This is a genomic window from Pseudoalteromonas sp. T1lg22 (genome assembly GCF_002964645.1).
GTDB lineage: Bacteria > Pseudomonadota > Gammaproteobacteria > Enterobacterales > Alteromonadaceae > Pseudoalteromonas.
On sequence record NZ_PQBY01000006.1, the window covers coordinates 1 to 57671 of the forward strand.

General features: G+C 51.8%; 43 protein-coding genes (1 of these 43 running past the window's edge). 17 read left to right on the forward strand and 26 right to left on the reverse strand.

All coding sequences use genetic code 11. From position 1 onward, the window contains the following. Positions 1–457 precede the first annotated feature (457 nt). Positions 458–1315 (reverse strand): tetratricopeptide repeat protein, encoded by an 858-nt coding sequence (locus C2M24_RS02255; RefSeq protein ID WP_105213181.1) that lies wholly within the window; start codon positions 1313–1315, stop codon positions 458–460. A 75-nt stretch (positions 1316–1390) separates the two neighbouring features. On the opposite strand from C2M24_RS02255, the gene C2M24_RS02260 reads away from it, so the two are divergent. Beyond that, entirely contained in the window at positions 1391–2710 is a 1320-nt protein-coding gene (locus C2M24_RS02260; RefSeq protein WP_442792499.1) for a M20 metallopeptidase family protein, read from the forward strand. On the opposite strand, the gene C2M24_RS02265 is transcribed toward C2M24_RS02260, so the two are convergent. Continuing rightward, positions 2707–4629 (reverse strand): DNA topoisomerase III, encoded by a 1923-nt coding sequence (locus tag C2M24_RS02265; protein ID WP_105213182.1) that lies wholly within the window; start codon positions 4627–4629, stop codon positions 2707–2709. The genes C2M24_RS02260 and C2M24_RS02265 overlap by 4 nt on opposite strands. Before the next feature lie 276 nt (positions 4630–4905). Here C2M24_RS02265 and C2M24_RS02270 point away from each other — a divergent pair, with 276 nt between their 5' ends. The 3 genes from C2M24_RS02270 (at position 4906) to dxs (ending at position 7972) form a co-directional block, all read left to right on the forward strand. Then, positions 4906–5145 (forward strand): exodeoxyribonuclease VII small subunit, encoded by a 240-nt coding sequence (locus C2M24_RS02270; protein WP_105199741.1) that lies wholly within the window; start codon positions 4906–4908, stop codon positions 5143–5145. Between the two features lie 8 nt (positions 5146–5153). Then, positions 5154–6041 carry a (2E,6E)-farnesyl diphosphate synthase gene (gene ispA / locus C2M24_RS02275; protein WP_105213183.1) on the forward strand — a complete coding sequence of 296 codons (888 nt, stop codon included), beginning with the start codon at positions 5154–5156 and terminating at the stop codon, positions 6039–6041. A 68-nt stretch (positions 6042–6109) separates the two neighbouring features. After that, a complete protein-coding gene (gene dxs, locus C2M24_RS02280; RefSeq protein WP_105213184.1) occupies positions 6110–7972 on the forward strand; it encodes a 1-deoxy-D-xylulose-5-phosphate synthase in 1863 nt (620 codons plus the stop codon). 92 nt (positions 7973–8064) lie between these two features. On the opposite strand, the gene C2M24_RS02285 is transcribed toward dxs, so the two are convergent. The 15 genes from C2M24_RS02285 to cobO form a co-directional block, all read right to left on the reverse strand. Continuing rightward, positions 8065–11178, reverse strand: a complete 3114-nt coding sequence (locus tag C2M24_RS02285; protein WP_105213185.1) for a diguanylate cyclase domain-containing protein — start codon at positions 11176–11178, stop codon at positions 8065–8067. Positions 11179–11187: 9 nt separating this feature from the next. Continuing rightward, positions 11188–11673 carry a phosphatidylglycerophosphatase A family protein gene (locus C2M24_RS02290; protein WP_105199773.1) on the reverse strand — a complete coding sequence of 162 codons (486 nt, stop codon included), beginning with the start codon at positions 11671–11673 and terminating at the stop codon, positions 11188–11190. Between the two features lie 2 nt (positions 11674–11675). Beyond that, the gene (gene thiL, locus C2M24_RS02295) at positions 11676–12653 is read right to left on the reverse strand and encodes a thiamine-phosphate kinase (RefSeq protein WP_105213186.1); all 978 of its coding nucleotides are present in this window, start codon (positions 12651–12653) and stop codon (positions 11676–11678) included. 45 nt (positions 12654–12698) lie between these two features. Next, a complete protein-coding gene (nusB, locus tag C2M24_RS02300; RefSeq protein WP_105199736.1) occupies positions 12699–13109 on the reverse strand; it encodes a transcription antitermination factor NusB in 411 nt (136 codons plus the stop codon). A 9-nt stretch (positions 13110–13118) separates the two neighbouring features. Then, positions 13119–13583, reverse strand: coding sequence for a 6,7-dimethyl-8-ribityllumazine synthase (gene ribH / locus C2M24_RS02305; RefSeq protein WP_105188120.1), 465 nt, complete (start codon positions 13581–13583; stop codon positions 13119–13121). A 101-nt stretch (positions 13584–13684) separates the two neighbouring features. Further along, the gene (gene ribBA, locus C2M24_RS02310) at positions 13685–14791 is read right to left on the reverse strand and encodes a bifunctional 3,4-dihydroxy-2-butanone-4-phosphate synthase/GTP cyclohydrolase II (protein WP_105199735.1); all 1107 of its coding nucleotides are present in this window, start codon (positions 14789–14791) and stop codon (positions 13685–13687) included. Positions 14792–14808: 17 nt separating this feature from the next. Then, on the reverse strand, positions 14809–15465 hold the full coding sequence (locus C2M24_RS02315; protein WP_105199734.1) for a riboflavin synthase: 657 nt from the start codon (positions 15463–15465) through the stop codon (positions 14809–14811). A gap of 2 nt (positions 15466–15467) precedes the next feature. Then, the gene (ribD, locus tag C2M24_RS02320; RefSeq protein WP_105213187.1) at positions 15468–16613 is read right to left on the reverse strand and encodes a bifunctional diaminohydroxyphosphoribosylaminopyrimidine deaminase/5-amino-6-(5-phosphoribosylamino)uracil reductase RibD; all 1146 of its coding nucleotides are present in this window, start codon (positions 16611–16613) and stop codon (positions 15468–15470) included. 1 nt (position 16614) lies between these two features. Then, positions 16615–17064, reverse strand: coding sequence for a transcriptional regulator NrdR (gene nrdR / locus C2M24_RS02325; protein ID WP_105199732.1), 450 nt, complete (start codon positions 17062–17064; stop codon positions 16615–16617). Between the two features lie 149 nt (positions 17065–17213). Next, positions 17214–18470: a serine hydroxymethyltransferase gene (glyA, locus tag C2M24_RS02330; protein WP_105199731.1), complete on the reverse strand. Its 1257-nt coding sequence runs from the start codon at positions 18468–18470 to the stop codon at positions 17214–17216. Between the two features lie 194 nt (positions 18471–18664). Then, entirely contained in the window at positions 18665–21760 is a 3096-nt protein-coding gene (locus C2M24_RS02335) for an error-prone DNA polymerase (RefSeq protein ID WP_105213188.1), read from the reverse strand. Continuing rightward, positions 21760–23169 (reverse strand): Y-family DNA polymerase, encoded by a 1410-nt coding sequence (locus C2M24_RS02340; RefSeq protein WP_105213189.1) that lies wholly within the window; start codon positions 23167–23169, stop codon positions 21760–21762. The genes C2M24_RS02335 and C2M24_RS02340 overlap by 1 nt, the downstream gene beginning before the upstream one ends. Beyond that, entirely contained in the window at positions 23170–23877 is a 708-nt protein-coding gene (locus C2M24_RS02345; protein ID WP_105213190.1) for a hypothetical protein, read from the reverse strand. Between the two features lie 179 nt (positions 23878–24056). After that, positions 24057–24941 carry a cobalamin-binding protein gene (locus C2M24_RS02350; protein WP_105213191.1) on the reverse strand — a complete coding sequence of 295 codons (885 nt, stop codon included), beginning with the start codon at positions 24939–24941 and terminating at the stop codon, positions 24057–24059. Then, positions 24941–25537 (reverse strand): cob(I)yrinic acid a,c-diamide adenosyltransferase, encoded by a 597-nt coding sequence (cobO, locus tag C2M24_RS02355; protein WP_105199726.1) that lies wholly within the window; start codon positions 25535–25537, stop codon positions 24941–24943. Before cobO ends, C2M24_RS02350 begins: the two co-directional genes overlap by 1 nt. Positions 25538–25870: 333 nt before the next feature. Between cobO and C2M24_RS02360 the strand changes: the two genes are divergently transcribed. From C2M24_RS02360 to C2M24_RS02385, 6 genes are all read left to right on the forward strand, one after another. Continuing rightward, positions 25871–27127, forward strand: a complete 1257-nt coding sequence (locus C2M24_RS02360) for a hypothetical protein (RefSeq protein WP_105199725.1) — start codon at positions 25871–25873, stop codon at positions 27125–27127. Positions 27128–27130: 3 nt separating this feature from the next. Beyond that, positions 27131–28099: a formyltransferase family protein gene (locus C2M24_RS02365; RefSeq protein WP_105213192.1), complete on the forward strand. Its 969-nt coding sequence runs from the start codon at positions 27131–27133 to the stop codon at positions 28097–28099. A 10-nt stretch (positions 28100–28109) separates the two neighbouring features. Then, complete coding sequence (locus C2M24_RS02370) at positions 28110–28703, forward strand: phage tail protein (protein ID WP_105199723.1); 594 nt, start codon at positions 28110–28112, stop codon at positions 28701–28703. Between the two features lie 80 nt (positions 28704–28783). Next, positions 28784–29629, forward strand: coding sequence for a sulfotransferase family protein (locus tag C2M24_RS02375; RefSeq protein WP_105213193.1), 846 nt, complete (start codon positions 28784–28786; stop codon positions 29627–29629). After that, positions 29616–32780 (forward strand): DUF4347 domain-containing protein, encoded by a 3165-nt coding sequence (locus tag C2M24_RS02380; RefSeq protein ID WP_105213194.1) that lies wholly within the window; start codon positions 29616–29618, stop codon positions 32778–32780. Before C2M24_RS02375 ends, C2M24_RS02380 begins: the two co-directional genes overlap by 14 nt. 182 nt (positions 32781–32962) lie before the next feature. Continuing rightward, the gene (locus tag C2M24_RS02385; protein ID WP_105213195.1) at positions 32963–36154 is read left to right on the forward strand and encodes an Ig-like domain-containing protein; all 3192 of its coding nucleotides are present in this window, start codon (positions 32963–32965) and stop codon (positions 36152–36154) included. Between the two features lie 38 nt (positions 36155–36192). Here the strand turns inward: C2M24_RS02385 and C2M24_RS02390 are convergent, their stop codons facing one another. From C2M24_RS02390 to C2M24_RS02425, 8 genes are all read right to left on the reverse strand, one after another. Next, complete coding sequence (locus C2M24_RS02390; RefSeq protein ID WP_105213196.1) at positions 36193–37188, reverse strand: FecCD family ABC transporter permease; 996 nt, start codon at positions 37186–37188, stop codon at positions 36193–36195. Then, positions 37185–37985 (reverse strand): ABC transporter ATP-binding protein, encoded by an 801-nt coding sequence (locus C2M24_RS02395; protein WP_233999485.1) that lies wholly within the window; start codon positions 37983–37985, stop codon positions 37185–37187. The genes C2M24_RS02390 and C2M24_RS02395 overlap by 4 nt, the downstream gene beginning before the upstream one ends. A 66-nt stretch (positions 37986–38051) precedes the next feature. Continuing rightward, a complete protein-coding gene (locus tag C2M24_RS02400) occupies positions 38052–40844 on the reverse strand; it encodes a DUF2339 domain-containing protein (RefSeq protein WP_105213198.1) in 2793 nt (930 codons plus the stop codon). 94 nt (positions 40845–40938) lie between these two features. Further along, positions 40939–43353: an ATP-dependent helicase HrpB gene (hrpB, locus tag C2M24_RS02405; protein ID WP_105213497.1), complete on the reverse strand. Its 2415-nt coding sequence runs from the start codon at positions 43351–43353 to the stop codon at positions 40939–40941. Positions 43354–43421: 68 nt separating this feature from the next. Beyond that, positions 43422–44453, reverse strand: coding sequence for a GGDEF domain-containing protein (locus tag C2M24_RS02410; RefSeq protein WP_105213199.1), 1032 nt, complete (start codon positions 44451–44453; stop codon positions 43422–43424). A gap of 152 nt (positions 44454–44605) precedes the next feature. Beyond that, positions 44606–47230 (reverse strand): methionine synthase, encoded by a 2625-nt coding sequence (metH, locus tag C2M24_RS02415; RefSeq protein WP_105199716.1) that lies wholly within the window; start codon positions 47228–47230, stop codon positions 44606–44608. A gap of 13 nt (positions 47231–47243) precedes the next feature. Further along, a complete protein-coding gene (locus C2M24_RS02420; protein ID WP_105199715.1) occupies positions 47244–48299 on the reverse strand; it encodes a homocysteine S-methyltransferase family protein in 1056 nt (351 codons plus the stop codon). Beyond that, complete coding sequence (locus C2M24_RS02425) at positions 48289–49236, reverse strand: homoserine O-succinyltransferase (protein ID WP_105199714.1); 948 nt, start codon at positions 49234–49236, stop codon at positions 48289–48291. The genes C2M24_RS02420 and C2M24_RS02425 overlap by 11 nt, the downstream gene beginning before the upstream one ends. Before the next feature lie 150 nt (positions 49237–49386). Here C2M24_RS02425 and C2M24_RS02430 point away from each other — a divergent pair, with 150 nt between their 5' ends. After that, a complete protein-coding gene (locus C2M24_RS02430; protein WP_233999486.1) occupies positions 49387–50274 on the forward strand; it encodes a DMT family transporter in 888 nt (295 codons plus the stop codon). Between the two features lie 3 nt (positions 50275–50277). Here C2M24_RS02430 and C2M24_RS02435 read toward each other — a convergent pair whose 3' ends face one another. Continuing rightward, complete coding sequence (locus C2M24_RS02435) at positions 50278–50928, reverse strand: response regulator transcription factor (protein ID WP_105213201.1); 651 nt, start codon at positions 50926–50928, stop codon at positions 50278–50280. Between the two features lie 229 nt (positions 50929–51157). Between C2M24_RS02435 and C2M24_RS02440 the strand changes: the two genes are divergently transcribed. The 6 genes from C2M24_RS02440 to C2M24_RS02465 all read left to right on the forward strand — a co-directional run. Beyond that, positions 51158–52768 (forward strand): MASE1 domain-containing protein, encoded by a 1611-nt coding sequence (locus C2M24_RS02440; protein ID WP_105213202.1) that lies wholly within the window; start codon positions 51158–51160, stop codon positions 52766–52768. A gap of 159 nt (positions 52769–52927) precedes the next feature. After that, positions 52928–54484 (forward strand): FG-GAP repeat domain-containing protein, encoded by a 1557-nt coding sequence (locus C2M24_RS02445; RefSeq protein ID WP_105213203.1) that lies wholly within the window; start codon positions 52928–52930, stop codon positions 54482–54484. Between the two features lie 203 nt (positions 54485–54687). Continuing rightward, positions 54688–56361 (forward strand): energy-dependent translational throttle protein EttA, encoded by a 1674-nt coding sequence (gene ettA / locus C2M24_RS02450; protein ID WP_105213204.1) that lies wholly within the window; start codon positions 54688–54690, stop codon positions 56359–56361. Between the two features lie 112 nt (positions 56362–56473). After that, a complete protein-coding gene (locus C2M24_RS02455) occupies positions 56474–56809 on the forward strand; it encodes a PilZ domain-containing protein (protein WP_105213205.1) in 336 nt (111 codons plus the stop codon). 10 nt (positions 56810–56819) lie between these two features. Further along, positions 56820–57239, forward strand: coding sequence for a DUF350 domain-containing protein (locus C2M24_RS02460; RefSeq protein WP_233999487.1), 420 nt, complete (start codon positions 56820–56822; stop codon positions 57237–57239). A gap of 12 nt (positions 57240–57251) precedes the next feature. Then, positions 57252–57671: the 5' portion of a DUF1190 domain-containing protein gene (locus C2M24_RS02465; RefSeq protein ID WP_105213206.1), read on the forward strand. Its footprint extends 168 nt past the window's final position; 420 of the gene's 588 nt are visible here — the first part of the coding sequence; the start codon lies at positions 57252–57254; the stop codon falls past the right edge of the window.

Sequence of the window (57671 nt, forward strand, 5' to 3'; positions counted from 1 at the left end):
TTACCCGGTTTCGAGTTGCTTTCGCGTCTCGAGGGCTGTGCATTCTACTCAACCCTGATTTGTTGTCAACACTTAATTTTGAGAAAGTTTTCATTTTTCAAAACTGAAGTTTTATTTGACCCCCTGAGTCGCTAGCGCCTCGCTATGCGTTGCTGCCTGCCGTCTCAGTGGGGTCGCATTATAGGGAGATTCGATTTTGACGCAACCCCTTTTTTAAAGAAAATTGCGAAAAATAGCCTTTTGCGTATCAATTGATTAATAAGCACCCAAAACCGGATGTTAAGTAGCCAAATTCAGGTCTTGAATTCAGGCCTTGTTATGATTCTTCCGTGGCAGGACTACTAAGTATTGAACAACTGCGGTAAAGATCAAGGTAGGAATCTAAAAATAATAACGGCGAGTCTAAGCTCGCCGTAGTCATATCTATACCTATATATGTAGGTACTCAAAAATAGCCCTAGTAAAGAATGCTATATAGTTTTCGACGTGACGCCGCCGCCAGGGCATCCCCCTCAGGTAGGCTGGCGATAATATCAAGATAGAACTTCTTCGCATCGGCAAAGTTAAGATCTTTCTTTAGCACTAAAAATAAAGTTTCGAGCGCTTCAGCTTTACGACCGGCATCATTAAAAGCCACCGCCAGTTTCACCTTAAGCTCCAAATTATCGCCTTGCTGCTCAATTTCCTGCTGCAATAAGCGGATCTCAGGAGAGTCTTGTGCTTGCTCTGCTTGCTCTAATTTTGCTTTGATATTGTTGTAGTAGGCGTCCTGATCCGCCAACGCTATGGTATCTAGCAAGGCTTTTGCATCATCCAACTTATGTATTTGGATGCAGATATCGGTTAGCACCAGCTTAATTCGAGCATTCTGCGGGTCGATTTCATAGGCCTGCTTGGCGTATTTAAAGGCTTCATTCAGGTTATCCGCCGCCAACGCTGCTTTAGCCTGCTGTAATAAAGCATCTTCCGGCTGTGGCAGGTGCTTTTGCAATGCTTCTTTTATTTGTTGCTCGCTTTGCGCGCCTGGCAACATATCCACCGGCGCGCCACCTTTTAATAGCACTAAGGTAGGTAATGTCTGCAAACCAATTTGCTGCGCCAACTGGCTGGCCAGCGCTTGCTGAAGGTCACAGTCCAGGGTAGCAACGATAAGATGCTGCTGATATTGCTGCGCTAAACCATCGAGAATACGTGCCTGCTCTTGGCATTCATGGCTCTGCGCCGAGTAGAAGCTCAAGGCAACGATATTGTCTTCGGAAGTTTGTCCTAAAACCTGCTGAATATTTTCAGCAGTAAGTTGAATTTGATTCGTCATGGTTAAGTTGCCATCTATTTAGAATTAGGCTTTGATATGGAGTCAAAGATCACAATTACAAGTGTAAGGAATATTATGGGTTTTCTGCAAAATATGACAATAGCGAGCACGGCGTTATTATTAACCACGGCATTGCCCGCCGGCGCCGCTATTAAGGTTAACGAGCGCCTGCCCGAGCTGGAAAAGCTCTATTTGGACTTACACCAATCCCCTGAGCTCTCGTTACAAGAACAACAAACCGGCAAGAAAATCGCCAAGCAACTAAAACGTCTAGGCTTTGAGGTGACCACAGAGGTGGGCGGTTATGGCGTGGTCGGACTGCTAGAAAATGGTGCAGGCCCTACTATTATGATCCGCACCGACACCGACGGTTTACCCATCACCGAACAAACCGGCGTTTCCTATGCTTCTAAGGTGAAGGTGCTAAATAAAGAAGGGACTGAGGTCGGCGTGATGCACGGCTGTGGTCACGATATTCACATGACCAGCTTTATTGGCACCGCCGAGCACTTGGTCGCCCACAAAGACCAATGGCAAGGCACCCTAATGATGGTGGCCCAGCCCGCCGAGGAAGTGGGTGCCGGCGCCAAGGCCATGTTAAACGAAGGGCTCTTTAGCCAGTTTGCCAAACCGGATCATATTTTAGCCCTGCATGTCAGTGCCAGTGTGCCCGCGGGTAAGGTTGCTTTAAAGCCGGAGTACACCATGGCCAGCGTCGACTCTGTTGATATTCATGTCAAAGGCAAAGGCGGCCACGGTGCTTACCCGCATACCACTATCGATCCCGTGGTGCTGGCTTCTCGTATCGTGCTGGCCTTACAAACGATCACCAGCCGCGAACTCTCTCCTCTTGAGCCTTCGGTAGTCACCGTAGGTTCAATCCATGGGGGCAGTAAGCACAATGTTATTTCCAACGAGGTCAAACTCCAGCTGACATTACGCAGCTATAACCCGGCGGTACGCGAACAACAGATTGCGGCGATTAAGCGCATTACCGCGGGTATTGCCGCCAGTGCCGGGCTTGAAGAATCACTTTACCCTGAAGTGGTGGTTCATGAGGCCGAGTCTATTCCCTCGACCTACAATAACCCGGAGCAAACCGCTCGCGTCACCCAGGCCATTAAAGCGGCCATTGGCGCCGATAATGTTGAGTTGACCGAGCCAGTCATGGCCGGTGAAGACTTTGGTTTATATGGCCGCACCGAAGACAAGCTGCCTATTACCCTATTCTGGCTAGGTGGTGTAAACCCGGATACTTATAAGAAGGCAATGAAAAACAATACCCAGTTGCCGTCATTGCATTCGAGTAAGTTTGCTCCGGATTACCAAAAGGCGATTCCAACTGGGGTCAACGCCATGAGTAATGCAGCATTGGCCTTGTTTAATAGAAACTAAGCCTGAGCTTTACTGCTTTTCGGGCGCGTGCTTTTTCTTCTCGCGCCCTTAAACTTCCTTTTTACCTGACTCTTGATATGTGAAAACTGACGACTGTCACAGGTTTTTGCTTCTTCTATTAATGCCCCTAGTTGCCCAACCAAGGGCTGCATAAAATCATCGTACTTAAGCTGTTTCTCTGCAATTTGTGCCAAGGCCATTTCCCAATGAGCGGTCATATCCGGTGTTGAAAGGGTGTCAGGCAAGGCATTGATCAGCGCCACACCCGTTTCTGTGGCAACAATGGTCTTGCCACTGCGAGCAAGGAAGCCACGGGTAAACAATAACTCGATAATGCTGGCGCGGGTCGCCTCTGTACCCAGACCATCGGTTTCCCGCAGCACCTTACGGATATCCGGGTCTTTCACATAGCGGGAAATAGCAGTCATCGCTGCAAGCAAGGTGGCATCGGTAAAATGCGCCGGTGGTGTGGTGTTTTTATCTAATCGCCGCGCATCCTCGCACAGTACCTGCTGACCCAGGCTTAAAGGCGGTAAGCTAGGCGCTTCTTTTTCTTCTTTATTGGGCAATAACACCTTAAAGCCGCGTTCTATCTCTTCTTTGGCCTTGGTAGTGAACGTGCCGCCGGCTATCTCTGCTTCCACATCGGTTTGGTGATAACGGTAGGCCGGCATAAATTGCATCACGTACTGGCGACAGATCAGCTCATAAACACGACGCTCCGTTTCTGTGAGCTGCGCCGAGGTCTTTTTATTGGTCGGCACTATGGCATGGTGAGCGGCAACCTTGGCATCGTTAAAGCAACGTGCTTTTCTTAACGGATCCGCGGTAGCCAGCTGCTCTTTTGAAAACACGCCGTTGGCAATCACGCTATCGATAATGTCAGGCGCCTGCTGAAAATGATCCTTAGGCAAATACCTATTATCCGAGCGTGGATAGGTGATCAAGGTATGTTTTTCATAAAGACTTTGGCACGTATCAAGTACCGCTTTGGCTGGCAACCCGAAGCGCTTGGCGGCATCGATTTGCAGTGCCGACAGGTTATAAGGCAAGGGCGCCTGCTCTTGTTTTTCAGCCCTTTTGACCTGAGTGATCAATCCATGCTGCCCCTTGATACGGGAAACAACGTTATCGGCCAAGGCCTTGACTAATACCCGACCCTGCTCGTCCTGATAAGGTTGGCAGGCTTCGCTGGGTTGCCACTTTAAGGTAAAGCCTTGTTGCTCTTGAGTGCGCATCAGGGCTTCTACTTCATAGAAGGGCTTGCTGACAAATTCGTTAATTTCTTTATCCCGCGCTACCACCAAGCCAAGGATGGGCGTTTGTACCCGGCCAACGGAGAGCACACCCTTATAGCCGCCTTTTTGGCCCGCAAGGGTATAGGCCCGGGTGAGGTTCATGCCAAACAGCCAATCGGCACGGGAGCGCGCCAAGGCCGAGACGCTAAGTGGAATAAATTCCGCGTTGGCACGCAATTGTCCAAGGGCCTTTTTCACTGCGGGTAAATTTAGGTCACTGATCAGTAAACGCTGAATACTTTGCTTTTTAGCCGTGCTCACATTGGCTTGGGAGATCACCTCATCGACTAAGAGTTGCCCTTCCCTGTCGGGGTCGCCAGCATGAACAATTTGCGAAGCTTGCTTGATCAGCTTTTTAACTAGGGTAAGTTGTTTGCGGGTTTTGCTCTTGGCTTTAAGCTGCCATTGCTGTGGCACTATGGGTAGATGCTGTACTTGCCACTTTTTATAAGCGGCATCATAGTCATCGGGCTCAGCCTGCTCTAATAGATGACCGATACACCAGGTCACGCAATCGCCGTTGCCCAGCTCGATATAGCCGTCTTTTTTGTTATGGGGTTTAGGTAAAGCGGCAGCAATGGCACGCCCAAGGGAAGGTTTTTCGGCAATATATAGCTTCATAGCACAACAACTGTTCATCCATACAGTAAGAAAGAGTGTAGTGCATTTTTAATTTTGATGAAAGAATATTAAGAGCAAGTGCTCACTAAGTAACGCGCACCCATGCTTTAAATTGCTACCGAGCCACTTCAAGTACTTAACCCTTTATTTAAAATCCGCAGATTAAAAACAGCTACACTGGCTCTAAGTGGTCGAAAATCATCACCGCCTTTGACCTGGTCACGGAATCCCCCTAAAATTGGCGCTCTTAGCAATTCAGTAACGAGAGCGCAGGCAATGGCCCAAAAAAAACCAGAAAACCTCACCTTTGAGGACGCAATCAATGAACTGAGCCAAATTGTCACTGAGATGGAACAAGGCGATATGCCGCTGGAACATTCTTTAAAGCAGTTTGAACGTGGTATCAGCCTGGCCAATGTCTCGGCGCAAAAACTGGATCATGCACAGCAAAAGGTAAGCATGCTGATGAGTAATGATCTCGACAGCGAATTAACGCCTATGGACCCTCAAGAGTAATAGTCACTGTGGAATTAAAACAAGCCTTAGCGCAAGCGCAGCAAGACGTAGTGCACACCCTGGAAAACTATTTCCACAGCCAGCAAGATGCCCAACCAAGGATCCTCGCGGCCAGCCAATACAGCGTACAAAATGGCGGTAAACGACTGCGTCCGTTTTTGGTTTATTGCGTCGGCTCCATGCTCGGTGCCAACAAGGGCGATCTTGATAAGGCCGCCGCGGCCATCGAATGTATTCACAGCTATTCCCTTGTGCATGATGACTTGCCAGCCATGGACGACGATGAATTACGCCGTGGTCGCCCCACCTGCCATATTGCCTATGATGAAGCCCATGCCATTTTGGCCGGTGACGCCTTGCAGAGCATCGCCTTTGAACTACTAAGCAGCAGCGACTTTAACCTAGAGGCTGGCGCGCAAATTCGCCTGGTACAAAGCCTAAGCCGAGCGTCTGGTTTGCTCGGCATGGTCGGCGGCCAGGCCCTGGACATAGCCGCAACAGGAAAAGACATCAGTTTAAGCGAGCTTGAGCAGATACATAATGCTAAAACCGGTGCGCTCCTAAGCTGCGCCATCGAGCTTGGCTATTTATGCGCCCCCAAGGGCGACAGCGATACGCAAGCGGCACTGCAAAAATACGGCAAGGCCATCGGCCTGGCATTCCAGGTGCAAGACGATATTTTAGATATAGAAGGCGACACCCAGACCCTGGGCAAACCGCAGGGCTCGGATGAGGCCGCCAGTAAAGCCACCTACCCGGCTCTGCTTGGCTTAGATGGCGCAAAAGCCAAACTACAGCAGCTCTATGACGAGGCCATTACCGCCCTCGATAACCTGCCCTATGACACCAGGATGTTGGCGCAACTGGCGCAATACATCATCGCCCGAGATCATTAAAAATTACTACAGATGGCCGTGCCCATTTTGATATACTCGGGCCATCGCAGTGAAGGATAATAAAACGCATGAATTTGGATAGTAGCAAGTATCCCCTTTTAAATCAGGTCGATGAACCTGCACAACTGCGCGACCTGGCTCAAGATAAGCTAGGCGCGTTTAGCTATGAATTGCGGGACTACCTACTGAACTCCGTATCACAAAGCAGTGGCCATTTTGCCTCAGGTTTAGGCACGGTGGAGCTGACTGTGGCGTTGCATTATGTCTATAACACGCCATTCGACCGCTTGATCTGGGATGTGGGTCACCAGGCCTATCCGCATAAGTTGATCACAGGTCGTCGCGAGCAAATGCACACCATCCGCCAAAAAGATGGCCTGCACCCTTTTCCTTACCGTGGCGAAAGCGAGTACGACACCTTTAGTGTGGGTCACTCAAGTACCTCGATTTCTGCGGCGTTAGGCATGTCGATTGCGGCGCAAAAAGAAGGTAAAGGACGTAAAACCGTAGCCGTGATCGGCGATGGTGCTATTACCGCAGGTATGGCCTTCGAAGCCATGAACCACGCCGGTGATGTGAAGTCGGATATGCTGGTGATCCTCAACGATAACGAGATGTCTATCTCGGAAAACGTGGGCGCCCTGAATAACCACTTCGCTCGTATTCTTTCCGGCAGCTTTTACACCAATATTCGTGAAGGCGGCAAAAAGCTGCTCTCCGGTCTGCCGCCGGTCAAAGAGCTGGCCAGCCGCATGGAAGAGCACCTGAAAGGCATGGTGATCCCTGGCACCTTTTTCGAGGAGCTGGGCTTTAATTATATCGGCCCCATTGATGGCCACGACGTTAATATGCTTGTCGACACCCTGCGCAATATGCGCAACCTTAAGGGTCCGCAGCTACTGCACGTGAAAACACAAAAAGGTAAAGGTTATAAGCCTGCCGAAGCCGATCCTATCGGTTACCATGCGGTGCCCAAATTCGACCCAAGCGAAAGCAAGTTACCCAAGTCAAAGCCTGGCGCGCCGACCTTTTCCAAGGTCTTTGGCGACTGGCTATGCGATATGGCCGCCGAAGACAGCCGCCTGATGGCCATTACCCCGGCCATGCGTGAAGGCTCAGGCATGGTGCGTTTCTCCAAGGAATACCCAGAGCAGTATTTTGATGTGGCCATTGCCGAGCAGCATGCTGTGACCTTAGCCGCCGGTTTTGCCTGCGAGCAATTAAATCCTGTGGTGGCGATTTACTCATCTTTCTTACAGCGCGCCTATGATCAGCTGATCCACGATGTTGCCCTGCAAGAGTTACCTGTGTTATTTGCTATCGACCGTGCCGGTGTGGTTGGCGCCGATGGTGAAACTCACCAGGGCACCTATGATTTAAGCTTCTTACGCTGCATTCCTAATATGGTGATCATGGCTCCGGCCAATGCCAACGAATGCCGCAACATGCTTTACACCGGCCACAAGCTGGATAAGCCGGCAGCGGTGCGCTATCCCCGTGGCAGCGCCGGTGAGGGTGAATTCGATGCACAAATGCAAGCGCTTGAAATTGGTAAAGGCCGTGTGCTTCGTCAAGGTAAAGGTGTGGCCATACTGTCATTCGGTACCCTACTCGAGTATGCCGAGCCAGCCGCCGAAGCACTGGATGCCACCTTGGTAGATATGCGTTTTGTTAAGCCACTGGATACGGCGCTGATTGATGAATTAGCCGCTACCCATGAGCACTTGGTGACCTTGGAAGACAATGTGATTGCCGGTGGTGCCGGCTCAGCGGTGAGCGAATATCTGGCACAAAGCAAGCAGCTTAAGCCGGTATTACACTTAGGCCTGCCGGATGTCTTTATCAAGCACGGCACCCAGCAGGAAATGCACGCAGAGCTTGGCCTGGATAGCGCCGGTATCGAGCGACAAGTTAAAGCTTGGTTAGCGTAACTAGCAAAGCTAAATAAAAGCAAAAAGGAGCGATATCGCTCCTTTTTTCTGTCCGTGTTTTGGCTCATAGAGGCCAATGACTTAGCTCTGGCTTAACGCATCCAAATCTTAATATCCGCCAGGGACGAGCTCTGCAGCGTCGCTATCTGCTCATCAAGATTCTCGCTTTGCTCGAACTCAAAGGCATCAAGCTGATCATCAAATTCGATATGTGCACAGCCATCACCGCCGCGCTTTTTCACTTGATGCAGGGCGATATCCGCCAGATTCACAGAGGTTTCCCACCCGATCACCTGGCCGCCTAATAAAGGCATGGGATAGCAGGACCAGCCCAGGGAGGCGCTGAGGTTAATCTTTTTACCATTAGGCAGTAAGAAGCTCTTACTGGCGATGGACTTACACAGATTACGCACAAAGAGATTAACCTGATCGACCTCAAAGTCACGCAGCAGCAATAAGAACTCATCGCCACTCCAGCGCGCCACATAGTCCGACCCTTGAGTACAGGAGTTAAGCAGGGTGGCCATTTGCTGCAAGCAGCTATCGCCGCTTAGTGGCCCGTAGGCATCATTTATACGCGAGAAGTTGTCGATATTGACGATTACCAGCACCAGGGCACGACCCTGCTTTTGCAAGGACTCTGCATTGCGCTGATAGTGCTCTATATCCTTGGGCAGCTGATCGAACAAGAAGCGGCGGCTTCGCAGCCCGGTCAGCTCGTCGGAATGGCTCACTAACTTCAACTGAGAGTTAACCTGATTGAGCTTGTCGTTGGCGTCACGCAGCTCCAGGGTGCGCTCTTCCACCAAGCTTTCCAACGCCGCCTGTTTACGTCGCTCCTGTGCCCTAAAGACCCACAGCAACAGATACAAAATAAAGAAGAAGCAAGAAACGATCAGCAAACGAAAGTAAATGGTTTCATCAAACCGACGTGGCACGGTAAAGGCATACTCTGCGCTGCTGGCCTCTTGCCAATTGCCGCTGGTGCGCTTGGCTTCAAGTTGAAAGACAAAAGGCCCGGGCGGTAAATTGGTATAAATGGCCTCGCGGCGATTGTTGGCGTAGCGCCAGTCATTGTCCAAGCCCTGTAAGCGATAGCGAAACTCCACTTCCGCCGGCGCATAAAAGTCGATGGCGGTGTAGCTGATGGTAAGGTCGCGCTCATCGGTATCAAGCACTGGTTTCTTGCCCAAGGCACCCGTGTAAAGGGTGCGTCGTGGCGTAGCTATGCTTTCCACCTGAGGAGCTAGAGGATCCTGGCCAAACAGCTGCACGCTTTTGGGAATTTCCACCACCCCCTGCAAACTGGGGTACCAAATCGAACTGCCATTATCGGCAACCGCATCATGGCCTAAACCGGCACAGCACTGGCTGGCCTTACCGTCTAATTGGCGGTCGTAGGAGGAGATCACCTGCTCCACCTGCAAGTTGCCTATTTCATCGGAGAATTGCTCCACCGGCATGCGATACACACCCTTCATGGTGCTGACCCAGACCCGCTGCAGATCTTTGTCATAATGCAAACTAAAGATGGAGCCATAAGGCAGACCGTTAGAAACATCAAGCTGATGCCAACGCCCCTTGGTACTGCGATAGAAAAGGCCATCATTGAGTGAGCCAACTAAAGTGCCCACCCCGTCTATTTCTAAGATACTGGTGACATAAGCGCTCTCAAGGGCGGTGTTATCACCGGCACGCTCTATGCCCTTGTCGGAGAAGATATAGCCGCCCTGACTGGTGCCGATCAGGCCGTATTTGCCCTTATCGACGACAAAGGTGATAAATTTACTGTCGAGCACCGCATTATAGTTAAAGGGAGTCAGCCCCTTATAACCAAGGCGATACATGCCGCGACCAGTACCAAACCAAAGCCCACCGGCGCTGGCCTCACTAATGGCAAACACAGGGTTAAGACGCAGCTCGCGCGCTTCTATATTAAAGAGTTCTTCATTTTCAAAATAGAGGACACCGCGGTCGGTGGCGATATAGAGGCGCTCGCCGACAAAATGCATATCGTGCACGGCGCTGCGTCTGAGCTTGGCGCGAGGAATACGATTAACGAAGTTATTGTCCTGATCGAAATAGCCGACTCCAGAGCGGTTGGCAACCCAAAGTTGCCCCTTGGGAGAGAGGGTCAGCGCCATCACGGCTTCGGTCATGCTTGATAAGGCATTGTGGCGCTCTACCCGCCCGGCATGCGCCAGCCACAAGCCTTCACTAAAACTGGCCAGCCAAATATTATTTTGATCGTCACGGTAAATGTCTGAAAACCAGATGCTTTGATCCAGTGCTGCCGGCTCCACCCACTGCCACTCTTTGGAGTTATCGCGATACAAAAGGCGGCCATAGGTCGAAATCCACAACGCCCCATCGGAGTCACTCATAAACTTATAAACGGCGGCATTACTGGCGTTTGGCAAGGCAAAAGGACGTAATTCATCGTCTATATCAAGGAAATAGGCGCCGAGCTCGGACGCCAGATAAAGAGTGCCTTCAAGCCAGGCCAAATCATGAATTATGGTTTGTGCCAAGCGCTCGGGTAAGGTCACCCGGGCGGTGATTTTTAAGCGCAGCCTGGATGATGAGGACGACATATTGGTTAGGCGCAAGAGGTGATTTTCACTGACCAACCAAACACCTTGCGGCGCCAGCGCCATCTTACTGACGGAAATCTGGTTAATCGCAGTTAAGCGGCTTTGCATGCGGCCGCTGCGGCGGCGCTGCTCTTCGTCAAGGTGGAAGGCAATTTGGTTACGCTCGATATAAAAAAGTTCGCTGGCGGCAACCCAGATATTGCCCTTGTCATCTTGCAAGATATCGCGCACCGGACCGCTAATGCCGAACTGAAAGTAGTTCATCGAGTTGGGGTCGAGCACAGAAACCCCTTTCTTGGTGCCGATCCACAGCAGGCCTTCTTTATCTATCAGCAGCTTGTTAATGGCATTGCTGCTTAGGAAGTTGCTGTTTTGCTCATTAAAGTTGGTGAAGTGCTCGCCATCGAAGCGACTGAGGCCGAACTGGGTGCCGACCCAAATATAACCCTGATTGTCCTGGGTCACACTCTTTAAGGATTGCGAAGGCAAGCCATTACGTGTGTTCCATTGTTTGACTACATAATCGGTAATAGATGCCGACGCCGTTGATGTTATCAGCGTCGCCGCCAGCAGCAAAAGTGACTGTAAAAACCGCAGCAATGTCACACCCATGTTCAAAACTTATAGTCCAGGCAAATAACCTACTTTAATTAACGCCTGTAGGCAAATTAGAGAGCAAATCCCGGCCAAAATATCGTCTGCCATAATGCCCAAACCACCGTGTAGGCGTTTATCCAGCATGCGTATCGGTCCTGGTTTGGCGATATCGAAGAAGCGGAATAATAAGAAGCCAACCAAAAGCGTTTGCCAATTCAGCGCCGCACCTATCATGGTGATATAAAAACCAGCCACCTCATCCCAGACGATTGCCGGGTGATCGTGTACGCCCAAATCATCAGCTGTTTTGCCACAGGCCCAGATACCCAGCACAGAGATCACCACCGCAAACACCAGTTGCAGCCACAGCGGAAAGTTCATGGTCATAAAGATAAAGGGCAAGGCGGCAAAGGTGCCGACAGTGCCAGGCGCCTTGGGGCTTAAACCCAGGCCAAAGCCAAGACCTAAGAACTGATGGCCACGGCGTAAATTATAGCTGTTACTGGTCATGCTTAGCATGCGTCATCCTCGGCAAAATGTTCAAATCCCATGGCGCTGATATCCAGCTTATGCTCACCATCAAAGACGTCGACTTTGCCTTCGCCACCGCGGATCTGGCCGATACACACGGCATCGATACCATACTGGTTAAGCTTGTTATCGAGCATGGCCTTGTGGTTCTCCGGTACCGTATAAAGCAGCTCGTAATCGTCGCCATAGGCCAGGATATACGGCCATTTGGCTTCACCCTCGATACTTTGGCGGAACGCCTCAGTGGTAGGGATCTTATCGGCCTGTATGGTGGCACTGACCTGAGACATCTCAAGGATGTGCTCTAAGTCCGCCAATAAACCATCGGAGATGTCGATGGCGGCACTGGCATAACCGCGCAGCACCTGCCCCGCAGCAACGCGCGGCGTCGGGTATTCAAGCTTATGAGTTAATTTTTTCAGCCACTCCGGGTCTATGTCCAGGTGTTGCTTGCGTGCTTCCACCGCCAATCCGGCATCCCCAAGCGGGCCGGTGACATAAATCCAGTCGCCTGGCTTGGCACCACTGCGGGTAATAGCCTTGCCTTCGGGAACCGTGCCCTTGGCACAAACGGTTACCGTAAGCGGCCCTTGAGTGGTATCACCCCCTATGATCTGGACATTAAAATACTCGGCAATTTCATGCATGCCCGCAGTAAATTCTTCCAGCCATTGCGCATCGGCATGAGGCAAGGTTAAAGCCACCGACACCCAGGCCGGCTCGGCGCCCATGGCCGCCAAGTCGCTCAGGTTTACGGCGATGGCTCTATGTCCCAAGGCTCGTGGTGACATATCTTCAAAGAAATGCACGCCACTGACCATGGTGTCTGTGGTGACCGCCAACTGGCTGTTTTGCGGCACTGTGACTAGAGCACAGTCATCCCCAATACCCAAGTTAACGTCGCGACGACTGATGCCACGGCCTTTAAAGTAGCGATTAATTAATTCAAATTCTTGCATACACAAAAAAGCCGGCCTGAGCCGGCTCTCCTTGTTGTCAGGTGCTTAGCTACGCAGTTCCTTGACCGCCTTATCCAGCACACCATTAACGAATTTATGGCTGTCTTCGGCACCAAAAGTTTTTGCCAATTCAATGCCTTCGTTAATCGCTACCTTGTAAGGTACGTCTTCACGGAACTTTAACTCATACGCGCTTAGACGCAGAATGGCTTTCTCAACCATGTCGATGTCTTCGTAAGGACGCGTTAGGTGCGGAGCCAAAATGGTGTCCAACTGTTTAAAGTTAACGGCCACGCCACGAGCGAGATCTTTAAAATACTCTACATCAACCTTAGAAATGTCGTTCTCAAGCAACATATTCTGTTCGATGTCGGCAATGGCATTGCCACTCATTTGCCAAGAGTAAACGGCCTGTAGGGCCAATACGCGCGCTTTGCGTCTAGCTGCTGGTTTCACTGTGAACCCTTAAATTTTGTCTAAAACATTAACCATTTCTAGGGCACTTAGTGCAGCTTCGCCACCCTTGTTGCCCATTTTTGTACCAGCACGCTCAATGGCTTGCTCTATGCTTTCCGTGGTTAATACACCAAAAGCAACTGGTACATCATACTCTAGCGATACTTGTGCCAGACCCTTGTTCGACTCACCGGCAACCAGATCGAAATGCGGTGTGCCGCCACGAATAATAACGCCAAGGGCGATAATGGCATCGTGCTCGCCTTTAGCGGCAAGACGCTTAGCCACAAGTGGTAACTCAACGGCGCCCGGTACGTAAACTACTGTGATGTCGTCGTCACTGACGTTGCCAGTGCGCTTTAACTCATCCACCGCGCCATCAAGTAGGCTGCTGCCAATGAAGTCATTAAAACGTGAAATCACGATGGCAAATTTTTTGCCCGGTGCAAACTTGTTACCTTCAATAATTTTCATTTATAAACCTTTATTGATATTGCCAACGCGTGATGCGGGGCGAATTAGGGGGTATCGCAAAATTGCCGCGCATCATACCATAACTGAAAAAAAATAGCTGCTTATTCTGGCTGTACGTATTCAACCACTTCAAGGTGGAAGCCTGACAGCGCGTGATACTTCTTCGGCATGCTCATCAGGCGCATCTTGGTAATGCCCAAATCCGCAAGGATTTGCGAGCCAATGCCCACGGTACGCGAGGTGCCCTGGAATTTACGATGATTGGCCTGCTGACCTTCATCTTCCATGGCAAACGCCTTGACCATGGCTTCGATATCCTCGCTGCACTCTTGTTTGCCAAGAATAACCAGTACCCCTTCATTTTTGGCAATGTAATCCATGGCCTTAGAAAGCGTCCAGCTGCGATCGGCACCGCGATCGGATAGCAGAATGTCGTTAAAGGTACTTTGCAGGTGCACACGCACTAAGGTTGGGTCGTTAATTTCACCCTTCACCATGGCATAGTGAAGCTGACCATCGATAGTGTCTTTGTATGTTACCAGCTCGAACTCACCATGCTCGGTCGGCAGCTTACACTGGGCAACCTTCTCAATGGTGGTTTCATTAAGGTTACGGTACTCAATCAGATCGGCAATGGTGCCCATCTTAATACCGTGCTCCTTAGCGAACACTTCCAGCTCTGGGCGTCGGGCCATGGTGCCATCTGGGTTCAGGATTTCGACAATTACAGACGACGGCTCAAGACCGGCCAGACGGGCTAAGTCACAACCTGCTTCGGTATGACCTGCTCGGGTTAAAACGCCTCCTGGCTGGGCCATAATCGGGAAAATATGCCCAGGCTGAACGATATCCTCGGCTACCGCGCCTTTGGCCACGGCGGCCTGCACCGTGCGCGCACGGTCGGCGGCAGAAATACCTGTGGTCACACCCTTGGCGGCCTCAATAGACATGGTGAAGTTGGTCGAGAACTGGGCACCATTGTTTTTCACCATCAGCGGCAGTGCCAATTGCTCACAACGCTCTTGTGTCAGCGTTAAGCAGATCAGGCCGCGGCCATAGGTCGCCATAAAGTTAATCGCATCAGCACTGATGTGCTCGGCGGCAATAATCAGGTCGCCTTCGTTTTCACGATCTTCGTCGTCCATCAAGATGACCATTTTGCCATTTTTAATGTCTTCGATGATCTCCGCTGCGCTATTCAAACTCATATCTTGCCCACTATGTGTTATTTGATAAATCCGGCCTGCACCAGCAGGCTTTCGGTTACTGTTGATTCTGCTTTCGGAGCTTGCGCCCCTTGAATTAGGCGCTCCAAGTAACGCGCTATTTGATCGACCTCGAGATTGACCTTAGTGCCAACCTGAAATTCGGCGATCGTGGTTTGTGCCAGTGTGTGCGGCACTATGGTTAATTTAAACTGGTTGCCGTCGATTTCATTAACGGTCAAACTGGCGCCGTCGATGCACACCGAGCCCTTGTAGGGAATATATTTCATCAGCGCTTCCGGCGCCGCTAGCCAATAGTCGATGGCGCGGGCATTAGGGCTGACTTTTACCACCTCGGCAATGCCATCCACATGGCCGGAAACCAGGTGCCCGCCCAGGCGTGAAATCGGCTGCAGAGCCTTTTCTAAATTGACCCGCTGGCCGCGCTGATAATGCGCAAAACGCGTCAGTGACAAGGTCTCTTTTGAGACATCGGCACTAAAACCATCGCTGAATTTTTCAGTAACGGTCAAACAGACGCCATTGGTAGCGATACTGTCGCCAAGCGCGACGTCACTCATGTCCAAGTTGTCACTTTGTACGCGCACGCTTAAGTCGCCATCAACCAAGGTCAGGGAGCTGAGCGTGCCCGTTGCTTCAATAATGCCTGTAAACATGGCTATTCTACTCTAAGTTGTTCTAAGGTAAGGCGAATATCCTCACCAACTGGGGTCATATCGCTAAAGTGCAGGGTTGGCACTTGAGTCATGGCCGTAAAGGGGCCCATAGTTAACAAGCCTTTGGCATCACTGCCCATTAATTTTGGCGCAATATAAACAATGTAGCTATCAATAAGTTGCTGCTGCGCCATGGCACCGGCCAGGGTCGCCCCCGCCTCCAGCCAAACTGAGTTAATCTCGCGCTGCGCCAGCTCCGCCAGCAAGGCGTCGAGATTAACCTGCCCATTTTCAAGGCCTTCGCACATCAACTCGGTTACATTGTTGGGCCACACGGACTGTTTATCAAGCTCTTTGCGCGTCACACTGGCTGTGCGTGAGCGCACTAATAATATCTCGCCGGGCTGTTGAAAAAGCGCTAAATCCGGGGTCAGCCGATAACGGCTATCTAAGATCACCCGCAGCGGCTGGCGCACCTCCGGCAGCACATACTCGGCCAGTTGCGTGTCGTCCAAACGCACATTGAGCTTAGCGTCATCCACCAGCACGGTATCGGCGCCACTTAAAATGGCACAGTGCTGGGCGCGAAACGCCTGCACATCTTTACGTGCCTCGGGGCCGGTGATCCATTTACTCTCACCATTGGCCAGGGCGGTTTTACCGTCCAGGCTGGCGGCCAGCTTACAGGTAACATAAGGGCGCCCGGTGCGCATGCGCTTTAAAAAGCCGAGGTTTAGCTTTTCAGCTTCATCGCCAAGCAAACCAGATGCGACTGCTATGCCCGCCTCGGCCAGCATCTTCATGCCGCGACCACTGACCTGTGGATTAGGGTCTTGCATGGCACAAATGACTTTTGCCACCTTGGCCTTGATCAGGGCGCCAGCACAGGGACCGGTACGGCCGGTATGGCTGCAGGGCTCCAGGGTTACATAAGCGGTAGCGCCTTCGGCCTTGTCACCGGCCGCCGCAAGTGCATGCACCTCAGCATGTGCTGTCCCCGCTTGTTGGTGAAAACCTTCACCGATAATCTGACCATCTTTAACCAGCACACAGCCGACATTGGGATTGGGTGTGGTGGTGAATCGACCTAGATACGCCAGCTCAATGGCCCGGCGCATATAACGCTTATCGTCCGCACTGAAGATCATCTTAGTCTCCTAGGCGGGCGATTTCTTCACCGAATTCACGGATATCTTCAAACGAGCGATAGACAGAAGCAAAGCGCACATAAGCGACCTTATCCAGACCCTTCAACGCTTCCATAATGCATTCGCCTATCAGTTGCGAGCTGACTTCACGCTCGCCAGTGGCGCGAATTTGCGATTTAATTTGATGCACCACCTCATCGATTTGTTCTGTTTTTACTGGTCGACGTTCGAGGGCGCGATGCAGGCCATTTTGCAACTTGTCTTCATTAAAGGGCTCACGGGAACCATCACGCTTGATCACCCGTGGCATCACTAATTCCGCCCCTTCAAAGGTGGTAAAACGTTCGTGACAGTCATTGCATTCGCGACGACGACGAACCTGGTGGCCACCACCGACCAGACGTGAGTCAATTACCTTGGTGTCTTTAGCGCTGCAGAAAGGACAATGCATAGTGAATGGGGTTCCTGTAGATAACAAAAAGGCCGCAAGCTACTGCATCGTGTTTACTGTGCACATTAGCACCCCATAAACACGAAAAGGCCGCAAAAATTGCGGCCTTTATCATACACAAATGTTTGTGTAATAGCTATTTCACACTGTTATGCGTAAACAGGGAACTTAGCGCAAATTGCTTTCACTTTTTCTTTCACTTGTGCCTGAACATCAGTGCTTTCGATATTGTCTAGTACGTCACAGATCCAACCAGCTAGCTCTTTCGCTTCGGCTTCTTTGAAACCACGGCGAGTGATAGCCGGAGAACCGATACGTAGACCAGAAGTTACGAACGGTGAACGCGGATCGTTTGGTACCGAGTTCTTGTTTACCGTGATGTTGGCATTGCCAAGGGCAGCATCGGCATCTTTACCTGTGATGTCTTTGTCGATCAGGTCAAGAAGGAACAAGTGGTTGTCGGTTTTGCCCGAAACTACCTTGTAACCGCGCTCTTGTAGCACTTCAACCATGGCTTGAGCATTAGCAACAACCTGCTGCTGGTATGCTTTAAATTCAGGCTGTAGCGCTTCTTTGAAAGCAACCGCTTTAGCCGCGATTACGTGACATAGAGGACCACCTTGGCCACCTGGGAATACGGCGCTGTTTAGCTTTTTGTAGATCTCTTCGTCACCACAGTTAGAAACGATTAGACCACCACGAGGACCAGCAAGCGTCTTGTGCGTAGTGGTTGTTACCACGTGCGCGTAAGGCACTGGGCTTGGGTATACACCAGCGGCGATAAGGCCAGCAACGTGAGCCATATCAACAAACAGGTAAGCACCTACTTTGTCAGCGATTTCACGAAAACGTTTCCAGTCAACGATACCTGAGTAAGCAGAGAAACCACCGATGATCATTTTTGGCTTGTGCTCAAGCGCTAGCGCTTCAACCTGATCGTAATCGATTTCACCGGTTGCTTCGTTTAGGCCGTACTGAATAGCGTTGTACATTTTACCTGAGAAGTTTACGTGTGCACCGTGAGTCAAGTGACCACCGTGTGCCAGGCTCATGCCTAGTACGGTATCGTGCGGCTGAAGAAGCGCTTGGAAAACAGCGGCGTTTGCTTGTGAACCCGCGTGCGGCTGTACGTTTGCATACTCGGTGCCGAATAGCTCGTTCGCACGGTCAATAGCCAGTTGCTCAACCACGTCAACATGCTCACAACCACCGTAGTAACGCTTACCTGGGTAGCCTTCTGCATATTTGTTAGTTAGCTGTGAACCCTGTGCTTCAAGTACGCGAGGGCTACAGTAGTTTTCTGATGCGATAAGCTCGATGTGCTCTTCTTGGCGAGCTACTTCTGCGTTCATCGCATTAGCTAATTCTGGGTCAAAGTCTGCAATGTTCATGTTACGTTCTAACATGCTGTCTCCTAGGTGCAACGTGATTGTCGATATGAAAGGCCGCTATTGTACGCTTAAACGGCGCGTTTGCCTATTGGCTAAGGTTGAGCTTATTTAAACAGGGATTGAATTTTTTTCACAGCCCTAAAAAAATGATATTTTTTTATCTAATACATAAAAATTTAAAATAAATAAAACGAAAGTCATTTTTATTACTAATGAAAAAATCGACTCTTTAGAATTAAAGCCGGTAATTTATCACTGTGGTCGATTAAACGCCCAGCAATCACATGCACCACCCCTTTATGATGCTCCACCACACCTTTAACCTCCAGCAGGCGAGCCGTTAAAAACGCTTTTTGCTGCGCCTTGGCGGTGGCCAGCCACACCACCACATTGATATTGCCGGTGTCATCTTCCAGGGTTAAAAAGGTCACCCCCGCGGCCCTGCCCGGCGACTGACGCCCGGTGACCAAACCGGCAATGGTGACACTGGCGCCATTACGGCATTGGCTTAATTCGCTGGCTTTCTTGGCACGGGTAAACAAGCCTTGTTGACGTAAATAGGTTAATGGATGCGCTCCCATATTAACGCCCATACTGGCGTAGTCTTCCAAGGTATCCTGGATGCCGCTGGGCGCCGCCAAGACCGCCGCTTCCTCCATAATGCTTTCATCGTCGGCAAAGAGGGGCAAACGCTGCTGTTTATCCATAATTTGCCAGCGGCTGTTAAACCTGTCCTTGGCAATGGCCGCCAGGGCGTTGCTGCTGGCCAGCGTTTCCAGCTCCCCTTCTTGTAAACCATGATGGTAAAGCTCGCTAATGCTGCGATAGCCCGACGTAGGGCGCTGCGCAATCAGCTTATCTGCACTTGCCGCGCTAAAGCCCTTGATACAGCAAAAACCCAAACGCACGGCAACATGCTCGCCCTGGCGTATGACTTGATGCTCCCAGAGGGAGTGATTTACGTCTACGGCCAGTATGTTGATATTGTGACGCCGAGCATCCTGAACCAATTGGTCGAGGGAATAAAAGCCCATGGGTAAGCTGTTTGCCAAGGCACAGAAAAACACCTCAGGATAATAGTATTTTAAATAGGCCGACACATAGGCCAATACCGCGAAACTGGCGGAGTGGGACTCGGGAAAGCCATACTCGCCAAAACCACAAATTTGCTGATAGATACGCTCGGCAAACTGATAGTCATAACCACGCTGCAGCATGCCATCGATCAGCTTTTGTTTGAACTGGGTCAGCTCACCGTCGCGTTTCCACTTGGCCATGGCGCGGCGCAGTTGATCGGCCTCGCCCCCACTAAACCCAGCAGCAACCATGGCCACCTTGATCACCTGCTCCTGGAAAATGGGCACTCCCAAAGTGCGCTTTAATACCTGCTCTACCTGCTTGGAGGGGTACTCCACCGCTTCATCTCCGTCACGACGGCGTAAATAGGGATGCACCATGTCCCCTTGAATCGGCCCGGGACGCACAATGGCGATTTGGATCACCAGGTCGTAATAACAACGCGGCTTCAGGCGTGGCAGCATGCTCATTTGCGCCCGCGATTCAATTTGAAACACGCCCACGGTATCGGCCTTTTGCAACATGGCATATACCTGAGGGTCATCCCCCAGGCGAGTAATATCGGCAATGCTAATACTGTGCTGATAGTGCTTTTCCAAAAGCTTAAAACTGCGTTGAATAGCGCTCAACATACCCAAGGCCAGCACATCCACCTTAAGCAGTTTTAAACTCTCCAGATCGTCTTTATCCCACTGGATCACGGTGCGCTCAAGCATGGCGGCATTCTCAACGGGCACCAGCTCATGCAGCGGTCCTTCGGAGATCACAAAGCCACCCACATGCTGTGACAGATGCCGGGGAAAGCCCTTTATTTCATCCACCAAACGGAAAAAATGCCGGTTAATGGTTGCCTCAGGATCCAGGCCGAGTTGGATCAGCTGCGCCTGCCATTGCCCACCGCCGTGGCGGCGATTAAGCTGCTTAATATAATAATCGAGCTGAGTGTCGCTAAAGCCAAGGGCCTTGCCCACATCGCGCATAGCACTTTTTAAGCGATAGGTGATCACGGTCGCGGCCAGGGCGGCGCGCTGCCGACCATATTTTTGATAAATGTATTGGAACACCTCCTCGCGCCTTTGGTGTTCAAAGTCGACATCAATATCCGGCGGCTCGTTGCGCTCTTTGGAGATAAAGCGCTCGAACAAAACATCGATCTGTCTGGGATCGACGGCGGTAATTTCCAGGCAATAGCAGACCACAGAGTTCGCCGCAGAGCCCCGTCCCTGGTACAAGATATCGCGACGTTTGGCGAATTGCACTATATCGTGAATAGTCAAAAAGAAGGGCTCATAGCCTTGCTCGGCAATAAGCGCGAGCTCTTTGTCTATGGTGGCTTGGATCGCCGGCGGCGCCGCCCCCTTAAAACGCTTCCGCGCCCCTTGTTCTACCAGAGATTTAAGATGTTCGCTGGCGCTTAGACCTTGCGGCACCAGTTCATAGGGGTACTGATAACTGAGCTCATCCAGATTAAAGGTGCAACTTTGCGCAATCTGCTCACTGGTTGCCAACTGGGCCGGACTAAACAGCTTTGCTAATTTGTCCAAAGGGCGCAAAGCCCGCTCGGCATTGGCTAACAGGCTCTGTCCTAGCGAAGACACGGTTTGCCCTTGCTTAATGGCGCTGAGCACATGCTGTAAAGGCAGGCGCTCCGGCGTGTGCATTAGCACGGCACCGAGCGCCACTTCGCTTATCTGCCATTGCTCGCTCAGGGTGCGTATATAGGCCAATTGCTCAGGTTCAAAGCCATTGAGCTCACGGCGCACACCTAAGTAAAGCTGTTCGCCATAATGGCGTTGCAACCAGGGCCCCCACTCTTTATCCGCCGTTTTCGCTGCTTCGCTGCGCCCATGTACGAGCCAGATCAGGATGCAGCCCTTCAGGGTTTTTAAATCCCATTCACTGAGTTGATAGCGCCCTTTTTCACAGCGCCTGCGGGCATTGGTGATCACCCGACAGAGCTGGCTGTACGCCGACTTGGTGGGGCACAACACCACCAGCTCTAATTCCTCGTAGCAAAGGTAACTACCAACGATCAGCTTAATGGGCAATTGCTGCGCCTTGATGTGGCTATGGGCCCTGACCACCCCCGCCACCGAACATTCATCACATAAGGCCAGGGCGCTGTAACCCAGCTCCGCGGCCCTGCCTACCAGCTCTTCCGGGTGTGAGGCCCCGGTTAAAAAGCTGAAATTACTTTGACAAAATAATTCACTGTACGTGCCGGCCATCAGGCAAAATACCCCTGAATAAACCAGCCCTTGTGTTTATCCCTAAACACCCAGCACAACTGGCCTCGACTGTTTTCACCGATATAGTAATCGCGCTCTAACTGCGCTTGCTGCCACCAATGACTTTGGATCCTCTCCGGGCCGCGCAGTAAACAAAGTTGCTCCTGTAAGGGGGTGGGTTCGATCATAAAGTTGGGTCGCAAGAGGGCCTGCGGTGATGCGGGCAGCCCATCTTGATAAGGATGCAAGGTGGCCTCCTGCACCTGAGTAAATTCGGGGATATGCGCCCGCCCCGGTTGCAGACGATAGCAATGCTGCGGCCCTAAACGGGCGTTAAGCAAACTCAGCAGTTGTTGCTTTGCCAGCCCCTGCTGGCGCTTGGCAAAAAGGTTTTCGCTGTGACCGTCGGCGCTGACAAATTCCTCGCACTGCAAACGTATGGCAATGACCGGCGCCGGCAGCACTAAAGCCGCCAGCTTAATTTCCAACAAGGCCTGCCAGGGAGCCAGCTGTCCTTGTGGCTCAACACTGTCTAAGCAGAGTTCCAGTGCCGCTTGCTCGCGAAAAAAAAGACTAAAAACCAGGCGTTGAGTATGCAATTGATGCTGGCGCAGATAACGACACAAACACTCACACAACTGAGTTAAGGGCCGCAACAGACGCTCACTGTTATCGTTTTCAAAATTCAGCTCCCGGCTTTCACTAAAGCTCTGGGTTGGCTGGTAAAAGCGATAATACCCGGACTTTTTCGCCAGGCCCGCATGGGGCAGTTGCCCCTGTAGACGGGTTAAATAATCCACCACCTCATAATGAAAGCGCTGGCGCAGCTGACTCATGGGCAGGGCTAGGAGCTGCTCGACCCGCTCAATGCCTAAGCGCGCCAATTGCTGCTTATGTTCGACTGCGAGTAAGAGATCCGTCACCTCAACGCGGGCAAGATGCTGGCGACAGACGCTTGCCTCATCACTGATAAAGTTCAGTTGCTCGCGGGCCAAGAGCTCCGCCGCCTCCATGCTCTCTCCCGAGGCATAGTAAAAATGCGGCACAAAGGCACGAATGACCGGCGCTAAGGCGCCAAAAAGCTGCTCTGTACTGGGATAGAGAGCCCGCATACTGGTGGCCACCACAATCAAACAATCACTGCCGGCTAGGATGATGTCGCCACAGACTTGATAGCAGTGCGCCGCGAGCTCCTGCAATAATTGCCGCTCCAGCTCAGGCTCGTAGGGATACACTTGTAAGGTGGCGCACAGCGCCGCGGCACTGGCCAGGCCCATACCCAAGCGCACACCCAGACGCTGCGCCGCAGCATTTACTTGCACCACATGCTCTTTGGCCACCAAGACCGCAGGCTCCTGCAACTGCCGACGCTGCAATTGCAAGTGCGCACAATACACAGCCAAATACATTTACCCTACCTCGTAATGCTGGGCAGCCGGTTGCAGCTGTGTCAAAGATGACGCCATTTGTTTGTGGCTATGGCGGAGAAAGGGCCAGAGCTGCACCTTACTCAAGGTCACCTCGCCACGGGCAAAACGCCCTTGCTGACGCAATAAAACAAGCTGCAAGCCTTGTTGCCGCTGTTGCAATCGCATACTGATTTGCACCGGTAAGGCTGCGCTTTGACACTGATAATCCACAAGCACCAAAAGCGCCTGCGATTGCTGACACGCCAGGCTAAAGCGCCGCGCCTGAGTAAAAGACAGACCTTGATGCCACAACCACACCAGGGCACAACTGCTGCTGCGACAGCATTGCTCTGCGGCCCACAGCGCATGCGCCGTACTTTGCGGGCGTAAAATCAGTAAGCGGGCAGGAGCAACACCTTGGGCAAGCAACCATTGGATACAGGGCTCTGCCGGCGGATTAATGAGCACCACCAGGCCTTGCTCGCGCGCCTTCACCAACGCCCCCTGTAGCAGGGTAAATTCGCCTATGGCCGGCTCGCTGCTAAGGTGGATCACCCCGCTCTGCGGCCAGCCGCCACCAAGCAGCCGATCCAGGGCCGAAAAACCACTGCTAAGCACCGCCTCGCTTTCTTGCTGCTCAGCGCCCCGGTCTTGATTGGCGCTGAAGATCAGTCCTTGATGGTGCATCGCTGCTAAAGTTGTGTTCATCCACACCACCTCAAAATACTGTATATAAATACAGTATAAATGATTTTCGCGGATGCACAAAGGATCGATTTTATTCGAGCAAAAAGACAGGTGCAGGGTCTTGCCAGGAGGAAGAAAACAAAAAAGCCCAGCGTGTTGGGCTGGGCTTGTAAGAAACTGAAAAAGCTAAAAACACCTTATTACGAATTAATAGCCAGGCATAGTTTGCTAATGCCATCGAGTATTCGGGTGCTGTAGCGATGCAGCAAATCGGCGTCGATGGCGCGGATCGCCTTATTTTGTACCGCCGGGATCATGCCCCATTGTTGCCACTGCTGGGTTTGTTCGGCGGCATTTTTTTCACTGCTTAAAACAATAATATCCGGCTGCGCCAGAGCAACATTTTCGACACTGATCTGCGGATAGTCGGTGCTGTTATCGGCGAAGGCATTCTCGCCGCCACACAGGGTAATCGCCTTGCCAATCAAGGTGTTGTTATTGACCGTCATCATGGGCGCCGACCAAAGTTGATAAAACACCTTGGGCTTTTGCCCCTCACTGCGCCGATAATCTTGTTGCAAGCGCTGATAACCTTGCTCAAATTGTGCGGCCACCCGCTCGCTCTGAGACACATTACCGGTGAGCTTTCCTAGTTGTCGCAACTCGGTGGCAATGTCCTCCACCCCTTGTATGTTACTGATATACAAGGGCACCCCTAAGCGTTCCAGGGTTTCCACATCGGCGGCCTTATTGCCGCCTTGCCACACCACTACCAAGGTGGGTTTTAATGCCAGTATTTTCTCTATTTGCACCCCGTAATAGCCGCCAACACGAGACAAGGCCTTGGCCTGCTCCGGGTAGTCAGCATGATCGACGCTGGCCACTAGATGCTCGCCGGCGCCTATGGCATAGAGGTTTTCCACTATATGGGGAGAGAGGGCGACAATACGCTGCTGTACCGCCGTAGGCTCTTCACTTGCAGCCGCACTTGCACCCGCACTTGCAGCCGTACTTGCACTCGTACTTGCAGCCACACTGGCAAAAAAGAGCGCCGTAAAGGTCGCTAACCAGCGAGAGATGCCCATTAGTAATCAAACCCTGCGCGTGCCTTAATCCCGGCATCGAAGGCGTGTTTCACATTGCGCACCTCACTGACGGTGTCGGCAAGCTCCACTAAACGACGGTGGGCACCACGCCCGGTGACGATCACAGATTGCATTTTCGGTCGATTTGCCAGCGCCTCCAGTACCTCGTCTAAATCGATATAGTCATAGGTCAGCATATAAGTGAGCTCATCGAGCAGGACCAGATCTAGGCTCTCGTCGGCGAGAAATTGCTTGGCCTGTTGCCAGGTTGCCTGCGCCGCCTGAGTGTCGGCCTCACGGTTTTGCGTTTCCCAGGTAAAGCCGGTTTTCATTACCGCAAAAGGCACACCCACCTGCTCCAGCAGGTTGCGCTCGCCACACTCCCAAAGACCCTTAATAAACTGTACTACCGCCGCTTTTTGCCCATGACCGACACAGCGTGCCACGGTACCAAAGCCGGAGGTCGACTTGCCTTTGCCATTGCCGGTGATCACCTGCAATATGCCCTGCTCCGTTTGCGCCTGCTCAATACGCTTATCCACTTCGGCCTTTACTTTTTGTTGGCGCTTTTGATGCTGCGCATTTTTATCCGTCATGCCACGACTCCATGAACTAAATTAGATTACTGATATCAAGGTGCGATTATCACACCCCGACAGGGGCTCGTTTTATTGTTTATGCCTGTCGGCTCTATACCGCACCCATTATACCCATTCACAACGCACATTTTTACTTGCGAGAATACTGACAATATTGCAATGACCAAGATGCCCAACTTATCTCCCGTCGCCAATATAAGGACGTCGAGCATCAAAGTTGTGAGAACTAAGTCTTTATTATTAAGTGAAATATTTCATCTGATTACAAATAGTGGCAATCCCACAACTCGCGACTAGGCTTGACTAAAGGGCAATAAACGGAACCTTGTCATGCACGCCTATAAAGATCAACAATCCATAGCCAATTGCAACCAAACTCACCTTTGTGACGGCAGCGTTGCCGGCTTGTTTGCCCACCAGCAACAACGTAGTTTACTAAAGCAACAGCTCAGCACCCAAGTTTTACCAACACTTACAAAAAAAGAACTCCAAACACTTAACGCCGGCACCGCTGCCACCATTTTGCAAGCACATAAACCAAGCCGCGAGCTGGTTACCCCGCTTTTTAATTCGCTTTTTACGGCCTATAACGCCGTTTATCAACACGCCGATATTGCTAAAGCCGAACGCAGCCAACAGTTTATCAGTAAACACGGCCTGGTAATGGCACCAGATCACTGTATTCACACCATTAAAGATGGTTTACGGGTGAGCGCCTATATGCGCGCCATAGACAAGGCTATCACCGCCTTATTTGGTGGCGGCCAGGAAAAAATCTTTATCGCCTATCCTGCCTGCGGCCCCTTTGCTCCTTTATTGTTGCCACTGTTGAGTCACTATCAACGCCAGGGCATAAGCGGCGAGCGGTTGCGCATCACCCTTATCGATATTCAACCCGGGGCCATCGCCTCACTGCATAAGCTGATCACCGAGTTGGGGCTGCAAGAATACATACAGCAAATGTATTGTGGTGATGCCTGTGCTTATAACGCCCCTATGCTCTTCGATCTGGTCATTGTCGAGGCCATGCAACATGGCTTTAGTCGGGAAGGACACTTCGCCATTGCCCATCATTTTGCTCAGCAGTTAAGTAACAATGGTTACCTTATTCCGCAGCAGGTCGATGTTCACGCCATGCTCAATATAGCCCAGCTTGAGTATGTGGAACAGTGGCGCAATGAGGGTCTCAGTGCCCAACAACTCAGTGAAAAATTAAGGGCCATTAGCCAACAACGCACCGAGCTCGGCGTGGTCATGTCGATCACGGCACAAAGCCTCAGGGCCATAGCTCCTAGCCAGATTGAACAACAAGCACTGCTTGGTGCCGCTACCTTGGTTCTGCCTCAGCTCGCCGAGCATGCCAATAAACAAACCCTGAGTCTGTACACCCAGATCAGCTTGTTCGCCGATGAGCGACTCGGGTTGTATGACTCGGGGATCACCCATCCGCTTCCAGATCTCAGTGTCTGCATCAACTTTATCCCAAGCGACCCGCAAGCGGATGACACCTTGGCAAATTCTGGCGACACCCTGAAGTTTTACTACAGTTTAAGCGGTCTTCCCGGCTTTTTGGTCATTAAGGAATAGGCAATGAAGGAACAACCTAGGACTCTTGTGTATGCCAGCAGCCTGTTTGCCTGGCCCTGTATTGAGGCGCTATTTGCCACTGAGCAGCTTGTCGGGGTGATCACCCCGGACCCGCAAACATTGGGGCACAGACAAGAGCCCTTGCTGCAGCTGTTGAATCAGCTGCAAGCCAATGGCATTCCCTTTGAAGTGGTATGCAAGGAGAAGCTGCATTTAATTCCCAGCCACTTACCGCACTTTAACGCCGAGCTTGCCCTGTGCCTGGGCTTTAGTCATTTATTACCGCAACCGGTCCTCGAACACTACAGGTTAGGAATTTATAACTGCCATGCGTCTCCATTGCCCGCTTACGGGGGAAGGGACCCCATCTATTGGCAGCTGCGCAACCAAGAAACATACAGTGCCCTGACCTGGCATGCCATGAATGAGCACCTCGATAGTGGCGACATTCTGCTGCAGCTGCCGCTGCCCCTTGGCGGTCAAGATACTTATGCCAGTTTGGTTCAGCGCTTCGCTTATCTGGCTCTTAGCAGCCTGGAACAGTTTTTTCACCAGCTCACAACCGCTACAGTCGCACCGCCGCCAAAGGGACAAAAAGCAGATCAAACAAGTGCTGCGCCGGAATTTATCACACTGGATTTTAATGCCCTCACCGGGGCGCAAATTGAGGCGCTCACACGCGCTCATAACGGTCACTATGGCCGGGTGCTGCTCAATATTAAAGGTATGGCGGTTGAGCTTATTCAAGTCAGCCTGGCCGATTACCCGGGCTATGGCACGGCACCGGGCACCATAGTGATGATTTCCTCGACGCAGGGACTGGTCGTCAATACGCAGGATGGTTGTATTCGCCTGGATATTGTCGCCTGCGAATTAGGCGTTATGAGCGCCGAACGTTTAGCACAATTAATTTACCTCGATGCCGGTGAGCAGCTGCAACGCCCACCGCACCCATTACAACAGCAAGTATAAGGACAACTACATGGACCCCTTTATCGCTCAAATTCAGCCCTTTGGTTTTAACTTTGCACCAAGAAACTGGGCCACCTGTGATGGGCAATTGCTGCCTATCACTGAGTACACTGCGCTCTTCTCGTTAGTAGGCACCAACTTTGGCGGTGACGGTCGCACTAACTTTGCGCTGCCCGATTTGCGTGGCAGAACAGCGGTGAGCCAAGGCTCAGGACCGGGCCTTACGCCTTGGACCATGGGCCAAAAACGCGGTGCGGAAACACATATCTTATCGGTGAACGAGCTTCCAGCTCATACCGCCGAGGCTAACCTTAACGGCGTAACGGGAACCCTGAGCGCCACTACGGATGGCGGCACCACGGAAACGCCGCAAGCTGGCTATGTGCTTGCAACGACCGTAGCCGGCGATAGCCGCAGTGATACCCCGGAAAAAATCTATGCCCCCAGCAACAGCGCCACCGAGGTCGCACTAGGGGGTGTCACCCTCAGCGGCACCGCCCCGGTACAGAGCCCGGGCAATAGCCAGGCCTTTAATATCAGCCAGCCTAGCCTGGGGGTTAATTACTCCATGGCGTTAGAGGGCATTTATCCATCCAGAAGCTAGACTGTTTTATCAACAGGAAGTAACTCGGTGGCGTCAAAAGGCGCCACCCTTTTGCGTTTATAAAGGTAGGAACAACAACAATGACGCAGTATCATTTTATTTCAGGCTTGCCCCGCTCTGGCTCCACACTGTTGGCCGGTTTATTAAGACAAAACCCCGCCTATCATGCCGCCATGAGTAGCCCGGTGGCCCCACTGATGGCCGGGTGTTTAGAGCAAATCGGTGCCGGCAGTGAGTTCGCCCCTTTTTTTAGCGAGCAAAAACGCCGCGCCCTGTGCCAAAGCCTGGTGAATAGTTACTACAGCGAACACGCCGATAAGCAGGTGATCTTCGATACCAATCGTATCTGGACGGCACGTATGCATCAGCTGGTAGAGCTGTTTGACGATTTTAAGGTGATCTGCTGTGTTCGCAACCCTGCCTGGGTGATGGACAGCTTTGAGTGCATCTATCGTAAAAACCCCTTTGACTACAGTCGCATGTATTCCCCGCAAAGCCGGCAAACCGTATATACCCGCTGCGAGTCCATGGCCCATCATCAGGGGGTGTTCGGCAGTGCCTGGACGGCCTTGAAAGAAGCCTACTATGGCGAATATTCGCAGCGCTTATTGCTAGTGGATTACGACTTACTTACCCAGCATCCGGCGCGCACCATGGAGCTGCTCTACCAGTTTTTAGACTTGCCTACGTTCGACCACGACTTTAATCATGTGGAATATGAAGAAGGTGAATTCGATAGCAATATTGGCGTCAAAGGCCTGCATACGGTCAAAAAAGAAGTCAAATTCACCCCAAGGCGCAGCATTTTGCCACCCGAGTTATTCAACAAATACAGTGACATGGCATTTTGGCAAGACACATCGGGCACACAAGCCAGTCTTATCTGCGCCACAGCCCCCCAAGGAGACACCTATGCATCATTTTAAACTCAATAAGGCCGCCGCCTTGCTGATGCCCTTGGGCCTGAGCGCACTCCCCACCTTAGCCGGGGCCTACGGCGGTTATATTCGTACGCAACAACAGCGGCACACGCCACCGGCATCACACACGCTGGGCCAGGAGAGGCACAGGGCTTTTAATGCCAGTAAGATGCTAGGCAACAAAAAGCCGCTGCCACCAGCAGATTTAAGCCTGATGCAAGGCACAAAAACCGCCTCCCCCACTGCCCTGCCAAACCACTCTGGAATCGAGTTAAAAGCAGGACAGCTCAGCCAGGAAGTAATGATCATAGATGCCTCACTGCCTGATAAGTCGACCTTTTACAAGGCCCTAAAACCGGGCATAGAAGTGATCGAAATTGATGATCAGACGCCGATATTTGCCCAGCTTAATAGCAAGCTGGCTGCCTATAAAAGCCTCGATGCCTTACATTGGGTAAGCCATGGCTCACAGGGAAAAATTCATGTTGGCCAACAACAAATCAGTGCCGCCAGCCTCAATGATTATGTGGCCGATATCAAACGCCTCGGTGCTAAACTGAGCGCCGGCGCCGACATTCGTTTTTATAACTGTAATCTGGCCCAAGGCGAACAAGGTATTGAGTTTATAGAACTCCTCAGCGCCCATACCGGTGCCGACATCGCAGCATCAAATGACCTAACCGGAGCCAGCGATAAGGGTGGCGACTGGCAGTTGGAAATCGTTCAGGGCGATATCGACAGCGAATCGCCGTTTGATGCCCTGACTCTGCAGGATTTTAGTGATGTGCTGGCAACCTATGTTGCCGATGACTTTTGCCCCGATGAGCTACCAACCAATGGGGAATGCGGCACAACAGAAACCTCAGCCAATGGTAACTTAGTAGCAAGCGGGCCAAGCGGTACTTATATTCATCAATACAGCACGACCCAGTCTCTTTATACGTTAAGCTATCCTGCTCCCCCTACGGCTACAGGGCACATAGAGTTTACAAAATCAGCTAGTTACACAAATTTTAATCTAAATTCCCTAAAGTTAGATGTTTATAACTCTTGCCGTATTGAAGTGACAAATAACTCAGGTAGTACTATTTACGCCAGCACGGAATTCACTACCGGGCAACACACCCTCAATTTGGGAGGAAATACTACAAACATCTCCTCATTTAGAGTAACCGGAACTAACTGCGTACCTAACTCAACTTCTTTTGGCGTAATAGAATTCAATACTACGCCCTCCAACAGCGCGCCAAGCATCGCCAACCTAAATGGCGATAGCCTCAATACTTACCCCGGCAGTGCGACACTCCTAGACCAAGGCAGCAATGCTACGGTCAGCGACGCTGACAGCTCGGATTTTAGTGGCGGTAACCTCAGTGCCACCATTACCTCAGGAGAAGATGCCGCCGAGGATCTGCTCAGTGTCGATACCTCGGGCGCAGTATCCCTGTCGGGCCCCACGGCCGGCAGTAATCTGTCGGTGTCGGGGACAGTGATCGGCACGCTCGCGAATAATATCGCCGCCGGCAACGACTTTACCGCCAACTTCAACGCCAACGCCACCCCAGCCAGAGTACAAACCCTGTTACGGGCCCTCAGCTATGAAAATACCGACTCAGTCAGCCCCACCACGGGAGCTCGAAATGTACGTGTGACGGTCAATGACGGCGATGGCGGCACCTCGGCGAACCAGGATATAACCGTCACCGTGTTAGCGGCTAACAGCGATGGTAATTTAAGCGCCGCGGATGGCGTAATTGAACCGGTCGCCCTGTTCACCACGGTCGATACCAGCGGCGAAGCGGTTAACCTCTTCGATTTCACCTTAAGCGATGGCGGCGGTGGCGATAATCTGGCCATGGCTGTGTCGGCTATCCGGGTGCAGGTCGCTGGCACCTCCAGCGACCCTGAACGCGACAACGTGACCTGGCGATTAAGTGGGCCTGACGCGAATAACGTCACAGGTGTGTACAATGCCCTCGCTGACGTGATCACATTTTCCGGGTTGAATATATCAATTGCCGATGGCGACAATGAAATCTATACCATCAACGGTTATTTCAATAACAATACGAACCTGACTGAAAAACATGCCTACCTGCTGAGCATTGATGGCGATACCGATGTCACCTTAGGTGCAGGTACACGCATGGGGGCCACCAGCCTAATCAACAATGGTACCGGGTCACCCATAGAGGTCTTGGCCACCCAGCTGCGCTTTAGCACTCAGCCGGCGGGCAGTGTCTCGGGCAGTGCGCTTATGACACAGCCCGTTGTGACAGCCTCCGACGCATTTGGCAATACGGATACCGACTTTAGTGAAACCATTACCCTGAGCGAAGGCTCGGCCGGTATGCTCACTAACGCCAGCGCCAGCGCCAGCAGTGGTATCGCCACCTTCAGCGGCCTGACCTATACCGCCACCGCCGACCAACAAGCCTTTACGTTAACGGCCAATGACCAAGACGGCGTTGGCAGTGACCTACCCAGTGTCAACGCCAATGCCGTTATTGCCGATGTGGTGGCCACTAAACTGGTGTTTAGCACCGAGCCCGCCCCCACCTCGATACCCGCATGGCAAAGCACCAGCTTTACCACTGCGCCCGTAGTCCAGGCGGTGGATGCAATTAACGTGGTGGATCAGGGCTATAGCACCAGTATCACGCTCGCCGAGGTCAATGGCCCAGGCACCGCCATAATGACGGCAACTGGCGACATTGATGGTAATGCCAGCACGGTTTCCCTCACCCCGAGCTCAGGGGCGGCCACCTTCACCAACTTGCAATTAACCTACAGCCCCGCCGGAGCGGATTCGGAAGTCTTTAACCTGCAGGCCTCATCGGGAGGCTTGGCCACTACCAACAGCACCGCGATCACCGCCTTGGATACCATACCGCCGCGAGTCACCGGTATTACACTGGTTGGTACTCCCCCGGCCAATGCCACACAAATCAGCTACCTGGTAAGCTTTGACAGTCACGCACAAAATATTTCCAGCGATGATTTCACCCTGACCACCCTCAGTGGCGATGCCAGCGGCACCCTAGCCACGGTATCGGCATCCAGTGGCAGCAGTGTCACGGTTACGGTCAATAACCTGGCGGGCGGTGGCTCCTTGCGCTTAGACCTGAAGGCGAATCGGATATTACCGACGCCCTAGGCAATGGGAATGGCAACAACGGTTATACCCCGGCCTTTACCGGGGGCGAGACGTATCAGCTTGATTTAGCAGGGCCCGTCATCAATACCCTGAGTATCGCCGATACGGCGCATAAGGTCGGTGATACGGTCAGTGTCAGTATTAACGCCTCCGAACCGGGCGCCAGCCTGGTTTTGGGTACGGTGAACGGCTATGCCTTAAACGGCTTTAGCGATTTAGGCGGTGGTAACTACAGTGCCGAGTTTACTATTGATGATGGCGGCCAGAATATTGCCGCAAGCGCCGATGTGCCGGTGAACCTGGTGCTGGCCGATGGCTTAAATAACCAAAGCAGCTATACCACGCCCATCAGCCAGGCGAACGATGCCATTTATGCCAACCTACCAGCCATTAGCCTAAGCAGTGACACCAGCAGCATAGACGAAGCCGGCGGCTCGGCGCAGCTCACCGCCAGCATAGGTAATAGCCTGAATAATCAATGGCCGGAAAATATCCTCGTCACCTTAAGTTACAGCGGCACCGCCGCGGTGGACACGGATTACAGTCGCTCGCCGAGTATTACCATTGGCGCTTTAACAAGCTCGGCGGGCATAGCCATTACCGCCATCGATGACGCTCTTACCGAAGACGAAGAAACCATTATTGTCGATATCACTTCCCTCAGTGGCGGGGCTATCGAGAACGCAACGCAACAAGTCATTATTAGCATCAAGGATGATGAGAACCTGGCACCTGTTATCAATACCACCAGCCTGAGCACAGAGGAAGATACGACGCTCATGGCCGAGCTGGATATTAGTGACGAAACCCCGCAAGCCGTCGAATTAAGCGTCAGTGTCGAGCCGGCACATGGTCAGGTCACTATAAACGGCATCACACTGAGCTATACGCCGGATGCCAATTTTAATGGCCAGGACAGTGTCACTCTGATCGCCAGTGACGGTAGCTTGCAAAGCCAGCCAACCAGCATACTGATCACAGTCAGCGGCGAAAACGATGCGCCCGTGGCGGAAGATGATGTTATTACCTTGGCCCGTGCCGACTCGGGGAGCTATTTCCTCGACGTTCTAGCCAATGACAGCGACCCAGATGCCGACGATCAACTGACCATCACCTCCGCTAACGCCGAGCTAGGCGGGGTCAGCATCAATGATAATGGCCTGATGTATACCCCCATAGCCGGGCTTAATGAAACCGTGGCACTAAACTATCGCGTGGTCGACAAAGCCGGAGCGGCAGACAGTGCCACTGTGCACTTTACCCTCTCGGGAGAGTTACCAGCGGATACGCCGCAACTGACGGTGCCTGCCGATGTGGAAGCAAATGCTACGGGGCTCTATACCAAGGTGAATTTAGGTATCGCCACGGCACAAGACAGCGTTGGGCAGTCAATTCCAGTTCAGTTGCTTGATAACCCTGTGTACTTCACCTCGGGTGAACACAAGGTCTATTGGCAAGCCACGGATGATGAGGGCCGCAGCGCACTTGCAGCTCAGCATGTCCGCGTCCATCCGCAGATCAGTTTCGCTGCCGACAGTACTGCCAGTGAAGGCGGCAGTCATAAGGTTCATGCCTACCTGAGCGGCTCTGCGCCCAGTTACCCCTTGGTGGTGCCCTACAGTGTCGGCGGTAGCAGTGACAACAGCGATCACTCCCTGGTCGACGGTGAGCTGGTATTTCATTCCGAGCACAGTACCCTGAGCATGGATATTTACGATGACAACTTGGATGAAGGCGATGAAACCATACTTATCACCCTCTCGGAGCAAAGTAACCTTGGCGAGCGCGGTGAACACAAGGTCACCATCAGCGAAGCCAATCTTGCCCCCGGGGTTAGCATTAAGGCACAGCAAGGACAGCAAGTCCGTACCTTGTATCGCCTGGATGAGGACATTCGGTTACATGCCCAGGTGACAGATGCCAATCATGGCGATAGTCACACCTACACCTGGCAACTGGAGCCGGCCCTGACTCTCAGCGATGCCCACAGTGCCGATGTGACCCTGGCCGCCGACACCCTTGTCGAGGGGGTGTATAAGGTCACAGTGACGGTCAGTGACAATGGCACTCCGGCATTGAGCACCACAGTACAGGGGCAATTGGATATTCGCGCCACCTTGCCGCCGCTTGATAACGGCGACAGCGACGGTGACTTACTGCCGGATCAGGAGGAAGGTTTTATCGATCAGGATGGCGATGGCGTCAGCGACCACCTGGATGCCCTGCGCCCATGCCATCTAATGGCGGCGGTGGCGGGTCAGGAGCAAGACTTTATCCTCGCCAGTGAGCCGGGAACCTGCCTGCACAGCAGTCCCTATGCCGACAGTGCCCAGGCCGGTGCGCAGTTAAACCCAGAAGCTCTCAGCCCGGACCCAGACAAGCGCCATGTCGGCACCCTCTATGGCGTGGTGGTATCGGCACTAGCGACTCAGGGCAGCAGCGTCAATCTCGTGTTGCCCCAGCATCAGCCGCTGCCGGGCAATGCCCAGTACCGCAAGTACGTTTCCTCACAATGGCAGGACTTACATCTCGATGAGGGTAATGCGGTGGCCTCGGCCTTAGGAAGCCGCGGCTATTGTCCAGCGCCGGGCAGCGAGCAATGGCAAAGCGGACTGAATATTGGCCACTGGTGCGTGCAACTCACTATTGAAGATGGAGGCGCCAACGACGGTGACGGCATGGTTAACGGCTATATAGACGACCCCGGAGTGATAGCCCTGAGCGTGTCGGGCAACCAGGCGCCAATAGCCAATGATGATGTCTATCGGGTGCCAAAAAACAGCGATACGTCATTGGATGTGCTGAGTAACGACACCGATGCCGATGGCGACGAGCTGCAACTACTCAATGTGGAAAGCACTCTGGGTCAGGCGGAGATCCTCGATAATCAGATACTCTATCGCACCCCGAGTCAGTACCTGGGCATGGATACCCTGCTCTACAGCATTGCAGACAGCCAGGGCAATACACACAGCGCCAAGGTACAGGTGAACATAGCCGCCAATCAGGCGCCAATTGCCAATGATGACGAGGCCGAAACCTGGTATCGCACCAGGGTCACCCTGAATGTGCTTAGCAACGACAGCGATCCCGAGGGACGTAGCATTAGAGTGGTTGAGGCCAGCAGTGCACAGGGAGAAGTGACAATTAACGCCGACTACAGCCTGAACTTTACGCCTATGGATGAGTTTCGTGGCATCGCCACCATCGACTATGTGATTGCCGATGAGTTTGGTGCCCAGGCGACGGCCAAGGTGACGGTGGAGGTGGTTGAGCCACCTAAACGTAAGATCAGCAGTGGCGCGTTCAACATGTATTGGCTGCTGTTACTTGCAGGATTCGTGACCCTTCGTCGCCGCGCCAAGCGCAACTGAGCCCGAGAGCCCCGCCTGGTTGCGGGGCTCTTATTTCTCTATTGGTGTTGACGCTGCTGTGTGTATAACAAGGCAAAGAAAAAAGCGCTGCCAAGAGATGCGGTGATCACCCCTATGGGCAACTCCTGATTGGTCATCATGGTGCGGGCCAATACATCCACCCAGAGCATAAACAGACCGCCGCAAACAAAGCTTAACGGATAGATTTGGGTGCTGCTAAAACGCCCACTGAGGCGCACCAAATGCGGGATCATTAAACCGACAAAGCCTATACCGCCGCACACACTCACCAATACCGCGGTGATCAGGGCACTGAGCAGCAACATAATAATACGCAGCATGGGCACATTCACACCCAGGGTATGGGCACTTTCATCGCCCAACAAGAGGGCGTTTAGGGCGCGGCGCAGCACCACCACCAGTGCCAGCACAATCAGTAACAACAAGGCGATGGGCAACAGCATGGCGAGATTGGCGCGGGCAAAGCTGCCCAGGGTCCAAAACACCACGGCGCTGATCGCCTGGGGTTCGCTAAAATACAGCAATAAACTGGTGAGGGCGCTAAAGCCGAAAGACAGAGCCACACCGCACAGCACCATGATGGAGTTTTGCATATAACGCAGCGATAAAGCCACGGATAGCAACAAGGCGGTGGCCAGCATGGCACCGATAAAGGCGCTGAGGGTCAACATAATACCGGCACTGACGCCAAGCACAGTCATAGCCACCACCACGCCCAGCGCCGCCCCGGAGGAGATACCAAACAAATAAGGATCGGCCAAGGGGTTGCGGGTCACGGTTTGCAGCATGGCGCCGGCTAAAGCCAACCCGGCCCCGGCCATAAAGGCCAAGGCCACGCGCGGTACCCTGAGCTGCCAGATAATCTGTTGCCACAGGGGGTCGCCCTCGCCGCCAAGCACAGCCAGTAACTGCGACCAGCTTAAATTAACCGCCCCCAGCTTTAGCGCCCATAAGGCGCTCAGCGGCACGATCACAACAAGCGCCATAATGGCGAGTTTACGCTGATTTATCATGACTTTTGGCTCCTGTCAGCGTAGAAATAGTGCACCAGGGGCCAGTGCTCTGGGTTTTGCGGATGAACGCCAACCTGAGTACAGACGCCAAACACATCACTCAGTAAGGACTCGGTGATCACCGCTTTGGGGGTGCCATTGGCAACCAGTTTACCGCCATCGAGTACCAGTAGCTTGTCGCACATGGCCGCCGCCAGATTTAAATCATGAAATGAAGCCAGTACAGTGAGGTTTAGCGAGCGTACCAACTCCATCAATTCAATTTGGTATTTTATGTCTAAATGACTGGTGGGTTCGTCCATAATCAATAACTTAGGTCGCTGTACCAGAGCCCGGGCAATGTGTACCCGCTGCTGCTCACCACCTGAGAGTTGCGCCAGTTGCTTATGCTGCTGCGCCGCCAAGCCGACATCGGCAATGGCTTGCTGTACCCGCGCCAGCGCCTCGCTATCCGGCCTTTGCCACAGAGCCATGCCGGGCAACAAACCCAAGGCCACCACATCGACCACGGTCAAGGACATATCGCTCGGCGCCTGCTGCAATACCACGGCCATATCCTGAGCCAAGGCTCGCGGTGCCATGCCTTGAATGCAGCGACCATCAAGGCGTACGGCATTTACGGCGCTGGAATAATAGCGATAAATGCAGCGCAGCAAGCTTGATTTACCGGCGCCATTGGGGCCGAGCAGGCCGATAAACTCGCCCTGCTGCAAGGAAAAACTGATGCCGTCGAGCACTTGTCGCTCCTGTAAACGACACTGCAACTGCTCCACGGTCAGTAAAGAATGATGAGACACAACACCCACTTAGATAAACTGGCAAGGCGCTATTATGAAAGCATTGCCAGCTAAAGTAAATTTTGTCTATCCAGACGTCTGTTCACTCGGCATATGCTGGCGTTGCAACCACTTAAACAGCGCCCCTAAACCAACCAGAGCCAAGCCAAGACCGATAAAGGACAGCGCCCGTAATAACCCGGTTAAGTTGGCCATATCGACCAGGAACACCTTGGCGATCACCAAAGCCAATAGGGCCACACCGACACGCTGAATGATCAGCTTGTTAAGCGTTAAACTCACGGCGACTAAGGCGGCGCCAAGCACTAACCAGATCACCGAATAGCTGTAGAGCTCCGCATCCTCCACGCCCATGGAAAGGGCAATGATGGGCCCCTGCCAATATTGCCGTACCAAAGCATTGATACCGACAAAGAGGTAAAAGCCCGTGGCACCAAAGAGCACACGACTTAAGCTCGCCTGAGACTGGCGCAGCTGATAACCAAGCCAGGCGCCAATACCGGCCGGCGCAAAATAGTATAACCAGGCATAACTGCTCAGCAAGGACTCGCCCATGGGCACGACGCTAAGCCAGGGGTTGTATTCCAGCCATAGCTGACTTTGCAACAAGGCCGCAGCACCGAGCAGAAGATAAGCACCAATGGTATAGTACTGCGCCATGGTTTGCGCCGCTTTGGCACGATACAGATACACGCAGCCAAGTAATCCCCAGTTAATGCTCAGCACCAGCTTTTCGAGCAGCGACAAGTCTTCCAAATGTATGGTATGACCCACCAGGGCATAGCTGGTCAGTGCACTTACCCACAGTGCCAACACGTGTAAAATCACGCCCAGCAGCCAAGGTTTCAAACCTTCACTGGCAAAGAATCGATAACCCAGGGTAAAGAGTGCCGCAACGCTTGGATATAACCATAAAGAAGGCTCGCTCAGCCCATTGCCATAAGATGGTTCTATCCACAAGAGGGTGAGGCGCCCCGCCACCACAGTAACCAAGGCCTTAAGCAACCAAGCAGGAATGGGCTGCGCAAAGCGCTTGCTCAGATAGGTCATCAACACCACCTGAAGCGCCAGCGCCAAGGTCAAGGCATGAGTGCCCAACACCAAAGTCGCCGCAAAGGCCAGGTGAGCATTGATGGCACACCAGTAAATCATCTGCTGCACCTTGTTGCGGGTGCGATTGGCAAGAAAGACCAAGAAGGCGCCGGCCAGTAACAATTCAATTACCCAGAACCATTTAACATCATCCAGCCAGACTTGCGGTAAGGCCAGATAAGCCAGCACCAAGGGCACCAGCACGGCGCCACCGGCTATAAAGCTAAAGCCCATGTGTCGGGGTGAACGACTGGCAAACACAGAGCCGTAAACTAAAAACGCCACCATGGCAATTTGCGCCTGCCCCAGCGCTCCGTGGAACATCAAAAGGCCATCATGGTTTAAATCAACGTTCATCGGATAAGGCTGATCCAATAACAGCGCCAGCAACACAGCACTGAGTATCGGCCACAGCTGCCAGCGGGTGTTCAGCAAGGCAGCAACCGCAAACAAGGCGCTCAGCAACCAAAACTGCACGCTTAGCACGGCCATTTCTTGACCGCTTGAGAAGAGCACAGTGGCGGCAAAGATCACCAGCAGCAAGGCATGATCCGGCTTTTGCAGCACCAGAGATTTAAACGACCAAACCCTGTGCTCAAGTTGCGAAAATGAGAAGCCCAAACGGGGGATCATAATCAAGAGCACCACGCTGATGGGCACGAAAACAACCATGGCCATGGCGTGCTCACGCGGGATGTCCACGGCAATAAGCAATAGCCATAACAGGTGCAGCGCCCAGATGCTGTACCACAACCACATGCGCCTGACCTTGCGCACCACAAAGGTTAAATTCAGGGTCAGCACGCTTAAGAAAATAACCAGTTCAAGGTAATTTGAGGAGCCGGTCGAGACCCACAGAGGCACGCTATAAGCGCCCAACATGCCGATAATAGCCAGCAGTGGGCCATAACGCAGCGCCGTCCAACTGGCCGCCACAGATACCAAGGTCAACATCACAAAGGCGCTGCCCGGGGACAGCAGTTTATAACTCACTAACGCCAGGGCGGTCAGCGCAAATAAACTGATATAGCCGCCGGCCGCCAGCGCCGCCGGCACATAGGCAATCATGGCATATTGTGCCTCGCTGTCGCGATAGAATTTACGGTGCACATATTCGGCACCGACCAATAGCAGCAGGCCAAAAGCCGCACCTAGCACCAAACGCGCGGTGACCGACAAGAGCCCCGCCTCAAGAGAATAAGAAACAAAGAAAATGCCACCAAAGGCCAACGCCAGAGCGCCTATCCACACCATCCAGTGCTCTTTAAATTGAGCAGTAAAACGCTGCCATAGATCAGGGGTTGCCGGGTCTTTGGGCGGTAAAATGGAATCGTTTGCATCCTGATAGCCCGCTTCCTGCGGCTCCGATGCTGGAGTAGCCACGGATGTGGCGGCAGGCTCAAGCGTGGGCGCCGCCATAGGCTTTGCCGAAGGCTTTGCCGGTGGCTGAGTAGTAATACTTGCCGTGCTCTGTGCCGTATTTGCGGCAGCACTCTCAGCCGCACTGGCAGTTTCGCCTGCAGCCGCACTTGCAGTCGCACTCACAGCCGAGTCTTTGGCCGCGGTAGCGGACTCGGGAGGTGTCTGGGGTGGTGTTTCCTTAGCGGCAGCTGCGCTCATAGCACCCGGGGCAGCCTTTAGTTGCCGTTGTAAATGCGCCAGTTGACGCTTAAGCTCACCTATTTGTGTGAGCGCGACTAACCCGCACACACTGCCGATCACTACAACCAGCATTAGTAAGCCCATAAAAGCGATCATCGTATCCATGGCCTAACCTTAAGTTATTGACTCGTTTAACTATACTCACAAAAATGAAAAAGGAAAGTTCGCCGCGTCAGAGTGCATTAAAACCAGATTTTGACTACATTCTGCTCTTTACCCGAGTGGTTGCCTGCGCATTCGCCGGATCGTCGGGCCAAAAATGCTTCGGATAGCGTCCCTTCATTTCCTTTTGCACCTCACGATAACTGCCCTGCCAGAACTGCGCCAAATCCTGGGTTAATTGCAGTGGACGCTGTGCCGGCGACAGTAATTCCATAAGAATAGGCAGCTTGCCCTGCGCCAGTTTCGGGCTTTCGGTGAGGCCGTACACTTCCTGCATACGCACGCTAAGCTTGGCCGGACCATCAAGTTGAAAGTGGATTCTATGGGTGGCGCCGGAGGGCACGGTTAACTTGCTAGGTAACAGCTGCTCGAGTTGCTGTTGCGCCGGGTAATCCAGCAAACTTAGCAAGGCCGGACGGTAATCGAGTTGCTGTAATTGGGCCAATGACTGCACCTCACTCAGATAAGGCGCCAGCCACTGTGGCGCCGCCGCCAGCAAGCTCTGCTCGTCGCTGTAGGTAAAAGGCGCACCCAGCAACTGCCCGGCCAACAATAAACGGGTTCGCAACTGTTGCGCCTGCGGATGCTTAAGCAGCGCCCACCCTTGTTTTTGCAACAGCCCAAGCCAGGCTTGGCATTTCATTTGCGAGCTAATAGCTTGCGAGGAAGGCTGGCTGCGCAAGGTAATGGCGCCCAGTTTAAAGCGGGTTTCATTGGTGAACTGCGCTGTTTTGTCGTTAAACTCGCACACCTCTTGCTCGCTAAATAAATGCGGCAACTGCTCCTGCAATTGCTGGGGGCAAAAAGCGGTGGCAGAAAAGATACGTTGGCCGCCTTGGCCGCCCACCTCGGCAATGGCCAGGTAGTCTTCATCAAGCCAGTGCTCAACGGACGCCTGCACCCCGGCGCCATTACTCATCAGCATGCCCTGCCCACGGCGCTTGGCCAGACGATCCGGGTAGGCCAGCGCCACTACCAGGGGCAATAAGGACATGGGTAAAGATTGGCTGGGCGCTAACTTGAGCCTTTGCTGCCAATACCTGAGTTGCTGGCGAAACGCCGGATGGGGGCGATGCAATTGCGCATTAAGCGCCGTGCTGAGCTCAGCGGCTGTGCTAATACGCGCTTCCATCAGGGCAACAAAATGGACCGCCAGCTGTAAAAAACCTGGCCACTGGCGTTCAAACTTCTCGGCCTTATACAAAAGATGGGCAAAGCGCAATTCGGTCCCCATGGCGTGCATGATGTGGGCCTGGGGCGATAATTTATCGCCTTCCAGCACCTCAAGCATCTGCAATAACACCTGGGCCTGCTGTTGCTGCGCTTGGGTTGGCGGATCCAGCAACTGCAGCTCGTCAAGACTGGCCCCCCAAAGCTTGGCCTCTAACAACAAGGGGCTGATATCACTGGTGAGCATCTCGGGGGCATCGTGACTGGCGCGGCGTTCAAGCTGCTCCCTGGCACCAAGGCGATAGACCACGCCAGGTTGCAAACGCCCGGCTCGTCCGGCCCTTTGGGTGGCGGAGGAACGCGAAATGTTCACGGTTTTAAGCTCGGTGACCCCGGTTTTTAAATTAAACTCGGCGGCGCGACGTTTGCCGCTGTCCACCACCACGCGAATGCCATCTATGGTTAAACTGGTTTCCGCCACATTGGTGGTCAACACCACCTTGCGCTTACCCTCGGGTGCCGGGGCAATGGCCTCTTGCTGCGCCTGTTTATCCAGCTCACCATAGAGTTTATGCACCTCGATGTCGGCCGGTAAATCCGCCAGTTGCTCGCCCACGCGGTTGATCTCGCGCTGACCGGGCAAAAACACCAACACACTGCCTTCTTGTTCGCTCAGAGCCTTCTTCACCAGCGGCGCCATGGCCTCTAACCAGCGCTCGCTCTGCGCCAGGGGTTCATACACTTCCTCTATGGGATAACTGCGCCCTTCGGCAGACACCATGGGACAATCGAAAAACTGCTGATAACGCTCGCCATCCAAAGTAGCCGACATGATCAGAATTTTTAGGTCATCGCGCAGCAACTGGCTTTCCAAGGCAAAGGCCAGGGCCGTGTCGGCGGCCAGTGAGCGCTCATGGAATTCATCGAAGATCACCAGATCGACGCCGCTCAACTCGGGGTCGCTTTGCAGCATGCGCGTCAACACCCCTTCGGTGACGATCTCCAGCCGCGTGTCGGCACTCACCTTGGTTTCCTGACGCAAACGCAACCCCACGCTTTGCCCCACCCGCTCGTTTTGTTGCGATGCCAAAAACTGAGCGATGTTGCGCGCCGCTAAGCGCCGGGGCTCAAGCATAATAATGCGCTGAAAGTGGCCATCGCGCAGCAATTGCAGCGGCAGCCAGGTTGATTTACCGGCACCGGGAGGCGCTTGTAATAAACACAAGGGGTGGTTACTGAGTTGCTCTATAAGCTGAGGGTAGCTTTGTTGTATTGGTAGCACGGCGTTCACACGAAGCGATTCATGGTGGCTATTGTATGCCATTGTCCGCTCAGGATCAGCAGCTAGGGCTAATCCATGGCCACATCGTCGTCGAATACGACCCGGTTTTTACCACTGCTTTTGGCCAGATACAAACGCTTATCGGCAATATTGAGGCAATGATCTATGCTCTCACCAAACTGACGTTGGTGAGCACCTATGCTCAGGGTCATTTGCAAGCTATGGCCATCTGTGTGCAGAGCGTTATCCTGCAGATGTTGCATTATCTGCGTAGCAACCCGTTTGGCACTGCGCGCCGCGGTGTTATGCACCACCAGCAAAAACTCTTCACCGCCCCAACGAGCGACAATATCATCGGGCCCGGCATGGTCCTTTAAAGTCGCGGCGATAAAGCGCAGCACCTGATCGCCGACCTGATGACCATAGCCATCATTGATCTGCTTAAAATTATCGGCATCAAGCAACATATACACGGCACCGGCGCCGAAACCAGGCTGAGTCAGACATTCCAGGGCATAACGGCGGTTGCTGAGCCCGGTCATGGCATCGGTGCGCGCCAGTTGCTCATTAATCTGCAACTGCTGCATTAACGCCCGGCTGTATTTATTGCGGTAATACTCATAAAAGCCAGCCAGCGCACAGAGAATGGCAAAGCACAGCATCACACGAGCGGGAAAATGGTAATTATCGTATTGATACAAGCCTAGGTTGGGCGTAAAGATAAATAACAGCAAAACCACCACGGCCAGTAAAATAAGGTCCACCGCCCCTTGCTTTAAACCGCGAATGAAGAAGGTCACCGGCGAGACAATAAATAACCACAAGGGCCCGGTACCATGGCTGCCTCCGGATACCACCAGGTACGACATCAGCGCGTAAAGGGAATACAACATAAGCACAGCAATAAAGGCATCATGCTTTGTTATCACAAAGGGCAAGGCAAACACGACTACGGCGCTGGCCAACAGCAGGCTAAGCAAAAGGTAGCCATCGAGGTAACTGTTGATGGCCATTATCAAGGAAGTACAGGCGCCGATCGCGGCAAATACACGTAAGAAATGGGCCTTATCGGCATCGGTGGCATTAAAAGTATCTTTCACTGATCCGCACTACTTATCCTTGTTATTCGATAACTTACTGTATCATAAAAATATTAATGCCCAAGTTCTGGGGTTGTTAAAAATTGTTCGGGGTTGATTGAACGCATAAAAAAAGGCGACCTCAGTCACCTTTTTTATTCAATATAATCACCTTAGTAGTCATAGCCCAGATTAGGCCCGAGCCATCTGTGCGCTTCGTCCAGCGTCATGCCCTGACGCTCAGCGTAATCCTCAACCTGATCGCGCTGAATGCCCGCCACGGCGAAGTACTTGGAATCAGGATGGCTGAAATACCAGCCCGACACAGCCGCCCCCGGCCACATGGCGTAAGACGAAGTCAGCTTCATGCCGATGCGTTCTTCCACATTCAACAAGTCCCAAATTTTGGACTTCTCTGTATGCTCCGGACAGGCCGGATAACCGGGCGCCGGGCGAATACCCTGATAATTTTCGCGAATTAGCTCATCATTGCTGAGCGCTTCATCCGTGGCGTAGCCCCAATGTACCTTACGCACCTGCTCATGCAGATACTCGGCAAAGGCTTCGGCGAGACGGTCAGCCACGGCCTTGACCATGATCTTATTGTAGTCATCACCTTGGGCATCAAAGGCATCGGCCAGGGCGTCTTCTTCCAAGCCGCCGGTGACGGCAAAGGCGCCAAAGTAATCCGGCGTGCCTTTCGGCGCCACATAATCGGCTAAGCAGTAGTTGGCAAAGCCCTTTTTCTCGGTTTGCTGACGCAACTGACACGAACGCAACAACACCTGAGAGCGGGTTTCATCGGCGTAAATTTCGATGTCGTCGCCGACGCGGTTGGCCGGGAACAAACCTATCACCCCCTTGGGCTGTATGCTGCGCTCACGGGCAAACTTATCGAGCATGGCATTGGCATCGGCAAACAGCGACTGCGCCTGCTCGCCCACCACCTCGTCATTGAGAATGCGTGGATACTTACCCGCCAGCGACCAGGTCATAAAAAACGGGGTCCAGTCGATATAGTGACGCAAGGTGTCTATGGCCACATCGTGGAACTCCTGCACGCCCAGCTTACTGGGAACCGGTGGCACATAGTTTTGCCAGTCCAGCTTGGCATGGTTGGCCCGTGCCTGCTGTAAACCAATGGGCTTGGAGCGCGGTTTCTTACGCGCCTGTTGCTCACGCACCTTTTCGTACTCGACCTTGGTTTTCGCCACAAAGTCCGCCTTGGCGGTTTTACTCAACAGGCTGGAGGCCACGCCCACGGCTCGGCTGGCGTTATTCACATAGATCACGCCCTTGTCGTACTGGGGCTCAATTTTCACCGCCGTGTGCGCCTTGGAGGTAGTGGCGCCGCCAATCAGCAGCGGTATCTCAAAGCCGCGACGGGTCATTTCCTTGGCCACATGCACCATCTCGTCAAGGGAAGGGGTAATAAGGCCGGATAAACCGATAATATCGGCGTTTTCATCGATGGCGGTTTGCAGAATTTTCTCCGCCGGCACCATCACGCCCAGGTCTATCACCTCATAGTTATTACATTGCAGCACCACGCCGACGATGTTTTTGCCTATGTCGTGCACATCGCCCTTTACCGTGGCCATAATGATTTTACCGTTGGTCTGCCCTTCTTCCTTTTCGGCTTCAATATAGGGGTCGAGGTAGGCCACTGCGCGCTTCATAACCCGCGCCGATTTCACCACCTGAGGCAGGAACATCTTACCGGCACCAAAGAGGTCACCGACCACATTCATGCCATCCATCAGCGGCCCTTCGATCACCTCTATGGGCTTGGCAAATTGCTGGCGACAGGCCTCTGTGTCTTCTTCGATGTAATCGGTGATGCCCTTAACTAAGGCGTGCTCCAGGCGTTTTTCCACCGGCCAGGAGCGCCATTCAAGGTCTTCCACCTTTTCGGCCTGAGCCATGCCCGAGTATTTGGGCGCCAGCTCAACCAAGCGCTCGCCCGCCCCCGGGTCTTTATTGAGGATCACATCCTCAACCGCATTGCGTAGCTCTTCGGGAATATCGTCATACACCGCCAGCTGGCCGGCATTAACTATGCCCATGTCCATACCCGCTTGGATGGCGTGATACAGGAATACCGAGTGAATGGCTTCGCGCACCGGGTTATTACCACGGAACGAGAAGGACACATTCGACACCCCGCCGGACACCTTACAGTACGGCAGGTTTTCTTTGATGCGGCGGGTGCCCTCTATAAATTCAACGGCGTAGTTATCGTGCTCTTCGATGCCCGTGGCCACGGCGAAAATATTGGGGTCGAAAATAATGTCTTCCGGCGGGAAGCCGAGCTCGTCCACCAAAATACGGTAGGAGCGCTCACAGATTGCAAACTTACGATCGGCGGTTTCCGCCTGGCCGGTTTCATCAAAGGCCATGACCACCACGGCGGCGCCAAAGCGCTTCAGGATTTTTGCCTGGTGACGAAACGGCTCTTCCCCTTCTTTGAGGGAAATGGAGTTCACAATGGCCTTACCTTGAATACACTTAAGGCCCGCTTCGATCACCTCCCACTTGGAGGAGTCGACCATAATCGGCACCTTAGAAATATCCGGCTCCGAGGCGATCAGATTAAGAAACTTCACCATTGCCGCCTTGGAGTCCAACATAGCTTCGTCCATGTTGATATCAATCACCTGGGCGCCGCTTTCTACTTGTTCGCGGGCCACATCCAGGGCGGTTTCATAGTCTTCTTCCATGATCAGGCGCTTAAAACGCGCCGAGCCAGTGACATTGGTACGCTCACCGACATTGGTAAAAATGGCTGTATTGGTCATAGTTGATAGCCCCTTAATTCAAGTTACAGGCTTCAAGGCCGCTGAGACGCATGCGCACCGGCAGCTCGGGGAGCGCTCGTGGTGCGGTGTTCTTTAAGCCGTCGCTAAAGGCTTTAATATGCTCCGGCGTGGTACCACAGCAGCCACCAACGATATTGATAAAGCCCTGCTCGCCCCAGTCGATGATCTCCTGGGCCATTTCTTCGGCTTCCAGGTCGTACTCACCGAACTCGTTGGGCAAACCGGCATTGGGGTGCACCGAGGTGAAAGTTTCGCAGACGGTGGATAGCTCCTCCACGTACTGGCGCAGCAGATCCGGGCCTAAGGCGCAATTAAGGCCGATGGAAAGCGGCTTAATATGACGAATGGAGTTATAGAAAGCCTCTGTGGTTTGTCCCGAAAGGGTGCGGCCCGAGGCATCGGTAATGGTGCCGGAGATCATCACAGGCAAACTGGTGCCGGCCTGCTCGAAGGCTTCTTCCACCGCAAAGGCCGCGGCCTTGGCATTGAGGGTATCAAAAATGGTTTCGATCAAGATCAGGTCGGCACCGCCTTCCATCAAGGCCAGCGTCGACTCGATATAGGCCTCAACCAGTTTATCGAAGGTAATATTACGATAACCCGGGTCGTTCACGTCCGGCGAGATAGAGCAGGTCTTGGACGTGGGCCCAAGCACACCAGCCACGTAGCGCGGTTTATTTGGCTCCTTGGCGGTAAATTCATCGGCCACCTTGCGGGCTAAGCGCGCCGACTCGAGATTAATCTCGCGGCTAAGGCTTGCCATGTCGTAGTCTTCCATGGAAATGGTGGTGGCGTTAAAGGTGTTGGTTTCTATAATATCCGCACCGGCCTCAAGGTATTCGCGATGGATTTGCGCGATCACCTCGGGTTGCGTCAGGCTTAACAAATCGTTGTTGCCCTTTACCAGCACATGCCAGTCTTTAAAGCGCTCGCCGCGATAGTCGTTTTCCTCAAACTTATGTTTTTGGATCATGGTGCCCATGGCGCCATCGAGAATTAAAATACGCTGTTTGAGGGCCGCTTCGAGGGCGTGACGTTTATTCGGCATAATTATCTGTCCTTACATCCTGGCTCACCAGATTAATATCATAGGGCGTGGTTTGATACACGTAGTAGTTTAGCCAATTGGAAAATAACAAGAAGGCATGGCTTTGCCAGGTTTTCGACGGTTTTAAGGCCGGGTTATCCTCGGGAAAATAGTTTTTCGGTTTATCCACATCCAGGCCCTTGTCGACATCGCGTTGATACTCTTTTTGCAAGGTATCGGCGTCGTATTCCGGGTGCCCGGTCAGGTACACCTGCGAGCCGCTTTGGTTTTTAAGTAAGTAGGCACCCACTTCCTCTGAGCCGGCAAGCACCACGAGATCTTCGCGCGCGGCAATTTTATTGATATCGATATGACCGTAGCGCGAGTGTGGCACCAAGAAACGATCGTCAAAACCGCGGGTGAGCGCGCCGTGGTCGAAATAACACTGGTGTTCAAACACACCGCATAGTTTGTTGGCCTGGAGTTCACGTTTCAGACCATAGTGATGATACAAACCGGCATGAGCGGCCCAACAGCTAAACAGGGTCGAGGTGACATGATGCTCGGCCCACTCGAAAAACTCCTGTAATTCCTGCCAATAGCCTACCTCATCATATTCAAGATGGGCCAGCGGCGCGCCTGTGATGATCACTGCATCATAGTTAGTGTCTTTAACGTCGCTGAAATAGCGATAAAACATGTCCAGGTGCTGCTCGGAGTTGGCGCTGGATCTATGGGTATCAAGACGCAGTAAGTCCACGTTGACCTGCAAGGGGGTGTTGGCCAGCAAGCGAATAAACTGCACTTCCGTTTCCACCTTATTCGGCATCAGGTTCAATATGGCCAAACGCATAGGCCTGATCTCCTGCGTGCTGGCACGACTTTTCGGCATCACAAAGACATTTTCTTGGCGCAATTGCGAAATCGCTGGCAACGCATCCTGAACCGTAATAGGCATAGTGAACTCCAATGCAAATATTAGAAGGGCTATTATGACCCTCCCACTGGAAATATCAACCTCTAGATGTTTAGACGTCCATATAAATTTTACAGCACGGCTCTCCCTTGCCATAATGCCGCGCGTCGAATTAAGTATAAGGGACCCAAGGTGGGATTAGGAGAATTAGCAGCAATCTGTGCCGCCATTGTCTGGGCGTTTTCAACCCTGCTCTACAAAACCTTTAGCCATCACCTTTCGCCCTTACAGCTCAATGTCAGCAAGGGCTTGCTGGCGTCACTGATGATGGTCGCAGCAATTGTTATCACCGCAGACTCTAACATCCCGCAGCAAGTAGCCGCCTGGGGTTGGCTGATTGCCGGCGGCATTATTGGTATTGCCATCGGCGACAGCGCCTACTTTGGCGCCCTGCGCAATATTGGTCCGGCGCGTACCCTGATCATAGAGTCACTTGCCCCCGCCTTGGCAGGCATACTCAATATCCTGTTGCTGGGACACTACCTGTCCACACTGGCTTGGGTCGGTATTATCGTCACCACGGTCGGGGTGGTGATTGCCATTCGGCCACAGCATGCCTTACCAAGCCTGGATAAGCGTCATTATGTAATCGGCGTATCCTTAGCACTGCTGGCGGCACTGTGCCAGGCCACCGGCATGGTGATGTCCAAAGGAGCAATGAACCTAGAGTCAATGAGTAGTTTGTGGGCGGCGATGATACGTCTGGTATCGGGCACCCTCACCGTGGCTTTGGTGGTGGCGCTGCTCAAACACTCGGACCTGTATCAGGCAATCCGCTTAAAAGGCATAGATAAGAAGCACTGGTTGTTGGTGGCGGTATTCTTCGGCACCTTTATCGGCCTGTGGCTGCAGTTAGCGTCGGTAAAATACACCGACCCGGCCATAGCGCAAACCCTCTTTGCCACCGCCCCGTTGATGGTGATGACCTTCGGCTTTTTTAAACGTGAGCCGGTGAGCGCAAACATGATCCTCGGCGGCGTTTTAGCTCTGGCCGGCGTCGGCATTCTACTGGCAAATTAATACCTATTCCCTTAACAATTCTTCAAATTTTATGGAATGGCTTTTAATCGCCAGTCTCAGCAGCTCATATGACTCTGTGATTTGTAGCTTTTCATAAATATTGCTTTTATGGGCATGGACCGTCTTAACCGCTACATTTAACTTTTTTGCTATTAACTTTACCGAGTAACCAATGGCTAAAAGGTTAAAAACATCCTTTTCTCTTTGTGTCAGCTTCTGCACTTTGCTGGTCGAATCACTATGAGAGTTATAATAGATATTTTTAATAATATCCTGACCTAAATAACTATCGCCGTTTAGCGTACGCCTTATCGCCGTGATTATTTCATCGGATGCGTTTTGCTTGGATAAATACGCATTTGCACCAAGATTAATTGCTTCACTGACGTAGGGGTCGTTATCGTACATGCTCACAACGATAATTTTAGCCTTCGGAGAGCACCGCTTTATCAGGGGGATTAGACCTAGCCCATTCTTATCCGGAAGTGATATATCTAAAATAGCAATATCAAATGTACTAAGAGGTAGCTTCTGCTCTGCCGCCTGAAAGCTCGAGGCCTCTAGTGATACGGTATGTGTATCATTGAGCTCGAGTAAGCGCTTGAAGCCTTCCCTGACAATGGAGTGATCATCTATGAGAGCGATATTAATCATGAATGTAAGCAATCCTTTTATACCAGAGCACCATTAAAACGCATCTGATCTAGAGACACAATTTTATTGACACTAAGGAGGGGTCCGTAAACAACTTAACGCCACCAGTTTAAGAGGTTTACCCAATAGATTACCTGTTCGTAACCTCTATAAAGACACCCAAGAATGGGTTAAGCTGGATGAACTCCACCACCATAACCTCCCAAAGCTCAATCTTGTGCAATTAATAATGAAAAAAATAAGTTATAGATACTTGGGTATTTTCTTTATTATCTCAGTCGCTTACTCTTCGCTTTGGTATCACTCCTGGTACCTACCGGTGAGCTTCGCAGTAATTGACAATACCGCCAGCTGGTTTTTACCGGCTGGCTATCGCTTTGCGGCTTTTTTATTCGCACCAAAAAGATATTGGCTGGCTATTATTCTTGGCGAATGGACCGCTATCATCCTAATAACTAATGAACGCGGCGAAATACCCGCCTTAAGTAATTTCATTGCTACTACTTTCCCCGCGTTATTTTATTTATGCGCCGCCCACTTCTATTTAAAGCTTTATAGAAAGCCCGAATTAAAAACAACCCATCAGGTCTTTGGGTTAATTATGGGTGCTATCTGCGCTGCAACACTGACATCAGTAACACTGACCACAAGTATGATTTACCATAATGAGCTGGCGACGATCCCTAAGACTGAGCTCTTTACTCAAACGCACCTGCTCAACGCAACTGCATTTGCCTTTGGCGATATTGTTGGGGTGCTGCTTATTTTGCCGCTGAGCATCTTACTCGTAGAGCTCTACGGTAAAAAAAAGCCTTCCTTAAAAATCACTAACAAAGGGATCTTTAAGATTTCATTTTCGCTTGCCCTATCCTTGTTGGCCATCTTAAACATCCAGCAAATACCTTTATATTATATAAAAATACTCTCGGTGACTTTCGTGATAGCGGCATCTCATAAATGGGGCTGGAAGGGAGCCACCTTAAGCGTGTTCGCTATGTGTATTTTAGTTGTGTATACCGCTCTGAGAACAGATGTAACAATTTCGGTCATTGAAAACCAAGCCTATTTAATCACCATTGCATTTACGGCGCTCATTTTAGGCGCGGCAATCACCCAACAAAAAAGCGCAAATACAAAGCTACAGGAACAAAACTCAGCACTTAACAGATTAAATACCCGCTACAAAGAGCAAGCAAAGAAAAACCAGTTACTCGCGACAAAAGTCGTTGAGATCCAGGAGCTGGAGCGTAAAAAAATATCAACAGAATTACACGACGATATTGGCCAAACCTTAACAGCGATAAGAACGGAGATAACCATCTTAGAGCAGCTCACAAAGGATAAAAAAGTACTCCAGTCTGCACTCAATCTGCGCGCTCTATCGAACAAGGTGTATAACGTTACCCGCAACCTGATCATTTTATTACACCCTCGAGAGCTCAATGATTTAGGTTTGCAAAAAGCCTTACAAGGTAGGTCCTTAACTAAATTACTTGATAGCGCCGGGATAAATTACCACTTAAATATTGCAAGTGACTTAGATAACTTATCGGAAGATAAGAAAATTGCCATTTATCGTATTATTCAGGAATCTTTTAACAACATAGTCAAGCATGCCGCTGCAGATAACGTCTATGTTGATTTATCTATTAAACAAAACCGGCTTCGACTCTCGGTGAAGGATGATGGCAAGGGCTTTGAAACCAAGAGGAAGGAGGCGTTCAATGGGGGTTTTGGCTTGCTCGGTATTGAAGAAAGAGCTTTGGCGCTAAAAGGAAGTTTCCAAATAGATAGCTCAGGGTCTGGCACACACCTACTAATACAGCTTCCCGCTACCTAAGAAGTTTTCCTAGTCTTTTTAGGAAGTCTTCCCCTTAATTTAAAGACATCGATTTGTAAAACTAGCGACTGTTAAAAAGTTGTTACTGGCCTCTCAAATAATGAGCTTAAATAATCGCTTATCATTTGTGGAGTCACATCGTTTACAAGGAAATAATTGATGCCTAAGTTAAAGCTCCTCACCTCCCTGTGTTTATTCTCCACCCTGATCAGCGGCTGCGGTGGTGGCGGCAGCAACAGTGAAACACCTCCGCTCTCAAGTAACTCCGCCCCCAAGGTTAGGTTATCTGATATCAGCACCGATGAGGGCCTTTCACTGAGCATTAAGGCTGATGCAACGGATGCTGATGGGGATGCCTTAACCTACACTTGGTCACAAACCGGTGGCAATGAGTTGACTTATACCGTCACAGGTTCAGAACTCCAACTCATAGCACCTGAAGTTAATGAGGACACAAACTTTACCTTCGAAGTGAGCGTGTCGGATGGTATTGCTTCTACAACGAAATCAATGACACTGTCGGTAAGAGATATAGATTTAACACAGCAAGAAGCGTACGAGCAGCTATCTCAACTAGTATCAACAATTCCAGATTTGGAATGGCATCATTTTGGCGATATCGATTTAGGGGGTGATGGTGACTTGGACATTATTATCACCCGCGATATGAATAATGGCACCTCCCAAAATGCTACGGCCCTTATTTACGATTCTAAAGCTGGCTACACTATCAAGGAATTAAATATTGCGGCGGTTGCTCGTCGCATTGTAGTTAGTGACTTCAATAAAGATAACTTAGACGATATTTACCTTCCTAACCATGGGCGCGAATGGGGCGCTAACGACGAAATTGGCGGTAATAATAGTATTTGGCTGCAAGCGGATAACAGTGATCTCATCAGCACAGGTCAATTTGATCATATAGCCGATTATACGCATGGCGGATGCACTCTTGATTTCAATAATGATGGAGCGGTGGATATATTTGATGTCAATGTTTATCAACAAGCTCCCCGCCTCTGGCTGAATGATGGGCAGGGCAATTTTAATGAGCAACCCAACGCCTACCCAGAAGATTTAACAGCGGTTACTTTTACCTGGTGTGTGGCCGGTGACTTTAATAAAGATGGTTTTGACGACGTTATCATGGGCGCCAATAGCGGCAATGATCTGCAAGATGGCGGTGGCAATCAAGTTGGCAACTCACATGTGTTTTTAGCAGGTAACGGGACAGAATTTTCATATTCTGCGAACACCAGTTTAATACCCACCAATATAGCTAACCCAGCAGGCAATGATCCAGAATTTGGGGGAGCCTGGGCTGTAGCCACGGTTGGCATGGAAATTATTAACTACAACAATGACCAGTGCTTAGATTTTATTAGCTATACAACAGATTATTTATACCAACATCACTTTCAAGTTTGGGAAGGAAGTTGTGATGGCAAATTCAAAAACGCTTTTAGTCATCACAGCGAGAAAGACACCGCCGATGAAATTAATGTCGCGGGCTTAGGCTTTGCCGTCAGAGATATAAATGGTGATGGACTTCAAGACTTTTATACCTATGAAAATCACACCCCCATAAACGACGTAACCAAAGAGTTTGTATTTATTCAAACAACCGACGGTAACTTTTCTCAAACTGAGTTCACTAAAGCGATTGGCTATAACCTGTTACCAAGCCATTGGCTAGGTCTTAAGTGGCTAGAGTAAATTAGCCCGAGTACTCTAACTTGAATCGGAGTGATTGGGGTATGTACTAAACCAGACATAGCAATCACTCAGTTCCGCTGTTTTCAAGCTGGATTTTAAACCTATACTGGCCCCCTAAATCAGGCCCTATGCGTTGACTGCTCCGTAGCCGAGACTCTACAATAGCGGCTGATAATTTTAGTCATATTGCAAAGGTTCCTTTCATGGTTTTACCTGATAAGTTTATTTTCTCGATGAGTCGAGTGTCTAAGGTTGTGCCGCCTAAGCGCACCATCCTAAAAGACATTTCTCTGCACTTTTTCCCTGGCGCAAAAATTGGTGTACTTGGTCTAAACGGCTCGGGTAAATCTAGCCTGTTACGTATCATGGCCGGCGTTGATAAAGATTTTGAAGGTGAGGCTCACCCTCAACCGGGCGTGAAAATTGGTTACCTGCCACAGGAGCCGGTACTTGATGAAAGCAAAACCGTGCGTGAAGTGGTTGAAGAAGCGGTAAGCGAAGTTAAAAACGCCCTGACCCGCCTTGATGAAGTCTATACCGAATACGCTATGGAAGATGCGGACTTTGATGCCCTAGCCAAAGAGCAAGGCGAACTTGAAGCCATTATCCAGGCACATGACGGTCATAACCTGGACAACGCTCTAGAGCGTGCCGCCGATGCCCTTCGTCTACCTGCATGGGATGCAAAAGTTGAACATCTTTCCGGTGGTGAGCGACGCCGTGTGGCGATTTGTCGTTTGCTACTTGAAAAGCCTGACATGCTTATTCTCGACGAACCGACCAACCACCTGGATGCAGAATCTGTGGCCTGGTTGGAGCGCTTCCTGCATGATTACGAAGGCACAGTAGTGGCGGTAACCCACGACCGTTACTTCCTTGATAACGTTGCCGGTTGGATTCTTGAGCTTGACCGTGGTGAAGGTATTCCATGGGAAGGCAACTACTCATCTTGGCTAGAGCAAAAAGATGCCCGTTTGAAGCAAGAGCAAAAAGCGGAAAAAGCACGCCAGAAATCAATTGCCCAAGAGCTTGAGTGGGTGCGTTCAAACCCTAAAGGTCGCCAAGCCAAGTCTAAAGCGCGTATGGCCCAGTTTGCCGAGCTACAGCAAAGCGATTACCAAAAACGTAACGAAACCAATGAACTATTTATTCCACCGGGTCCACGCCTGGGCGATCAGGTAATCGAGGTTAAAGGTCTGAACAAGAGCTTTGGCGATCGTCAGTTGATCGACAACCTGGAATTCACCGTGCCTAAGGGTGCCATCGTCGGCATTATCGGTGCTAACGGTGCCGGTAAATCAACCCTGTTTAAGATGCTAAGCGGCGATGAGCAGCCGGATAGCGGTGAAATCACTATTGGTGAAACCGTAGAGCTGGCCACAGTGGATCAGTTCCGTGGCAATATGGACGATAGCAAAACCGTATTTGAAGAAATCGCTGACGGTCAGGACGTGCTAAAAGTGGGTAACTTCGAATTCCCAAGCCGTGCCTACGTGGGTCGCTTTAACTTTAAAGGCAATGACCAGCAGAAGTTTGTAAAAGACCTATCAGGTGGTGAGCGTAACCGTTTACACCTTGCCAAGCTGCTTAAAGCGGGCGGCAACGTCTTGCTACTGGATGAGCCTACCAACGACCTGGACGTAGAAACTCTGCGCGCCCTGGAGAATGCGATTCTAGAATTCCCGGGCTGTGTGATGGTTATTTCGCACGACCGTTGGTTCCTTGACCGTATCGCTACGCATATTCTGGATTACCGTGACGAAGGTCAGATCAACTTCTTCGATGGTAACTACACAGAGTACGAAGCCTGGTTGAAGAAAACGCTGGGCGCCGATGCCGCACAACCTAAGCGTATTAAATATAAGAAAATTGGTTAATTAACCAATTGCAAAAGCCCCAGCAATGGGGCTTTTTTGTATCCCCTGTTCATAGACAAAATTGCCCGTCGCCAACTACACTGACTAAATACCCTGCTTTTTAGGAGTGTTTATGCACGAGCGTCGCCACTTTACCCGGGTACTGTTTCAACGCCCCACTCTAGTCACCGACCATCAACATCTCTACCCCAGCCAGTTACTCGACCTCTCACTTACAGGTGCCCTGATCAGCCACCCAGAGAATTTCCACCCCACCCTAGGGGCAGAACTGCAACTGAGCTTTACCCTAGCCGACACCGATATCGAACAGCCGCATATTGGTTTACGCTGCATCCTCATTGACTTAGATAGCGCCACGCATTTAAAACGTCTTATTGAACTTAATGTCGGGGATGATAAGCTATTGCACCGAGAGCTGGTACAGCCGGCCTCGGTGGAACAACAATAAAATAGACTCAGTGAGAGCAGCAATTATGATCATGGAATCCATGCAAGGGTTTATTCCCTTTTTGATGTATTTTGGCCTTGGCTACCTGTTGGTTTTGGCATTTTTGTTTTTATACACCCTAGTCACCCCCCACTGTGAGTGGACTTTGATGAAGGAAAACAATGCCGCCGCCGCAACCGCCTTTAGCGGTGCCTTTATTGGCTTTACCCTGCCGGTTGCCAGTGCCGCGGTGAACTCGGTATCCATTATTGACTTCGCCATCTGGGGTGTCATTGCCGGTGTTATGCAGCTTATTACCTTTTTCTTAGTACGCCTGTATATGCCTAAATTGTCTGAAAAAATTGCCAACGGCCATATGAGCGCCGGAGCCTTTTTAGGTATCGCCTCGCTGGCGACTGGAATTCTTAACGCCGCTTGTATTACCTACTAAGGAGCGGTGATTATGAAAAGGACGAGTAAATTAAAACTGACCCTGATGCTGGGTGCCACCGCAGGGCTAAGTGGCTGTGGCGATCCGGACGAGTCGGCTCTGCTCTTTAACGATACCGAAGACTGTATGAGCTTTGGTGTCGAGCAGGACGTGTGCCAGGCGCAGTACCAGGAAGCCCTGGCCAACCACGCCATGGAAGCGCCTAAGTATGTCAACGAAGGCCTGTGTGAAAACGACTTTGGCTTTGACCAGTGCGAACAGGAAGGCAGTATCTGGCGCCCCATTATGGCCGGCTTTATGATAGCCGCGGTGGCCGAGGCGGTCGATGAAGGCCTCGACCTGATGAAAAAGAAAAAGCGTAAAAAGTACGCCTATCTGGGCGGTAGCTACTACTCGGGCGCCAAGCCCCTGTATCGCTCCCGCGATGACTTT

Excerpts from the sequence above, each read along its gene's own strand:
- C2M24_RS02255 (WP_105213181.1), bottom strand. The coding sequence starts at position 1,315 with ATGACGAATCAAATTCAACTTACTGCTGAAAATATTCAGCAGGTTTTA.
- C2M24_RS02260 (WP_442792499.1), top strand. The coding sequence starts at position 1,391 with ATGGGTTTTCTGCAAAATATGACAATAGCGAGCACGGCGTTATTATTA.
- C2M24_RS02265 (WP_105213182.1), bottom strand. The coding sequence starts at position 4,629 with ATGAAGCTATATATTGCCGAAAAACCTTCCCTTGGGCGTGCCATTGCT.
- C2M24_RS02270 (WP_105199741.1), top strand. The coding sequence starts at position 4,906 with ATGGCCCAAAAAAAACCAGAAAACCTCACCTTTGAGGACGCAATCAAT.
- dxs (WP_105213184.1), top strand. The coding sequence starts at position 6,110 with ATGAATTTGGATAGTAGCAAGTATCCCCTTTTAAATCAGGTCGATGAA.
- C2M24_RS02285 (WP_105213185.1), bottom strand. The coding sequence starts at position 11,178 with ATGGGTGTGACATTGCTGCGGTTTTTACAGTCACTTTTGCTGCTGGCG.
- C2M24_RS02290 (WP_105199773.1), bottom strand. The coding sequence starts at position 11,673 with ATGACCAGTAACAGCTATAATTTACGCCGTGGCCATCAGTTCTTAGGT.
- thiL (WP_105213186.1), bottom strand. The coding sequence starts at position 12,653 with ATGCAAGAATTTGAATTAATTAATCGCTACTTTAAAGGCCGTGGCATC.
- ribH (WP_105188120.1), bottom strand. The coding sequence starts at position 13,583 with ATGAAAATTATTGAAGGTAACAAGTTTGCACCGGGCAAAAAATTTGCC.
- ribBA (WP_105199735.1), bottom strand. The coding sequence starts at position 14,791 with ATGAGTTTGAATAGCGCAGCGGAGATCATCGAAGACATTAAAAATGGC.
- C2M24_RS02315 (WP_105199734.1), bottom strand. The coding sequence starts at position 15,465 with ATGTTTACAGGCATTATTGAAGCAACGGGCACGCTCAGCTCCCTGACC.
- ribD (WP_105213187.1), bottom strand. The coding sequence starts at position 16,613 with ATGATCTTCAGTGCGGACGATAAGCGTTATATGCGCCGGGCCATTGAG.
- nrdR (WP_105199732.1), bottom strand. The coding sequence starts at position 17,064 with ATGCATTGTCCTTTCTGCAGCGCTAAAGACACCAAGGTAATTGACTCA.
- glyA (WP_105199731.1), bottom strand. The coding sequence starts at position 18,470 with ATGTTAGAACGTAACATGAACATTGCAGACTTTGACCCAGAATTAGCT.
- C2M24_RS02335 (WP_105213188.1), bottom strand. The coding sequence starts at position 21,760 with ATGGCCGGCACGTACAGTGAATTATTTTGTCAAAGTAATTTCAGCTTT.
- C2M24_RS02340 (WP_105213189.1), bottom strand. The coding sequence starts at position 23,169 with ATGTATTTGGCTGTGTATTGTGCGCACTTGCAATTGCAGCGTCGGCAG.
- C2M24_RS02345 (WP_105213190.1), bottom strand. The coding sequence starts at position 23,877 with ATGAACACAACTTTAGCAGCGATGCACCATCAAGGACTGATCTTCAGC.
- C2M24_RS02350 (WP_105213191.1), bottom strand. The coding sequence starts at position 24,941 with ATGGGCATCTCTCGCTGGTTAGCGACCTTTACGGCGCTCTTTTTTGCC.
- cobO (WP_105199726.1), bottom strand. The coding sequence starts at position 25,537 with ATGACGGATAAAAATGCGCAGCATCAAAAGCGCCAACAAAAAGTAAAG.
- C2M24_RS02360 (WP_105199725.1), top strand. The coding sequence starts at position 25,871 with ATGCACGCCTATAAAGATCAACAATCCATAGCCAATTGCAACCAAACT.
- C2M24_RS02365 (WP_105213192.1), top strand. The coding sequence starts at position 27,131 with ATGAAGGAACAACCTAGGACTCTTGTGTATGCCAGCAGCCTGTTTGCC.
- C2M24_RS02370 (WP_105199723.1), top strand. The coding sequence starts at position 28,110 with ATGGACCCCTTTATCGCTCAAATTCAGCCCTTTGGTTTTAACTTTGCA.
- C2M24_RS02375 (WP_105213193.1), top strand. The coding sequence starts at position 28,784 with ATGACGCAGTATCATTTTATTTCAGGCTTGCCCCGCTCTGGCTCCACA.
- C2M24_RS02380 (WP_105213194.1), top strand. The coding sequence starts at position 29,616 with ATGCATCATTTTAAACTCAATAAGGCCGCCGCCTTGCTGATGCCCTTG.
- C2M24_RS02390 (WP_105213196.1), bottom strand. The coding sequence starts at position 37,188 with ATGATAAATCAGCGTAAACTCGCCATTATGGCGCTTGTTGTGATCGTG.
- C2M24_RS02400 (WP_105213198.1), bottom strand. The coding sequence starts at position 40,844 with ATGGATACGATGATCGCTTTTATGGGCTTACTAATGCTGGTTGTAGTG.
- metH (WP_105199716.1), bottom strand. The coding sequence starts at position 47,230 with ATGACCAATACAGCCATTTTTACCAATGTCGGTGAGCGTACCAATGTC.
- C2M24_RS02420 (WP_105199715.1), bottom strand. The coding sequence starts at position 48,299 with ATGCCGAATAAACGTCACGCCCTCGAAGCGGCCCTCAAACAGCGTATT.
- C2M24_RS02425 (WP_105199714.1), bottom strand. The coding sequence starts at position 49,236 with ATGCCTATTACGGTTCAGGATGCGTTGCCAGCGATTTCGCAATTGCGC.
- C2M24_RS02435 (WP_105213201.1), bottom strand. The coding sequence starts at position 50,928 with ATGATTAATATCGCTCTCATAGATGATCACTCCATTGTCAGGGAAGGC.
- C2M24_RS02440 (WP_105213202.1), top strand. The coding sequence starts at position 51,158 with ATGAAAAAAATAAGTTATAGATACTTGGGTATTTTCTTTATTATCTCA.
- C2M24_RS02445 (WP_105213203.1), top strand. The coding sequence starts at position 52,928 with ATGCCTAAGTTAAAGCTCCTCACCTCCCTGTGTTTATTCTCCACCCTG.
- ettA (WP_105213204.1), top strand. The coding sequence starts at position 54,688 with ATGGTTTTACCTGATAAGTTTATTTTCTCGATGAGTCGAGTGTCTAAG.
- C2M24_RS02455 (WP_105213205.1), top strand. The coding sequence starts at position 56,474 with ATGCACGAGCGTCGCCACTTTACCCGGGTACTGTTTCAACGCCCCACT.